The organism is Stenotrophomonas sp. STEN038 (assembly GCF_056759895.1).
In genome coordinates this window covers 1-57,671 of sequence record NZ_JBRRDW010000016.1, presented here as the reverse complement: position 1 = coordinate 57,671, position 57,671 = coordinate 1, and the positions used below count along the sequence as shown (strand labels likewise).

Annotated in this window: 45 protein-coding genes (1 of these 45 running past the window's edge); 8 read left to right on the top strand and 37 right to left on the bottom strand. The window is 63.8% G+C overall.

Annotated features, from left to right (window positions below; genetic code table 11):
• From ACVOLS_RS08810 to ACVOLS_RS08790, 5 genes are all read right to left on the bottom strand, one after another.
• Positions 1-987 carry the 5' portion of a M1 family metallopeptidase gene (locus ACVOLS_RS08810; protein ID WP_481545323.1) on the bottom strand. It extends 333 nt beyond the left edge of the window, so the window shows 987 of its 1,320 coding nt (coding positions 1-987); it begins with the start codon at positions 985-987; the stop codon falls past the left edge of the window.
• Between the two features lie 227 nt (positions 988-1,214).
• Positions 1,215-2,219 (bottom strand): class I fructose-bisphosphate aldolase, encoded by a 1,005-nt coding sequence (locus ACVOLS_RS08805; protein WP_282271310.1) that lies wholly within the window; start codon positions 2,217-2,219, stop codon positions 1,215-1,217.
• Positions 2,220-2,383: 164 nt separating this feature from the next.
• Positions 2,384-3,850 (bottom strand): pyruvate kinase, encoded by a 1,467-nt coding sequence (pyk, locus tag ACVOLS_RS08800; protein ID WP_481545322.1) that lies wholly within the window; start codon positions 3,848-3,850, stop codon positions 2,384-2,386.
• Between the two features lie 451 nt (positions 3,851-4,301).
• On the bottom strand, positions 4,302-4,946 hold the full coding sequence (locus tag ACVOLS_RS08795) for an HAD-IA family hydrolase (protein ID WP_481545321.1): 645 nt from the start codon (positions 4,944-4,946) through the stop codon (positions 4,302-4,304).
• The gene (locus ACVOLS_RS08790; RefSeq protein ID WP_481545320.1) at positions 4,943-6,121 is read right to left on the bottom strand and encodes a phosphoglycerate kinase; all 1,179 of its coding nucleotides are present in this window, start codon (positions 6,119-6,121) and stop codon (positions 4,943-4,945) included. The genes ACVOLS_RS08795 and ACVOLS_RS08790 overlap by 4 nt, the downstream gene beginning before the upstream one ends.
• Positions 6,122-6,202: 81 nt before the next feature.
• Here ACVOLS_RS08790 and ACVOLS_RS08785 point away from each other — a divergent pair, with 81 nt between their 5' ends.
• Positions 6,203-6,757 carry a GNAT family N-acetyltransferase gene (locus tag ACVOLS_RS08785; protein WP_481545319.1) on the top strand — a complete coding sequence of 185 codons (555 nt, stop codon included), beginning with the start codon at positions 6,203-6,205 and terminating at the stop codon, positions 6,755-6,757.
• 192 nt (positions 6,758-6,949) lie between these two features.
• On the opposite strand, the gene ACVOLS_RS08780 is transcribed toward ACVOLS_RS08785, so the two are convergent.
• The 3 genes from ACVOLS_RS08780 to ACVOLS_RS08770 form a co-directional block, all read right to left on the bottom strand.
• Positions 6,950-8,335 (bottom strand): DUF3999 family protein, encoded by a 1,386-nt coding sequence (locus tag ACVOLS_RS08780; RefSeq protein ID WP_481545318.1) that lies wholly within the window; start codon positions 8,333-8,335, stop codon positions 6,950-6,952.
• The gene (locus tag ACVOLS_RS08775) at positions 8,332-11,073 is read right to left on the bottom strand and encodes a DUF2339 domain-containing protein (RefSeq protein ID WP_481545317.1); all 2,742 of its coding nucleotides are present in this window, start codon (positions 11,071-11,073) and stop codon (positions 8,332-8,334) included. Before ACVOLS_RS08775 ends, ACVOLS_RS08780 begins: the two co-directional genes overlap by 4 nt.
• A gap of 455 nt (positions 11,074-11,528) precedes the next feature.
• On the bottom strand, positions 11,529-11,948 hold the full coding sequence (locus ACVOLS_RS08770) for a winged helix-turn-helix transcriptional regulator (RefSeq protein WP_481545316.1): 420 nt from the start codon (positions 11,946-11,948) through the stop codon (positions 11,529-11,531).
• Positions 11,949-12,053: 105 nt separating this feature from the next.
• Here ACVOLS_RS08770 and ACVOLS_RS08765 point away from each other — a divergent pair, with 105 nt between their 5' ends.
• A complete protein-coding gene (locus tag ACVOLS_RS08765; protein ID WP_481545315.1) occupies positions 12,054-13,094 on the top strand; it encodes a pirin family protein in 1,041 nt (346 codons plus the stop codon).
• A 176-nt stretch (positions 13,095-13,270) separates the two neighbouring features.
• Here the strand turns inward: ACVOLS_RS08765 and gap are convergent, their stop codons facing one another.
• A complete protein-coding gene (gap, locus tag ACVOLS_RS08760; protein WP_057629111.1) occupies positions 13,271-14,272 on the bottom strand; it encodes a type I glyceraldehyde-3-phosphate dehydrogenase in 1,002 nt (333 codons plus the stop codon).
• 209 nt (positions 14,273-14,481) lie between these two features.
• On the opposite strand from gap, the gene ACVOLS_RS08755 reads away from it, so the two are divergent.
• Positions 14,482-15,129: an OmpW/AlkL family protein gene (locus ACVOLS_RS08755; protein ID WP_481545314.1), complete on the top strand. Its 648-nt coding sequence runs from the start codon at positions 14,482-14,484 to the stop codon at positions 15,127-15,129.
• A 129-nt stretch (positions 15,130-15,258) separates the two neighbouring features.
• Positions 15,259-16,083 (top strand): S1/P1 nuclease, encoded by an 825-nt coding sequence (locus ACVOLS_RS08750; RefSeq protein WP_481545313.1) that lies wholly within the window; start codon positions 15,259-15,261, stop codon positions 16,081-16,083.
• A gap of 36 nt (positions 16,084-16,119) precedes the next feature.
• On the opposite strand, the gene ACVOLS_RS08745 is transcribed toward ACVOLS_RS08750, so the two are convergent.
• The 3 genes from ACVOLS_RS08745 to ACVOLS_RS08735 are packed head-to-tail and all read right to left on the bottom strand — an operon-like array spanning position 16,120 to position 18,680.
• Positions 16,120-16,701 (bottom strand): hypothetical protein, encoded by a 582-nt coding sequence (locus tag ACVOLS_RS08745; RefSeq protein ID WP_481545312.1) that lies wholly within the window; start codon positions 16,699-16,701, stop codon positions 16,120-16,122.
• A complete protein-coding gene (locus ACVOLS_RS08740; RefSeq protein WP_481545311.1) occupies positions 16,694-18,319 on the bottom strand; it encodes a TonB family protein in 1,626 nt (541 codons plus the stop codon). Before ACVOLS_RS08740 ends, ACVOLS_RS08745 begins: the two co-directional genes overlap by 8 nt.
• Entirely contained in the window at positions 18,306-18,680 is a 375-nt protein-coding gene (locus ACVOLS_RS08735) for a BlaI/MecI/CopY family transcriptional regulator (protein WP_481545310.1), read from the bottom strand. The genes ACVOLS_RS08740 and ACVOLS_RS08735 overlap by 14 nt, the downstream gene beginning before the upstream one ends.
• A 118-nt stretch (positions 18,681-18,798) precedes the next feature.
• Between ACVOLS_RS08735 and ACVOLS_RS08730 the strand changes: the two genes are divergently transcribed.
• A complete protein-coding gene (locus ACVOLS_RS08730) occupies positions 18,799-20,757 on the top strand; it encodes an acetyl-CoA hydrolase/transferase C-terminal domain-containing protein (protein WP_481545309.1) in 1,959 nt (652 codons plus the stop codon).
• A 348-nt stretch (positions 20,758-21,105) separates the two neighbouring features.
• Here the strand turns inward: ACVOLS_RS08730 and tkt are convergent, their stop codons facing one another.
• From tkt to ACVOLS_RS08665, 13 genes are all read right to left on the bottom strand, one after another.
• Positions 21,106-23,112 carry a transketolase gene (tkt, locus tag ACVOLS_RS08725; RefSeq protein WP_481545308.1) on the bottom strand — a complete coding sequence of 669 codons (2,007 nt, stop codon included), beginning with the start codon at positions 23,110-23,112 and terminating at the stop codon, positions 21,106-21,108.
• A gap of 185 nt (positions 23,113-23,297) precedes the next feature.
• Positions 23,298-24,605, bottom strand: coding sequence for a dicarboxylate/amino acid:cation symporter (locus ACVOLS_RS08720; protein WP_481545307.1), 1,308 nt, complete (start codon positions 24,603-24,605; stop codon positions 23,298-23,300).
• A gap of 58 nt (positions 24,606-24,663) precedes the next feature.
• Positions 24,664-26,343 (bottom strand): BatD family protein, encoded by a 1,680-nt coding sequence (locus ACVOLS_RS08715; RefSeq protein ID WP_481545306.1) that lies wholly within the window; start codon positions 26,341-26,343, stop codon positions 24,664-24,666.
• Positions 26,340-28,151, bottom strand: a complete 1,812-nt coding sequence (locus tag ACVOLS_RS08710) for a vWA domain-containing protein (protein ID WP_481545305.1) — start codon at positions 28,149-28,151, stop codon at positions 26,340-26,342. The genes ACVOLS_RS08715 and ACVOLS_RS08710 overlap by 4 nt, the downstream gene beginning before the upstream one ends.
• Complete coding sequence (locus tag ACVOLS_RS08705) at positions 28,148-29,146, bottom strand: vWA domain-containing protein (protein WP_481545304.1); 999 nt, start codon at positions 29,144-29,146, stop codon at positions 28,148-28,150. Before ACVOLS_RS08705 ends, ACVOLS_RS08710 begins: the two co-directional genes overlap by 4 nt.
• Positions 29,146-29,598 carry a DUF4381 domain-containing protein gene (locus ACVOLS_RS08700; protein ID WP_481545303.1) on the bottom strand — a complete coding sequence of 151 codons (453 nt, stop codon included), beginning with the start codon at positions 29,596-29,598 and terminating at the stop codon, positions 29,146-29,148. Before ACVOLS_RS08700 ends, ACVOLS_RS08705 begins: the two co-directional genes overlap by 1 nt.
• Positions 29,598-30,530, bottom strand: a complete 933-nt coding sequence (locus ACVOLS_RS08695; protein ID WP_481545302.1) for a DUF58 domain-containing protein — start codon at positions 30,528-30,530, stop codon at positions 29,598-29,600. Before ACVOLS_RS08695 ends, ACVOLS_RS08700 begins: the two co-directional genes overlap by 1 nt.
• Positions 30,531-30,597: 67 nt before the next feature.
• Positions 30,598-31,617 carry an AAA family ATPase gene (locus ACVOLS_RS08690; RefSeq protein WP_481545301.1) on the bottom strand — a complete coding sequence of 340 codons (1,020 nt, stop codon included), beginning with the start codon at positions 31,615-31,617 and terminating at the stop codon, positions 30,598-30,600.
• Positions 31,618-31,718: 101 nt separating this feature from the next.
• A complete protein-coding gene (locus ACVOLS_RS08685; RefSeq protein WP_481545300.1) occupies positions 31,719-33,623 on the bottom strand; it encodes a type IV pilus secretin PilQ in 1,905 nt (634 codons plus the stop codon).
• A gap of 19 nt (positions 33,624-33,642) precedes the next feature.
• Entirely contained in the window at positions 33,643-34,173 is a 531-nt protein-coding gene (locus ACVOLS_RS08680; protein WP_481545299.1) for a pilus assembly protein PilP, read from the bottom strand.
• A gap of 2 nt (positions 34,174-34,175) precedes the next feature.
• Complete coding sequence (locus ACVOLS_RS08675) at positions 34,176-34,850, bottom strand: type IV pilus inner membrane component PilO (RefSeq protein ID WP_481545298.1); 675 nt, start codon at positions 34,848-34,850, stop codon at positions 34,176-34,178.
• On the bottom strand, positions 34,847-35,617 hold the full coding sequence (locus tag ACVOLS_RS08670; RefSeq protein WP_481545297.1) for a PilN domain-containing protein: 771 nt from the start codon (positions 35,615-35,617) through the stop codon (positions 34,847-34,849). The genes ACVOLS_RS08675 and ACVOLS_RS08670 overlap by 4 nt, the downstream gene beginning before the upstream one ends.
• Positions 35,617-36,675 carry a pilus assembly protein PilM gene (locus ACVOLS_RS08665; RefSeq protein ID WP_481545296.1) on the bottom strand — a complete coding sequence of 353 codons (1,059 nt, stop codon included), beginning with the start codon at positions 36,673-36,675 and terminating at the stop codon, positions 35,617-35,619. Before ACVOLS_RS08665 ends, ACVOLS_RS08670 begins: the two co-directional genes overlap by 1 nt.
• 214 nt (positions 36,676-36,889) lie before the next feature.
• Between ACVOLS_RS08665 and ACVOLS_RS08660 the strand changes: the two genes are divergently transcribed.
• Together ACVOLS_RS08660 and ACVOLS_RS08655 are read left to right on the top strand one after the other, a co-directional pair.
• The gene (locus tag ACVOLS_RS08660) at positions 36,890-39,328 is read left to right on the top strand and encodes a penicillin-binding protein 1A (protein WP_481545295.1); all 2,439 of its coding nucleotides are present in this window, start codon (positions 36,890-36,892) and stop codon (positions 39,326-39,328) included.
• A gap of 76 nt (positions 39,329-39,404) precedes the next feature.
• Complete coding sequence (locus ACVOLS_RS08655; protein WP_481545294.1) at positions 39,405-40,034, top strand: hypothetical protein; 630 nt, start codon at positions 39,405-39,407, stop codon at positions 40,032-40,034.
• A 257-nt stretch (positions 40,035-40,291) separates the two neighbouring features.
• Here ACVOLS_RS08655 and ACVOLS_RS08650 read toward each other — a convergent pair whose 3' ends face one another.
• The 7 genes from ACVOLS_RS08650 to ACVOLS_RS08620 all read right to left on the bottom strand — a co-directional run bounded on the left by ACVOLS_RS08650 (position 40,292) and on the right by ACVOLS_RS08620 (position 50,438).
• A complete protein-coding gene (locus tag ACVOLS_RS08650) occupies positions 40,292-41,566 on the bottom strand; it encodes a citrate synthase (protein ID WP_481537781.1) in 1,275 nt (424 codons plus the stop codon).
• Between the two features lie 279 nt (positions 41,567-41,845).
• Positions 41,846-42,088 (bottom strand): type B 50S ribosomal protein L31, encoded by a 243-nt coding sequence (locus ACVOLS_RS08645; RefSeq protein WP_054657059.1) that lies wholly within the window; start codon positions 42,086-42,088, stop codon positions 41,846-41,848.
• Positions 42,089-42,184: 96 nt separating this feature from the next.
• Complete coding sequence (locus tag ACVOLS_RS08640) at positions 42,185-43,123, bottom strand: nucleoside hydrolase (protein ID WP_481545293.1); 939 nt, start codon at positions 43,121-43,123, stop codon at positions 42,185-42,187.
• A gap of 65 nt (positions 43,124-43,188) precedes the next feature.
• Positions 43,189-45,318: an ATP-dependent DNA helicase RecG gene (gene recG, locus ACVOLS_RS08635; protein WP_481545292.1), complete on the bottom strand. Its 2,130-nt coding sequence runs from the start codon at positions 45,316-45,318 to the stop codon at positions 43,189-43,191.
• Between the two features lie 200 nt (positions 45,319-45,518).
• Positions 45,519-47,924, bottom strand: coding sequence for a TonB-dependent receptor (locus tag ACVOLS_RS08630; protein WP_481545291.1), 2,406 nt, complete (start codon positions 47,922-47,924; stop codon positions 45,519-45,521).
• Between the two features lie 81 nt (positions 47,925-48,005).
• Positions 48,006-49,193 carry an SO2930 family diheme c-type cytochrome gene (locus tag ACVOLS_RS08625; RefSeq protein ID WP_481545290.1) on the bottom strand — a complete coding sequence of 396 codons (1,188 nt, stop codon included), beginning with the start codon at positions 49,191-49,193 and terminating at the stop codon, positions 48,006-48,008.
• A gap of 9 nt (positions 49,194-49,202) precedes the next feature.
• On the bottom strand, positions 49,203-50,438 hold the full coding sequence (locus ACVOLS_RS08620; RefSeq protein ID WP_481545289.1) for a parallel beta-helix domain-containing protein: 1,236 nt from the start codon (positions 50,436-50,438) through the stop codon (positions 49,203-49,205).
• Positions 50,439-50,555: 117 nt separating this feature from the next.
• On the opposite strand from ACVOLS_RS08620, the gene ACVOLS_RS08615 reads away from it, so the two are divergent.
• The gene (locus ACVOLS_RS08615) at positions 50,556-51,593 is read left to right on the top strand and encodes an AraC family transcriptional regulator (protein ID WP_481545288.1); all 1,038 of its coding nucleotides are present in this window, start codon (positions 50,556-50,558) and stop codon (positions 51,591-51,593) included.
• A 56-nt stretch (positions 51,594-51,649) separates the two neighbouring features.
• On the opposite strand, the gene ACVOLS_RS08610 is transcribed toward ACVOLS_RS08615, so the two are convergent.
• The 5 genes from ACVOLS_RS08610 to gmk all read right to left on the bottom strand — a co-directional run bounded on the left by ACVOLS_RS08610 (position 51,650) and on the right by gmk (position 57,443).
• Positions 51,650-52,033, bottom strand: coding sequence for a RidA family protein (locus ACVOLS_RS08610; protein WP_057629049.1), 384 nt, complete (start codon positions 52,031-52,033; stop codon positions 51,650-51,652).
• A 729-nt stretch (positions 52,034-52,762) separates the two neighbouring features.
• Entirely contained in the window at positions 52,763-53,404 is a 642-nt protein-coding gene (locus ACVOLS_RS08605; protein ID WP_481545287.1) for an FABP family protein, read from the bottom strand.
• A gap of 728 nt (positions 53,405-54,132) precedes the next feature.
• Positions 54,133-56,292, bottom strand: coding sequence for a RelA/SpoT family protein (locus ACVOLS_RS08600; RefSeq protein WP_481545286.1), 2,160 nt, complete (start codon positions 56,290-56,292; stop codon positions 54,133-54,135).
• A gap of 106 nt (positions 56,293-56,398) precedes the next feature.
• Entirely contained in the window at positions 56,399-56,698 is a 300-nt protein-coding gene (gene rpoZ / locus ACVOLS_RS08595; RefSeq protein ID WP_282271463.1) for a DNA-directed RNA polymerase subunit omega, read from the bottom strand.
• A gap of 124 nt (positions 56,699-56,822) precedes the next feature.
• Complete coding sequence (gmk, locus tag ACVOLS_RS08590; RefSeq protein ID WP_296250265.1) at positions 56,823-57,443, bottom strand: guanylate kinase; 621 nt, start codon at positions 57,441-57,443, stop codon at positions 56,823-56,825.
• Positions 57,444-57,671: the final 228 nt, after the last annotated feature.

Sequence of the window (57,671 nt, the reverse complement as noted above, 5' to 3'; positions counted from 1 at the left end):
CGCTTCGCCCTGCGACTGCTGCAACCATGCAGCGGTCATGAAGTTGGCGAAACCTTCGTTGAGCCAGAAGTGCTCCCAGCCTGCACAGGTAACGCGGTTACCCCACCACTGATGTGCAGCCTCGTGTGCGATCAGGCTGGTCTGGGTGGCATCGGCAAGCACCTCCTGTCCGTAGGCCTCCGACATCAGCGACAGCCCTGCCATTTCCTGGCCGATGGTGCGCTTGACCAAGGCCTGCCGATAGTCGCCCTGGTAGGCCAGACCTGCGCGTTCGGCAAAGAAGTCCAACATGGCGCCGGTGTCGGCGAACAGTTGCCGCAGTTCGCCCTCTGAACGATCCAGCGCGTAGTAATGCAAGGTGTTGCCGGCATGCGCCTGCTGCACATGCCGGTAAGGCGCAGCAGCAAAGCCGTAGACGTAGCCCGGCATCGGCGTGCGCAGCTGCCAGCGGTGCTCGATGCGGCCATCCGGCAATTGCCGCGACGGCAAGGCCTCGCCTACCGCGGCTGTCGTCAGATCCTTGGGCAGGCGCAATGCCAGCAGCAAAGTGGCACGCTCGTCCGGCGCGTTGATCGACGGCATCCATTGGTCGGTGGAGAAGACGGTGTAGACCTCGTTTCGCTCGGCAGCGAACTCCAGACCGAAGCGCGGTTTGCCGTGGTAATGCAAGCGCACGCTGGCTTGTTCGCCGGCATTCAACGCTCGTGCAAGACTGACGGTCAGTTTTCCATCTTCCAGTTGGAAGTCCACCGGATTGCCATTGTGCGTGGCCGAGTCGACGACCAGCGCACCACTGTCCAGAACCAGTTCCTGCAGCGGAGCGATTGCATTGAACCGCACCAGGGTTTCGCCCTGCAGCTGGCCTGCTGCGATATCCAGATCCAAGGTGGTCGCGTAGTGCTGGATATCAAAGCTGCGTGGTTCCGCAGCGAAGGCCGACACAGCCATGGTCGATGCAAACAGCCCAAGCGTGATTCTGCGAGGCATCGGATCCTCCCTGATGGAAAATCCGATTGTAGGGCGTCGAGCTTGTGGGAGCGGCGTAAGCCGCGAAGCTGGAAATGCTCAGGCTGCCTGGAATGAATGCAATGGCAGCCACCCTGGCGGTTTTGTTTGTGCCGGCTTCGCGGCTTACGCCGCTCCTACAAAAAACACTGCAAAACAAAACGCCGGCTGTTGGCCGGCGTTTCGTTCAACTCACGCAGGTTGGCGTATCAGCCTTCCCACTTGCCCTGTGCAGCCAGGCCGTTTTCCTTGGCACGCTCGAACACGGTCTTCTGTGCAGCAGCGTAGTTGCCCTTCATGTCCTTGGCCCACAGCTTCAGTGCAGCCTGCTGCATGGCGCGGCCGTAGGAGAAGCTCAGCGGCCACGGCAAGGTGCCGACCTGGTTCATGGCGTTGAGGTGCGCGGTGGACTGCTCGTCGCTCTGGCCACCGGACAGGAACACCACGCCCGGCAGGATCGCCGGCACGGTCGACTTCAGGCACATCACGGTGGACTCGGCCACTTCCTCGACATCCACCTGCTCGTCGCAGGTCTTGCCCGGGATGACCATCGAGGCCTTCAGGATGGTGCCTTCCAGCACCACGTTCTGCTGGTACAGGGCGTCGAACAGCGAACGCAGGGTCGCTTCGGTGACCTCGTAGCAGGTCTCGATGTCGTGGTCGCCGTCCATGATCACTTCCGGCTCGACCATCGGCACCAGACCGCATTCCTGGCACAGCGCGGCATAACGGGCCAGCGCGTGGGCATTGGACTCGATGCAGGTGCCCGACGGCATGCTTTCACCGATGTTGATCACCGCACGCCACTTGGCGAAACGCGCGCCCAGCTTGTAGTACTCCTGCAGGCGCTCGCGCAGGCCGTCCAGGCCTTCGGTCACCAGCTCACCGGGGCAGCCGGCCAGCGGGTGCGCACCCTTGTCGACCTTGATGCCCGGGATCATGCCGTTGTCGGCCATGTACTTGGCGAACGGCACGCCGTCCTTGGTCGACTGGCGGATGGTTTCGTCGTACAGGATCGCGCCGGAGATGTGCTCGTTGAGCTTCGGCGTGGTCAGCAGCAGCTCGCGGTAGGCACGACGGTTTTCTTCCGTGTTCTCGATGCCGACGCTTGCGAAGCGCTTGGCAATCGTGCCGGTGGATTCGTCAATGGCGATGATGCCCTTGCCCGGGGCGACCATGGCCTGGGCGGTTTCAGCCAGCAGTTCGATGCTCATGAAGTTCCTGTAACAGGGTGCGGGAAAAACCGGATTATAGCCCGACCCGCTCACCGGCTGGCTGCCCGCAAGGTCTGGAACCGGTTTCAGCCTGTCATCTCAGGACAAAAGCTGTCCGCTCCGATCAATTGATGACCGGAGCGGTGGCGTGTTGCTGGCGTCGTTTACAGGTCGCCCAGACCGCTGGCGCGGCCGTCGTTACCTACTTCCAGCAAACGCAGGGTGTTGGTGGCGCCATGGGTTTCCATGTGCTCGCCACTGGTGAACACCACGCGATCACCCGCTTCCAGCAGGTTGGACTCCACCAGCAAGCGGATGCTGCCGCGAGCAGCCTCACGCGGGGTGAAACCACGGCTGTCGAAGTTGATCGGGAACACATCGCGCATCAGCGCCATCTGCCGGCGTGCACCGTCATGGCGGGTGACCGCGTAGATCGGCGACTTGGCGCGGAAGCGCGACAGGTAGCGCGCGGTGCCACCGGATTCGGTCATCGCCACGATGGCGCGCACGCCCACGTGCTGGGCCAGGAACATGGTGCCCATGGCGATGGCCTGGTCGGCGCGCTCCAGGTTGCGCGGCGAGGCATTGAAGTCGGTTTCGGTCTGGAACTGACGCTCGGCACCCAGGCAGATACGGGCCATCGCCTCGACCGCCTTGACCGGATAGGCACCGGCCGCGGTTTCAGCCGACAGCATCACTGCGTCGGTACCGTCGATGACCGAGTTGGCTACGTCCAGCACTTCGGCGCGGGTCGGGATCGGGCTCTCGACCATCGACTGCAGCATCTGCGTGGCGGTAATCACCACCTTGTTCTGCGCCAGCGAGGCCTTGATGATCTTCTTCTGCAGGCCCGGCAGTTCGGCGTCGCCGATCTCCACGCCCAGGTCACCACGCGCCACCATCACCACATCGCTGGCATCGACGATCTCTTCCAGGTTCTCGATGGCTTCGGTGCGCTCGATCTTGGACACCAGCGCGGCGTAGCAGCCATGCGACTCGGCGATCTCGCGCGCGTCATTCATGTCCTGCGCGTTGCGGCAGAACGAGACGGCGATGAAGTCGACGCCGATCTTGGCAACGATGCCGATCAGCTCCTTGTCGCGTTCGGTCAGCGCACCCAGCGACAGACCGCCGCCCTGCTTGTTCAAACCCTTGCGGTCGGACAGCACGCCGTCATTGAGCACGGTGTTGATGATGCGCTCGCCCTGCACTTCAACTACCTGCAGCTGCATCAGGCCGTCGTCGAGCAGCAGCACGTCACCCGGCGCCACATCCTGCGGCAGGCCGAGGTAGCTCACGCCCACCTGGCTGGTATCACCGGCCGGTGCCGAGGTGCTGGCGATCAGGTCGAAACGGTCGCCGGCCTTCAGCGAAATCTTGCCCTCGGCAAAACGCTCGATGCGGATCTTCGGGCCCGGCAGGTCGGCCAGGATGCCGACTTCCACGCCCACACGCTGGGCGGCAGCACGCACGTCGGCGGCACGCTTGGCCTGGCCGGACGGATCGCCGTGGGAGAAGTTCAAACGCACGACGTTGACACCGGCGCGGAACAGATCGTCCAGCACGCCCGGCGCGTCAGTTGCCGGCCCGAGGGTGGCGAGGATCTTGGTGCGGCGCTGACGTTCAATCATTGTGCGTAGTCTCCCTAATAGACCGCCGAAAGTAGCACATCCATTGCATGACAACGATGTCGCATACGATTTCATACGACACTTTCTGCTGTGTCCCAAAGACAGGCCAGACAGTCGGTCTGGACATACCGTACGGTATGACAACGCGGGACCTATAGCTGACTTGCATAGGTCAATAAGCCAGGGTGATAGCTCAGCACGCGGATGTTGCTGTTGCGTGTTGAATCGGGGGAAAGTTTTGCTGCTGCGCAGCAAGAAAAGTTGGCAGCAAAGACATGCCGAGGACATCGGGTGACAACTGGTGCGAGCACGGCACGAACGCCGAGGGCTTCCCCGAAAACCCTTCAGATCGCCATTCCCGCGCAGGCGGGCATGACGATCTGAAATTTTGCTGAGGCCTGTCCGCGTTGTGGCTCCGGATGCCGGAGCCACAAAACATCAAACCCGTCACTCAACCGCGCAACACCGCCGCCAACTCATCCGGCGTCGCTGCCAACGCTCCGGCCCCGGCAGCCTGCAACTCTTCGCGACCACCAAAGCCCCACAGCACGCCGACATTGCGCATGCCATGGTGACGCGCACCTTCGATATCCATGCGGCGGTCACCGATCATCCAGCACTGCGAGGCCTGCAACGACAAACGCTGCAAGGCCTCGGCGATCAACTCCGGCTTGTGGCTGCGTGAGCCATCTTCGGTCGCACCGATGATGTCCTCGAAGCAACCACCAAACGGCAGGTGCTCGACGATGCGCCGTGCATGCGGCTCGTTCTTGGCGGTGACCACGGCCAGCCGATGGCCGGCCGCGTGCAGGCCCTGCACGACCTCACCGATACCGGCGTAGATGTCGTGCTCCTTCCAGCCATGCGCATCGAAGCGTTCGCGGTACAACTCCACCGCACGCTCCACGCGCAGGGCGTCGCCAAACAAGGGCTTGAAGCTGGTACGCAGGGCCGGGCCGATCCACTTGCGCAGCTCGGCATCGCCCGGCACCGGATGCTCCATCTGCTCCAGTGCATAGGCCACGCAGCGGGTGATGCCGACGGCCGAATCAATCAGTGTGCCATCAAGATCGAAGAAGAAAACGTCGCGGCTCACGAGCCGCGAGCCTCCAACGCTGCCACCGCCGGCAAGGTCTTGCCTTCCAGGAACTCCAGGAACGCGCCGCCGCCGGTGGAGATATAGCTCACCTGCTTGGCGATGCCGTACTTGTCGACCGCGGCCAGGGTGTCGCCACCGCCCGCAATCGAGAACGCATTGGAGCTGGCGATGGCCTTGGCCAGTGCTTCCGTACCCTTGCCGAAGGCATCGAACTCGAACACACCGACCGGGCCGTTCCAGACCACCGTGCCGGCTTTTGCAATCAACTCGGCGTACTGCGCAGCGGTCTGCGGACCGATATCCAGAATCATGTCGTCAGCTTCCACCGCAGCAACCGCCTTGACCGTGGCCGGCGCGTCAGCGGCGAACGCCGGTGCCACCACCACGTCGGTCGGCAGCGGGATCTCGGCACCGCGTGCCTTGGCGTCGGCATCGATCTTGCGCGCGGTATCCAGCAGATCGTTCTCAACCAGCGACTTGCCCACGCCATGGCCTTCGGCTGCGATGAAGGTGTTGGCGATGCCGCCACCGACGATCAGCTGGTCGACCTTGCTGACCAGGCTGGACAGCAGTTCCAGTTTGGTCGACACCTTGGAGCCGGCCACGATCGCCAGCAGCGGGCGCGCCGGGTTGGCCAGCGCCTTGTCCAACGCGTCCAGCTCGGCCATCAGCAGCGGGCCGCCAGCAGCAACCGGGGCGAAACGGATCACGCCATGGGTCGAGGCCTGCGCGCGATGCGCCGTACCGAAGGCATCCATCACGAACACGTCGCACAGCGCGGCGTACTTCTGCGACAGCGCCTCGTCATCCTTGCCCTCGCCCACATTCATGCGGCAGTTTTCCAGCAGTACGATCTGGCCCGGGGCCACGTCGACACCGTCCACCCAGTCCTTGACCAGCGGAACGTCCACGCCCAGCAGCTCGGACAGGCGCTTGGCCACCGGTGCCAGCGAATCGGCCTGGCTCCACACGCCTTCCTTGGGGCGGCCCAGGTGCGAGGTCACCAGCACGGCAGCGCCCTTCTCCAGTGCCAGCTTCAGGGTTGGCAGCGAGGCGGTGATGCGCTGCTCGGAGGTGATCTTGCCGTTCTCGTCGATCGGCACGTTCAGATCCTGGCGGATCAATACGCGCTTGCCGGAAAGGTCGAGGTCGGTCATGCGAACGATGGACATGGCAGGATCAGCTCCGCAAAGATGGGGGAAACCGCAATTCTCGCCCGCCCTGCCTGATGGGGCAAACCCAAGGTGCACCGGATGTCACCACGCCTGCCGCAACCCGAGCTGTCCAGCCCCCGCCTGCGCCTGCGCGAAGTCCGGGATGGCGACGCTGCAGCGCTGTTCGCCATCCATAGCGATGCCCGGGTGATGCGCTACTGGAGCTACCCGGCCTGGACCGAACTGGAACAGGCCAAACAGAAGATCGCCGACATCCAGCGCCAGCGCCGCGAACTGGACATGCTGGTCTGGGCGATTGCCGACGCGGACACTGACCTGTTGATAGGCAGCAGCGCCATCTTTCACATGGACCAGATACAGGCGCGCGCCGAGATCGGTTACAGCCTGCATCCCGACTGGCAGGGCCGCGGCCTGGCCAGCGAAGCCCTGCAGTTGGTGCTGGGCTACGTCTTCAACGATCTGGGGCTGCGCCGCATCGAGGCCGACATCGACCCGCGCAACCTGCCCTCCTGTCGCCTCGTCGAAAGGTTCGGCTTCGTCCGCGAAGGCCTGTTGCGCGAGCGCTGGCATGTAAACGGCGAAATCTGCGACAGCGCCATCTACGGCCTGCTACGCCGGGATTTCAATCGATAGAGCCGAGCCATGCTCGGCTGGGGCGTTACCGATGCACTCCCCTTGTGGGAGCGGCGTCAGCCGCGAAGCAGATAAACCCAAAGAGCAAAGAACAACCCCTCCCCGCCCCTCCCCTTCGCTGTGCGAAAGGGAGGGAGATGAGCATGCGAGCTGCATGTGCAAGGCCTCTGCCGAGCATGGCTCGGCACTACATCAGGTGTCTTTTTTATCTGTGCGGCTGCTGCGGATCAGGCTGAATGCAAAGCCCGCTACTGCTGCAGCGCCCAAGACCAGCACCACCCATAGCACGATGTTCTTCCAGTCGCGCGGCGCTTCGGCCTGCTGGTAGGCAGCATCACCGGCACGCTGCGCACCTGCCCCCAGCGTCGCCGCGACCGGCTGCCACTGCGCGCCGTTGTGTGCACGCAAGGCGGCCAGCATCGGATCCAGCGCCGCCTGCGCCTTGCCCTCGTCCGCGCTGCCTGCAACCAACAGGTAAGGCGCACGCCCCTGCGCAAGAAACACCACGCTGCCGGGGCGGTAACCCAGGCGCAACGCTGGCGCGGCAGCAGGCACTGCACCAGGCTCAGCCTGCAGACGCCACTGCCGGTCATCGACGATGCCCGAGGTTTCCAACGGCGGTGAGCGTTGCTGCTTGCCGGCCTGACTCAGATTCCACGCATTCCAGCCACTGGTCAGCGTCTGCCAGACCGGTTCACCGTTGTCGGCGCGCGAGCGGTCCTCATCACGACTGGATACCGTCCAGCTCACCGCGCTATTGGCAGGCATCACCACATCCAGGCGCTGCACCGGGAAGCGGCCCTGCAAACGGTATAGATAACCGTCCTTGCCATTGCCGCCGGCAGCCGCCTGCAACTCCTGCCACTGCCAATCGCCTACCTCGACCGCGTCAGCAAACTCACCGCGCAGCCCCTGCAACTGCGGTGCACCGCTACGCTGCAAGGGCACCAGGCGCAGATAGCGCAAGCCTGACTCGACCCTGATGCTGTTGCTGCGCAGCTCGTTGCCCTGGTTGCGCAGCTGCACCAGCCGCACCTGCGGATCCAGCACCTGCCAGCCACGCAGGTCATCGCTGCCTTCAAGGCGATAACCAAGATCCAGCGTCGCCGCCGTGTCATTCCAATCAACCAGCAGTTTGTGCAGCTTGCCCGCCTCGTCACCAAGATCGACCAGCCATACCGGGTCGGCGCTACCAACCGCAGGTGTCGCACCTACCGAATTGCGGATCGACACCACTTTGCCAGCGGTATCGCGTTCCACCACGATGCTCAGGTCCTCATCGCCGCCCGCGCTGGCTGCAGGTAGTGCAAACCATTGCAGCGGCGCGATACGCAGCGCACCACCAAGCGGTGTTGCAGCGGCATACACCGCGCTGGCCACCGGCTTGCCGTCGGCATCGATCACCCGTACATCGCGCAGGTCACGCCAATGCACCGCCGAATACACCGTTGCATCCAGCGGCACCCGGTAGGCGCCTGCATCAGGCTGCGACAACTGCAGCGGCCACTGCCGGGCGAAGTCATCGGCGGCAATTGCACTGAAGGGCAACAAGGCCAGTACCAGCAGGCGCTTGATCATGCAGATGTTTCCTCGTTGTTTGTTTCAGTACCCACCCGACGCGGCGGTGCTGGTGCCAGCCAGCCGACCAGGGTGCACAGCAGGCCATAGGCGATGAAGGCACCAATACCCAGCAGATCGCCTAGATTGCCGCGATCGATCAGCAGCAACTTGGCCAACACCACGCTCATCAGGATGGCACCGGCCAGCCACAGTCCCCACTGGCCTCGACGCGAGCCGGAGATCCAGCCGATCACACCCAGCAGGCTCCAGACCACGGTCAGGCTGGTCTGCGCCAACTTGCTGCCGAGCAGACTGTCGCTCCACGGCACATCGCCCCAGTGGTGCACCGCACGCAGCGTCATCACCGTCACCAGTACCAGCGCGGCCACTGCCGTGCCCACCAGCTGCATCGGCAACGCTGCCACGCCCGCATTCTGGCGCAGGCGCATCGCCAGCAAGGCAAGCACGGCGATCTCGGCCAGCTCCAGCGGGTTCAACACAACAATCCACGGCAACGGCGCAGCCGAGCCGGAGCTGGTCAGCGAGGTCAGCCACCACAAGCCCAGTGCCGCGAACACTGCGATCTGCAAGGCCTTGCGATAGCCATCAAACGCTGCGCCCAAGGGCTGCGACAACCACGCCCAGCGGTACATGGACAACACCGCCAGCAGCAGCCACGGCAGTGCCAGCAGCATGCCCACCCAACCTTCGGCCAGCGCGAAGCGGTCGCCGATATGCCAGGCCAACAACGACAGCACGGTCGGCCACAGCAACCACCAGGCCAACTGTGCCAGACCAGCGACCGTACCGCTGCCAGCGCGCAGGCACATCAGGCTGCGCACACCCAGAACGGCGAAAACTGCCCACGCCAACGCGCCGTAACCGGCGAATGGCTGCCCGTACTCGGACACCTGCAGGAAGGCCACCGGGAAGGCCATCACCAACGCGCCCAGCGTGGTCAAGGACAGCGCCAACGCCGGTGCGCGACGCTGCACCTCCGCGGCCAGCCAACCGGTCACACCAAGCAATAGCAAGACCGCATGCAGACGACTGTCGATCTCGACGAAATCACCGATTTCCAGGATCACGTTGCCCAGCCACCATGCCAATGCCCACAGATAGGCGACCGTCGCAACCTGCGGATTGCCTGCCCGTCGGTACCACCATGCGGTGGCGAAGCCGGCCACGGCGATCAGCAAGGCGCCCATGAAGGCGGCGTTGGCAATGGCAGTGGTCGCGCTGGAATAGCTACCCGACACGCCAATAGCCAACGCCGCGGCGGCAACCAACTGCAGACCAAGGCCGGTCCAGCGCGCCAAGCGGCGATCCTGGGTCAAGCCCAACCAGACCAGACCCGCGCCTTCCAGCGCGAACACCGATGCCGTCGCCTTGGCCGACAACGCCAGCGGCACCGCCAAGGTGGCGAAGCCCACGGCGAGAATGGCGTAGCCGCGTGCCAGCACATTCATGCGTTCGTTGTTGATCAGCGCGCGCGCCAACACTGCATACAGTGCAGCCACACCCAATGCGCAGAATGCCAAGGGCATGCGATCGCCCTGCAACAACGCGGCCTGCAGCGAGAATGCGACCAGCGGCGTACCAAACAACAGACAGCCATCAATGCGCGCACTGCCAGCGCTGCTGGCCTTGCGGGCATACAACAAGGGCAACAACAGATAAAACACGAAGAACAACACCAGGAATGGCTCGGTGCTGTTGAAATTGGCCGGGGTGTACTTCAACACGCCCCAGGCCGTGCCAATGCCCCAGGTGAAGACAAACCCCAGCAGGTTGAGGATGCGCCACGGCCGCACCCAGGCGATGGCGAAGATGCCGGCATTGAGCAGTGCGTAGTACGAGAACAGGGCTACATGATTGCCACTGCCGTCGGACAACCAGATCGGCGCCATGAAGCCGGCCAGCACGCCAAGGATGGCCAGGGTTTTGCTCTCCTGCAGCACCGCCATCACCGACAGGCCGGCAATCAGCACCACACTCAATGCGAAGGCAGCACCCGTGCCGATCATTCCGTAGTTCTTGCAGGCGGAGAACACCACCAGCAACAGGATGCCGATCATGCCGCCCTGCATCGCCAGGGCGAAGCTGCGATGGCTTTCGCGTTTGCGCCAGGCGAATACCAATCCGGCCAATGCCGCTGCACTGATGCCAGCCAGCTTCAGGCTGACCGGCACGGTGAACCAGCCCTGGTCAGTGGCGTACTTGAGCAACGCCGCCACGCCCGCCAGCAGCACCAGCATGCCGACCTTGACCGGCACATTGCCGCTGGTCAGCCATTGCTTGGCATAGGCGACTGCACGTTCGACGAAATTGGGTTCGGCCGGTGGGACGGGTTCGACCGGTGTCCAGGTCTGCTGCGGCGCCGGCTCACGGCGCTCGGGCACCGGACGGCGAGGTGCGCTTGCCAGCGGGTCGAGCGGGTCAAGCTTGGGCGGCAAGGGTGGAGGCGCTGGCGCCGCAGCCACAGGTTCTGGCGCGGAGGCCGGCGCAGCGGCCACCGCTGGCTCGACAATGGAATCAGCCGGATCGACCTCCGGCTCCATCCACGCATAGGGCTGGACTGCCTCGGCGCGCTGCGGCCGTGGGGCTTCGGTGCCAACAGCATCCAAACGCTCCTCCAGCGCAGCCACGCGGCGCTTGAGCGAAGACACCGATACCAAGGCCGCCACCAGCAACACCGGCATCGCCAGCGCGGCCAGTACCAGCAGCACTATCAACAACACCCAACCCTCGTCCATTGATCATCCTTGTGCACCTGAACGTGCTGCATCACCTTATCCGCGCCACCTGAAAACGCAAGGTGCCCCCAGTCAGCTTCAGCCCGCCCCGCAGCGCAATGTCGTTGGCCCAAGCGTTTGAGCCACGTTGAGCCCCAGACTGCACTTTACTTTTGTGGGAGCGGCGTAAGCCGCGAAGCCACTACATCATCAGATGGCATGGATACCGAAGGCTTCAGCATCCTCAGCTTCGCGGCTTACACCGCTCCTACAGAACAATGCCCGCGCAGCAACAGGAGTGCGGCCCAGCCGGCCTCTTTGTAGGAGCGGCGTAAGCCGCGAAGCCGCTACATCATCAGATGGCACAGATACCAAGGGCTTCAGCAGCCTCAGCTTCGCGGCTTACGCCGCCCCTACAGAACGATGCTCACGCAATACTGGTATCGGCTTGGTGGGCGGGTGGTGATTGGACAGCATCAGCCTTGCAGCGAGGCGTCCTCGGCATCGCGCTGGCGATCATCGAAGTCAGTGCGGGCCTGATCCATCTGCGGCTGGTGCGCCCAGGCCCACTGCAGCAAGGCATCCACCGGCTGAAGCAGTGATTGCCCCAATCCGGTCAACGCGTAATCGACCTGCGGCGGCACGGTCGGGTAGACACTGCGGCTGACCAGTCCGTCCCGTTCCAAGCCCCGCAGCGTCCGCGCAAGCATGCGCGGCGACACGCCCCTCAATTCACGCCGCAACTGATTGAAGCGGCGCGGTTGTTCGCGCAGTGCGATTACCGCCAGCAGGCTCCATTTCTCGCCGACACGGTCCAGCAGCAAGCGCACCTGCTGGCAATACGCAGCGTCGCCAGCCGCCGCCGGTCCGGTATCACCGGTGTGAGTAACTGCCATCGGCGTGCCTCCTTGTGGTGTAGAACCGCGCACCCATCAATAGAGCATGTCGACGCAGGCGGGCGCCAGCCCACCAACGCGGCCCCAACAACCAAGGAGTCACCGATGTCCAACCTGATCCTCCGCAATGAACCGCTGGGCAACCCCTGGCCGGGCACCGATCCTTTCCTGTTCTGCGCCCATCACCTGGACCGGTATCCGCCAGCCACCGCCGAGCAGGGCGTGGACATGCGCCAGCTGGGCGGCCGTGAGCTTGGCCATGACTTCAGCGGCAAAGATGGCTTCAGCATGTACCACGGGGTCAACGTGCCGGGCTTCCCTGCGCACCCGCACCGGGGTTTTGAAACCATCACCATCGTGCCGCAGGGACTGGTGGACCACGCAGATTCATTGGGCGCGACCGCGCGCTACGGTGACGGTGATGTGCAATGGCTTACTGCCGGTGGCGGTACCCAGCATTCGGAGATGTTCCCGCTGCGTTCGCGCGAGCACGCCAATCCGCTGGATCTGTACCAGATCTGGCTGAACCTGCCGCCACACAACAAGATGGCCGATCCTGAGTTCGTGATGCTGTGGGGCGAGAACATTCCCCACTACCGCATCGACGGCGTCGAGGTGAAAGTGATTGCAGGCCGCTATGTGCCGCAGGAAGCCGGCCATGCCGAACTCGTGCCGCTGGCGCCGGGGCGCAGCTCATGGGCGGCCAATCCTGAAGGCGATGTCGCCGTCTGGCAGATCACCTTGCAGCCGGGTGCTTCGGTGACCTTGCCGCCAGCAAGCGGGCAAGGCACGCGACGTACGCTGTACTTCCATGACGGCAGGCAGTTGCTGGTGGACGCTGATGTGATCAGCGGGCCGCGCTTGCTGGAAGTGGCGGCAGGCAATGCCTTGCCGCTGCATAACAATGGCGAGGACGTGGTGCAGATACTGTTGTTGCAGGGCGTGCCGATCGGCGCGCCGGTGGTGGCGTACGGCCCGTTCGTGATGAATACCGCCGAGGAGATCGAACAGGCGCGGCGGGATTATGGCCGCACCCAGTTCGGTGGCTGGCCGTGGTCGAGCCATGGCCCGGTGCACGCGGCTGGGCAGGGACGGTTTGCCAAGCATCCGGGCAGTGATGGGATTGAGTTGCCGCCTTCGGAGTAAAAGGCGGGCGAGTGTGTCACTTGCAACAGCGGGTAACCCGGGCAAGGAACTGGAGCACAAGCAGTAGCAACAGCACCCCTCCCAACCCTCCCCTTCGCCTACGGCGAAAGGGAGGGCTCTACAAAAGCAGAACGGGCGCCTTTCGGCGCCCGTTCTGTTTACAGCGGTTGCGTGGATCAGGCGGCGACGACGCGCACCATTTCCAGGCACTTGTTGGAGTAGCCCCACTCGTTGTCGTACCAGCTGACCAGCTTGACGAAGGTGCTGTCCAGGGCGATACCGGCTTCGGCATCGAACACGGAGGTGTGGGTCTCGCCACGGAAGTCGGTGGCAACCACCTTGTCTTCGGTGTAACCGAGGATGCCCTTCAGCGCGCCTTCGCTCTGTGCCTTCACTTCGGCGCAGATTTCAGCGTAGGTGGCTTCCTTCTCCAGCTCGACGGTCAGGTCGACCACCGACACGTCCGAGGTCGGCACGCGGAAGCTCATGCCGGTCAGCTTCTTGTTCAATTCCGGGATCACCACGCCCACGGCCTTGGCAGCACCGGTGGAGGACGGAATGATGTTTTCCAGGATGCCGCGACCGCCGCGCCAGTCCTTGTTGGACGGGCCGTCAACGGTCTTCTGGGTAGCGGTGGCAGCGTGCACGGTGGTCATCAGGCCACGCTTGATGCCCCACTTGTCGTTGATGACCTTGGCCAGCGGGGCCAGGCAGTTGGTGGTGCACGAGGCGTTGGAGACGATGCTCTGGCCAGCGTAGGTCTTGTGGTTCACGCCGAACACGAACATCGGCGTGTCGTCCTTGGACGGGGCCGACAAGATCACCTTCTTGGCACCTGCGTCGAGGTGCTTCTGCGCGGTTTCCTTGGTCAGGAACAGGCCGGTGGACTCGATCACCACGTCCACGCCCACTTCGTCCCACTTCAGGTTGGCCGGGTCGCGCTCCTGGGTCAGGCGGATCTTCTTGCCGTTGACCAGCAGGTCGCTGCCCGACACTTCCACGTCCGCCTTGAAACGGCCATGCACGGAGTCGTACTTGAGCATGTAAGCCAGGTAATCCGGCTCCAGCAGATCATTGATGGCCACGATCTCGATGTCGTTGCCGAAGTTCAACACTGCCGAACGCAGCACATTGCGCCCGATGCGACCGAAACCGTTGATGCCGACCTTGATTGCCATGTTCACAAGCTCCTGCAGCCGCAAAGCCGTTGCGGCGGGGTGGAAAGGGGACGCCATTCTAGCAGGACCCATGCCCGCTCCGTGGCCGTCTGCCCTACCACCGCAGCTGAGCGCCAGCTGAGCGCAAACCCCTGTTTGATCAGGATCAAAGCGCCCCCCGGGCGCCATCCGGACACTGGTGCCACCTCCACCAAGTAACGGAATTACACATGCGCAAGACCTCCGCCCTGCTGCTTTCCGCCATGGCCGCCGCCGTGTCCCTGGCTGCCGCCGCCCCCGCCATGGCCCAGTCCAAGGGCGATTGGACCCTGGGCGTCGGCGTCCACGCGGTTGACCCGAAGTCCGATGCCGGCGATCTGAATGGCGCCGCGCTGGGCTTGGGCAAGCTGTCCACCAAGGTCGATAGCGACGTCAAGCCGACCGTCACCTTTGAGTACTTCGTCGCCGACAACATCGGTATCGAAGTGCTGGCAGCGCTACCGTTCAAGCACGACGTCAGCATCGACGGCGTCGGCAAGGTCGGCGAAACCAAGCAGCTGCCGCCGGTGGTCTCGCTGCAGTACCACTTCGCCAACAGCAGCAAGGTCACCCCGTTCGTCGGCCTGGGCGTGAACTACACCAAGTTCTTCAGCACCGACAGCAAGGGCGCGCTGGCTGGCACCAAGCTCAAGCTGGAAGACTCGTGGGGCCTGGCTGCCCACGCAGGCCTGGACTTCGCCGTCAGCGACAAGGGCGCGCTGCGCGTTGACATGCGCTGGGCCGACATCGACACCAAGGTGAAGGTCAACGGCAACAAGCTGGGCACCGCCAAAATCGATCCGCTGGTCTACGGCGTGGCATACGTCTTCAAGTTCTGAGACTGGCCGCAGTTGCTGGGCAAGTAGATATTGTCCTCCCCCAGCGAACACCCCCCGGCCACAACCGGGGGGGGTGTTTCGCCTTCTCGCGCACGTAGCCGATGGCAGCACAGCCGTTAGAATGGCGGCATGAACAAGCTCCACCGTCTCCTGATGCCGGCACTGGGCATCGCCATCGCTGTCTCCGCAACCCTCCCCGGCCAGGCACTGGCTTGGGGCTCGCAAGGCCACCGCCTGGTCGCACGGGTCGCCGAAACCCGCCTGGACCCCCAGGCCAAGACCGAAATCGATCGACTGTTGGCAAGCGAGCCCGGCGCCAGCCTCAGCAGCATCGCGCCGTGGGCAGACCAACTGCGCGCGAACGACCCCGATCTGGGCAAGAAGTCGGCCGGCTGGCACTACGTCAACATGGCTGAAGACGGCTGCAACTTCTCCCCTACCAAGCACTGCCGCAACGGCAACTGCGTGGTGGGCGCCCTGCAGCAGCAAAGTGAAATCCTGGCCAACCGCCGGCTCAGCGACGCCGAACGCCTGCAGGCACTCAAGTTCGTCGTGCACCTGGTCGGCGACCTGCACCAACCCCTGCACGCCGGCTATGGTCACGACCGCGGCGGGAACAACTACCAGCTGCAGTTCAACGGGCGCGGTACCAATCTGCACTCGGTATGGGACAGCGGCATGTTCTATCCGCTGCAGCTGAACGACGACCAGTTCCTGCAACGCCTGCAGGCGCTGCCGGCCCCCAGCGGTGTGCGCACACCGGACCTGCAGCGCGATCCCGCCCTGTGGGCCGAGCAGACCTGCCGCATCGCCACCCGCAAAGGCCTGTACCCTGACGGTCACAAGATCGACGAGCGTTACACCGCCGTGTGGGAACCGGTCGCCGAAGCACAGCTTCGTCTGGGCGGCGAACAGCTGGCTGCGCTGCTGAACCAACTGCTCGATACTCCCTGAGCAATCAACGCGCCTGCACCACGTGCAGGCGCATGTTCAGTGCAAGGCGTCCTCGCGCCGCACCATTGCCCTGCCCTCAATCACCTCGAAAGTGAAGGCATAGACCAGGGTTACCGGCACTACCTCGATACGTGAGGCGTTACTGCAGTCTCCGTTCGACGGCGCCTGCACACCCGCAGCGTAATGACAGACGGCAGCCGGCTCGAACGACCAACCGGAAGTGGCTACCAGCGCCGCCTGCAGCAGGCCTGCGTTGGCCGCGTCACTTCCCGCGCCACACGCCGAATGCGCCAACAGCGGCGCGCTGCGTTCCACTCGCCCCTGCGCATCAAGGATGACATTCACGCATACCGTGGTGGCATCCAGCGAACGTTTTGCGTACTCCGACGGCAACACTGGATCATCGGCAGTTACGGCAACCGGCATGCGGAAGCTTTCCGTGGCGGCCAACTGATAGGGCTGTATCTCGCCTGCACCACCGGAAGATTCCGGCGTCAGCATCTGCCGGTGCTGGTTGAGGTTGAAACTGCTGCTCGCCTGCTCTTTCTGCGGCTGCGTCGCACAGCCTGCAAGCACCAACACCAGCAGCATCACCGCATAACCACGCACCTCAGCCATTGCTCTGGGTTTCGGAGTAATGCATTTCCTCATCATCCATATCGAACGAGATCGGTACGCGGATAAGGCCGGCGACCGGCTTGCCATCCTTCATCGCCGGCGTGAAACGCCACTGCCTTGCAGCGGCAATCGACACTTCCTCGAACACGCCCTTGGGATGCGCCTCGGTAACGACCACGTCGGTCGCCCGGCCTTCGGCATCCACCGCGATACGCAGCACTACCTTGCCCGTGGTGCGGCTGTCGATCGCAGCGCGCGGATAGCTGGGCGGCGGCATCCGCCCGGCATTCTGCAAGGCAACCTGTTCGGTCTTGCCGGATGCTGCCGATACGATGGCCGGATCTCCAGCCGCCAGGGCAATCGATCGCAGCTCCAGCCCCCAGGTTGAGCGCCCGTCTGCGGTGGACACTTCGATACCTGCTGCCACATCAGGTTTGATCAGCAACGTCGGCGACGAGATCAGATCACCATTCGCCTTCACCGTGCCTTTCAGCGTGAGCATGCCGTCGGCGGCAGGCTGCAAGGTGAACTCCGCTGCCCACTGCACGCCCTTGTCCGAGCTGGCACTGAAAGAGAACGGCGTGCCTGCCGACTGCTGCAGCTCAAAGCGCTGCTTGGTGCCTTCCAGCGTCGCTTCCACGAAGGTGGCATAGACCGTGCCCTTGCCGGTCGTCGTCGAGGTCGATGAAGAAGACGATGTGGACGTCGACGAAGATGTGGACACCGCCTTGCCCGGCTGCGCGGCCCAGGCGGTGTAGCCGAAAGCGGACGACAAGCCCACCGACAGCACCAACATGGCACACCACTGCTTCCTGCCCGGTACGGGACGCTTCAACATGGCAATACGCTCCTTCAATGGATGATGGTTCTGCCAGTGACACCCCACCGGCAACGGGGACGCGGCCAGCCCGGTCTTGAGCATGGCCTCGCCGTAACTGCGGCGTGCGCCCGATACGCGGGCGATCACACGTTCATCGCAGGACAATTCCTGGTCTTCGCGGCAGCAACGCAAGGCGAACAACAACAACGGGTTGAACCAGTACAGGCACTGCAACAGCGCCAGCAATGCGTTGATCGCGATGTCGCCGCGTTGCAGATGCACGCGCTCATGCAGCAACACCAGTTGCTGCTCGATCGGCAGATAGCGTTCTTCGAAACCGGCCGGCAGCACGATCCGCGGTCGCAGCAATCCCATAGCCGCAGGTAAGCCCGCCACGGCCTGTGCCTGCCATAGCCCGTCATCGCGTTGACTGAGGCGCCCCAGCCCGCGCTGGAAACTCCGCTGCTGGCGATACAGATGCACTGCCATCAACAGCCCCCCGGCCAACCATGTGCAGCACAGCCACAGCGGCCAATGCGCAATCACCGCAGGACCAGCAACCACTGCCTGCCCGACCTGCACCGCGACATCGCTGACCCGCATCGGCACGGGCGCCACCTGTGGCGCGGGAAACAGCACGGCCAGCAGGGTCACAGGCAACAGCAGCCACAGCAGGTAAGCAGCACTTGCCCCGAGCCAGTGCCGCAAGGGCCTGCGCAGGATCAGTGCCAGCGCAACCGCCGCACTGCTGGCCAAGGTGGTCTTCAACAACAGCGCCAGGATCTCAGTGCTGCTCATCGTCGAGCCCCTCCAGCAGTTTGCGCAGCTCGGCCACGTCTTCGCGGCTGAGCCGCTGGTGCTGGCTGAAATGGGCGACCAGCGGCGCAACCCGGCCATCAAACAGGCGCTCGATCAGGCTGCTGCTCTCTTCCAGCAACCAGGCATCGCGCTGTACCAACGGCGTGTACAGGAAGCGCCGGCCGTCCTTGGTTGCACTGATGGCGGCCTTGTTGAGCAGACGGTTGAGCAGAGTCTTGACCGTAGCTTCGGCCCAGTCATTGCCGCCGGGCAGTCGCGCGATGACCTCGTCGGCGGACAGCGGGTGCTGACCCCACAGGACTTCCATGACAACGGCCTCGGCCTCGCTGATACGGATCATCGTTTACGCCTGTAATTTTTTACGATTACACGAGTAAACGAAAGCCTTGTCAAGCCCTCACCAAGTGATTCAGGGGGGACATGCTGTAATGCCAATACCCCCGCAGATACCGGACACCATGCCCCATCACGTGACCGACCTCGACGCCGCCGTGGACTGGCTGCTGAGCAACATCCAAGGCCCACTGCGCATCGGCGCACCACTGGCACTGGGCAAACCCCACCGTTTGCTCAATGCCTTGTACGCGCGTATCGAACATGACCCGGCGCGGCCGCTGCAGCTGTACACCGCCTTGTCGTTGAACCCGCCGAAGGCGAAGGGCGATGGACTGGAAGCGCGCTTCATGCGCCCGTTCGTCGAGCGCCACTTCGGCACTGACTTCCCGCGTCTTGCCTACTCCGACGCCATCGTCCGCGATGGGCTGCCGGCGCATGTGCGGGTGGAAGAGTTCTACATGCAGTCCGGTGCGCTGCTGCGTTCGTCGCAGGCGCAGCGTTACTACACCAGCCTCAACTACACGCATGCGGCCGATGCAGTGGCGCAACGCGCACCGAATGCGATCGTGCAGAAAGTGGCCTATCGCGAAGGCAGCAATCAGCTGTCGCTGTCGTGCAACAACGACATCACCCAGGACACGCTCGATGCCATCGCCAAGCGCGGCCTGCCCAAGCCGTTCTTGATCGCCGAGATCGATCCTCAGCTGCCGTGGCTGGGCGGCACTGCAGCCGTTGATCCGGAATTCTTCGATCTGGTTATCACCCCGCCCGGTCCCTACCCACGGCTGTTTGGCCTGCCGCGGCAACCGGTCAGCGATGCCGACTACGCCATCGGCCTGTACGCCAGCACCTTGGTGCGCGACGGCGGCACCTTGCAGATCGGTATCGGCACACTTGCCGACGCACTCAGCCATGCGTTGGTGTTGCGGCATACCGACAACGCACGCTACCGCCAGATCCTGCACGCGCTGGATCCGCAGATCGCCGAGCACCCGTTGGTGCATGAAGCAGGTGGACTTGGGCCGTTCGAGATCGGCCTGTACGGCTGCAGCGAGATGCTCAACGAAGGCTTCCGCAAGCTGGTGCAGACCGGCGTGATCTGGCGCAAGGTGCATGACGATCTCGGCCTGATGCAGCGCCTGGCCGACGGCACTGCCAGCAACGGTGACCGCGGCCGACTTGCACGCGAAGGCGAGTACCTGCATGGCGCCTTCTATCTGGGCTCAGCCGAGTTCTACGACTGGCTGCGCAATCTCCCCGATGCCGAACGCGCCGCCATCGGCATGCGCCGCATCAGTGAGATCAACCAGCTCTATGGCGGCAACGAAGCGTTGGAACGCCTGCAGCGCCGCGATGCGCGGTTCTTCAACTCCTGCATGATCGCCAGCGCACTCGGCGCGGCGGCATCGGATGCATTGGAAGATGGCCGCGTGGTCTCCGGCGTCGGCGGCCAGTACAACTTCGTGGCGATGGCGCATGCCCTGCCCGATGCGCGCAGCATCCTGATGTTCCGCGCGACCCGCGAAGATGGTGGCAAGCCGCAATCCAACGTTCGCTGGAACTACGGGCACACCACCATTCCGCGCCACCTGCGCGATGTTTTCGTCAACGAATATGGCATTGCCGACCTTCGCAACATGACCGACGAGGACTGCGTGGTCGCGATGAGCAGCATCACCGATGCTGCGTTCCAACCGGGACTATTGGAGCAAGCCAAAACCTCGAAGAAGCTGGCTGCGAACTTCGTTGCGCCCGCGCATTGGCAACAGAATCGCGTCGAGCTGCTCAAGGCAACGCTGGCCCCGTTCCGCGCCGATGGCAGCCTGCCCGACTATCCACTCGGCAGTGATTTCGATGCCGTCGAGCAGGATCTGGTGCGGGCCTTGGGTTGGCTGAAATCGGAGACTGCGACGCCTATGGGGAAGCTGCGCACCGTAGTCGCAGCCTTGCGCCAAGCGCCCGCCGAGAACGATGCGATGTATATGCAGCGGATGGGTCTGGAGCGGCCTGCCAGTTTTGGCGAGCGGCTCAATGCGGGCTTGTTGCGGGTTGGTCTGGCGCGGACTGCGGGGAAAGCTTGATGGTGTGCATCGCAACCTGATCGCACGCCGGGAAGCCTGGGTTTAGTAGGAGCGGTGTAAGCCGCGAAGCTGATAACCCTTGGCTATCGTCAGCTTCATCTGTTGTCAGCTTCGCGACTGACGCCGCTTCCACAAAGGCGGGGATACCGGGAAAGCCCTTGCCGAGCATGGCTCGGCACTACAGACCGGCTCCCTCCCTTTCGCGCAGCGAAGGGGGTGGGTTGGGGAGGGGTTGGCCTTTCGCTGGGAAAGCCCCTTGCCGAGCATGGCTCGGCACTACAGTTGCCGCGACGCAAAAACAAAGGCCGGGTTTCCCCGGCCTTTGTCCAATCTTGCGATGTGAGGCTATCAGCCCGTGATCTGCGCCTTGGCTGCTGCCACAACCGCTTCGGTGGTGATGCCGAAGTGCTTGTACAGCTTGTCGGCCGGGGCCGATGCGCCGAAGGTGTCCAGACCGATGACCGCACCGTCCAGGCCCACGTACTGGCGCCAGAAACCGGTGACGCCGGCTTCGACAGCCACGCGATTACGCACGGCGTTCGGCAGCACGGACTCGCGGTAAGCGGCGTCCTGGCGATCGAACACGTCGGTGCACGGCATCGATACCACACGGGTCTTGATGCCGGCAGCGTCCAGCTCGGCCTTGGCAGCTACGGCCAGGCCAATTTCCGAACCGGTGCCGATCAGGATCACGTCCGGGGTACCGGCGGCGTCAGCCAACACGTAGCCACCGCGTTCGATCTGCTGCACCTGCGCGGCCGTACGCGGCTGCGGGGCCAGGTTCTGGCGGCTGAAGATCAGGCAGCTCGGGCCGTCCTTGCGGACGATCGCAGCCTTCCAGCTGACCGCCGATTCGGCCGCATCGCAGGGACGCCACACATCGTTGTTGGGGATGTAGCGCAGCGAGGACACATGCTCCACCGGCTGGTGGGTCGGGCCGTCTTCGCCCAGGCCGATCGAGTCGTGGGTGAACACGTGGATGACGTGTGCCGGGATCAGCGCGCTCATGCGCAGCGCGTTGCGGGCGTAGTCACTGAATACCAGGAAGGTGGCGTCGAACGGCAGGAAACCACCGTGCAGGGCCAGACCATTGGCAATCGCGCTCATGCCGAACTCACGCACGCCGTAGTGCACGTAGTTGGCATGCGGGTCTTCGCCGACCACGGTCTGCGCACCCTTCCACAGGGTCAGGTTGGAGCCGGCCAGGTCAGCCGAGCCGCCGATGATTTCCGGCAACAGCGGTGCGAAGGCCTGGATGGCATTCTGCGAGGCCTTGCGCGAGGCGATGTTCGGCGCCTCGGCCTGCACCTGGGCGATGTAGGCATCGGCCTGGGCAATGAAGTCCGCCGGCAGCTCGCCGTGCGAACGGCGGGTCAGCTCGTCGGCATCGGCCGGGAACTGTGCGGCGTACTTGTCGAACAGCTGCTCCCACTCGGCCTGGCGCAGGGTGCCGGTGCCGCCAGCGCGCCAGCCGCCATAGATCTCTTCCGGGATCTCAAACGGGCCGTACGGCCAGTCCAGCGCCTTGCGGGTGGCTTCCAGCTCATCCTTGCCCAGCGGTGCGCCGTGGCTGGATTCCTGGCCCGCCTTGTTCGGCGAACCAAAACCAATCGTGGTCTTGCAGCAGATCAGGGTCGGCTTGTCGAACTGCGACAGCGCCTGCTCGATGCCGGCCTTGATGCTTTCCGGATCGTGGCCGTCGACGCCACGCACCACATTCCAGCCGTAGGACTCGAAGCGTGCCGGGGTGTCGTCGGTGAACCAGCCTTCCACTTCACCGTCGATGGAGATGTTGTTGTCATCCCAGAAGCAGACCAGCTTGCCCAGGCCCCAGGTGCCGGCCAGCGATGCGGCTTCGTGGGAGATGCCTTCCATCAGGCAGCCGTCACCCATGAACACCCAGGTGCGGTGGTCGACGACTTCGAACTCGGGACGGTTGTAACGCTGCGACAGCAGCTTCTCAGCCAGCGCGAAGCCCACGGCATTGGCCAGACCCTGACCCAGCGGGCCGGTGGTGGTTTCCACGCCCGGGGTTTCATGACGTTCCGGGTGGCCGGCAGTGCGGCTGCCCAGCTGGCGGAAAGCCTTCAGTTCTTCGATCGGCAGGTCGTAGCCGCTCAGGTGCAGCAGCGCGTAGTGCAGCATCGAGCCGTGACCGTTGGACAGCACGAAACGGTCGCGGTTGAACCACTTCGGGTTGTTCGGGTTGTGACGGAGATAGTCGTTCCAGAGCACTTCGGCGATATCGGCCATGCCCATCGGCATGCCGGGATGACCGGACTTGGCGGCTTCTACCGCATCAGCGGCAAGGAAACGGATGGCGTTCGCCAACTGGCGGCGGGTGGGCTGCGTCATGGGTCGTCAGAATCAGGAGGCTCCCGCGGAACTGCGGGCGGCCTATTGTCCCACAAGCTACCGCCGGGATCAGTCCGTAAAAGCTGACGGTAGTTCGTATTGGTTTCGCCTGACAGGAACATGCCCTAGCAAAACGGCCACCCTGAACAGGGTGGCCGTTTCTCATTGCAGCGCCCGGGAAGCAATCACTCCTGCGGGTGATGCCGGCCGATGCTGTCGTCGCTTTCGCCACGTGCCACCAAGGTGGTCAGGGCCAGGTCACCGGTCACGTTCAGCGCGGTGCGGCACATGTCCAGGAAGTGGTTAACGCCCAGGATCAGGCCGATACCGGCCGGATTGACGCCGACCATGGCACAGATCAGCGCCACCACCGGCAGCGAGCCGGACGGCACACCGGCGGTACCGATGCCACCGAGGATGCAGACCACCATCACCATGAACTGCTGGCCGATGCTCAGGTCCACGCCGAAGAACTGCGCCAGGAAGATCACCGTCACGCCCTCGAACAGCGCGGTGCCGTTCTGATTGGCGGTAGCACCCACGGTCAACACGAAGCGCGAAACCTTATGCGGGAAACCCATCTGGTCAGCCACGCGCAGCGCGGTCGGCAGGGTCGCGTTGGAGGACGCGGTGGAGAATGCCATCACCGTGGCTTCCTGGGTCTCACGGAAGAACTTGATCGGCGAACGCCCGGCCAGCTTCACCGCGATGCCGTAGCTGACGAACATGTGCACCGCCAGCGCCAGCACCACCACGCCCACATAGGCGCCGAGCTTGACCAGCAGGTCGAAGCCGAAGATGGCCGCCAGATTGAACATGAAGCAGGCCACGGCGTACGGCGCCAGGCGGATGACCAGATTGATCAGGGTCATCGAGATTTCGAACAGGCCCTCGATGGCCTTGCGCAGCGTGGCGACCTTTTCGGGCGGCGACAGCACCATGCCGATACCCATCATCAATGCGAAGAACATCAGCGACAGGATCTTGCCGTTGTCCGATGCAGCGTCAAGCACGTTGTTGGGCACGATCGACAGCAGCATGTCCAGGCCCTTGGGCGCGGTGCCTGCACCGGCCACGATCGCCTGACTGCGCTCGGCATTCTCGGCCAGCAGCTTGGCGGCCACATTCGGGTCAACACCGGCGCCGGGCTGGAACAGATTGACCAGTACCAGGCCGATAAAGACCGCTACACCGGACAGCACGATGGTGTAGGCCAGCGACTTCCAGCCGATACGCCCCAGCGAGCGGATGTCACCCATCTCCGACACGCCCATCACCAGCGCCGAGAAGATAAGCGGCACGATCAGCATGAAGATCAGGCTCAGGAACAGCCCGGAAACCGGCGTGGTCAAGTAGGTGGTCACCCCGTGCACCCACGCCGCGTCAGGGCTGACGAAGTGCACGATCAGGCCCAGCAGCAGACCGAAGCCGAAGCCGATCCCTATCTTCCAGTGGAACGGCATTTTGGCGGTGGTCTTGGCTGCATTGGCCATAAGTGGGTTTCCCTCCAGAGAATGGGTCAGCTTAACAGACGATGTACAACCGCCCTTTTCAGCTTTGTTCTGGATAGAGAGGGTCCAACAACGGTTTTTCCACCACTGCGGTTTGCCGCCAGCGCGGACCGGCCTTGAATACCTCACGCAGCTGCGCACGCGCGGCGCTCACGTCGCCCTCGCCGCCCCAGCGGGCGCGTTGCATGCGTTGCAGCGCATCGCTTTGTGCCGGGTCATCCAGTTTCTGCAACACCGCGTCGAGACCATCCACTCCGCCCATCGCGGCGAGGATGTGCGCAACCTCGTCCAGACTGCCCGCGTCCAAGGCGCGGCGCAGGTCTGCCGTGCTGTAGCGCGAGGCAGCGCTGGCAGATTGCGCTGCAGGCCCGTTGCGGGTCACTGCCGGGGCATGGCGACGCGACAGCCCCCAGATCAGCGTGGCCAACCACAACAAAGCGAAACCGGCCGCCAGCGCGGGCCACAGCCACGGGTTCACGCCGTCCGGCGACGCCGCCAGGGCGTTGCCGGCAGCCACTGCGGCAGACCCGGCCGCTGCCGGCTGTACCAGTGGCGGCGCGACCATGCCGCTGCTGCTCCCTTGAGCAACCTGCAACGACAACGCCGGCAATGAGGTAGTGCGCGCCTGCCCTGCCGCAACGTCCCACCATTGCATCTGGATACCTGGCACGGTCAGCGCGCCAGTCTGCTGCGGCACGATCGAATAACGCCGGGTCAACTTCAGCTGTGGGCTGGAACCCTCGAACGTTTCATCGTATTGCGGTGGCTCGGCGAACACCTGCGCGCTGTCGCCCAGCGACGGCACCGGTAATTCCGGGAACTGGGCCTTGGTAGCCCCGTTGGCAATCGCCTCCACTTCAATGGCAATGGCTTCACCGGTACGTCCACTGTTGGGCGCGGCGGTATAGCGCAATTGCAGGCTCTTCAGCGGCAACCACGGCTGCGGCGCATCGGCCGGTGTCGCGCGCACCTGCAAGGTCTGGTCGGGGCCACGGGCACTGAGCTGGCCATTGTCGCGGCCGAAGAAATCATCGAAGAAGCCACCTGCACCCTGCCCGCTGAAACGGGCACCGGCAATCTGCAAGGGACCGCTGCGTTCGGGAATCAACAGGAAGCGGCGCTCGACCACGTTGTAACGGCGTCCGCCGACTTCGCGGACGGAGGTGCGGTCATCGCCAATGCGCTGCAGCGACGCCGCGGCGGGGGTATCCAGCACCAGTTCGCCAGACGCCAGTTGGGTGGCGAAGTACAACCGAACCACCACGCCTACGCTCTGCTGCACGTAGGGCTGCTTGTCATCGACCTCGGTTTCGATGAAGGCCAAGGCGTTGCCGTCGCTGCTTGCGACCGGTGCCTCGACCACCTTCACCAGCAAGGGCGTGGTGCTGCCGCCGCCAACGCGCAACGCCGGGATGTCCAGCATGCCGGTGCGGCGCGGCGTCAGCGCAACCGCATGCTGGGCGTAGCTGCGCGAGGCGCCACCGCCCATCTGCAGCTGGCGGCTGCTGTTCTGTGCACCCAGCACGAAGTCGGCTTCCAGCGGTGCATAGTCCGGGCTGCCCGACTGGTCGGTTTCGATGGTCAGCGTGACCGATTCATTCTGCTTGATGCTGTCCCGGTCCAACCAGGCACGCGTCTGTGCCTGCAACAGGCCAGTGACCGCCAACAGGCCGAGCAACAGCCACAACCGCATGGCGCTGCCTGTGTGATTCTTTCTCATCGCTTTTCCCGCATCCGTCGCTCGTATTCGAGCTGGAATTTCGCTTTCAACAAATCGCCAGGCTCATCCGGCACGCGCTGCATCCAGGCTTCCACGGCCTGTTGCTGCTCGCGCTGCGCAGGCGTCATCGCGGCCAACGCAGCCGCGTTCTGCTGCTCACCTTCGCGCGCCTGCTGCTGACGCATGGCCTCGGCCATGCGCTGACTCTGGGCTTGATCGGCCTGCTGCTGCCTGCCGGCATCTTCACCCTGTGGCGGCTGCTGATCCTTGTCGGATGACGACTTGCCATCCGCCTGCGGATTGCGCTCAGGGGACTGCTGGCCTTGTTGCGACGGGCTTGATTGTTGACCCTGCTGCGGCTGGCCGTGCTGCCCCTGCTGCCGACCTTGTTGGTTCTGCTGCGAAGGATTCTGCTGGCCGTTCTGCGGCGGACTCTGCTGCCCAGGCTGGTCCTTGCCCTGCTGCGGCTTGGACGGATTCTGCTGATTGCCTTGCTGGCCCTGCTGCGATTTGCGCTTGCGCGCGGCATCCACCGCGGCACGGTTGGCCACCGCATCCTGCATGCCGGGATGCGCCTTCAAGGCGCGATCATAGGCAGCGATGGCCTCGTCGTACTTGCCTTGGCGGGCAAGCGCATTGCCCAGGTTGTACCAGCCCTGATCGTTGTCGATGCCTTCGAACTTCTTCTGCGCGGTGGCGAAATCACCGAGCCGGTAGGCCTCCACACCTTCGCCCAGACGCTGGTGCTGGCGCTGGTCGGCGCGCTGCCACCAGCCGCCCTGCTCTGCTGCATGGGCCGGTTGCAGCACAGGCAGCATCAGGCATAGCGCAAGTACCGGCAGCACCCGACGCGGGCGCCGGAATGCGAACAGCGCTAGCAACAGCAACGGCGGCAACAACCAATAGCCTTCGTCCTGCCACTGCTTGCCGGCGTTGGCCTGCAACTCGCGATCCTGTGCGCCGGCCTGCGGCTCCAACACGCCCAGGGCCTGCAGGTCCGACGAGGTGGTGGCAATACGCTGGTAGCCGCCACCGCCGGCCGCAGCCAGTGCGCGCAACGACGCTTCATCCAGATGCGCCTGTTCAATCGCCCCACGCGGATCCCGGTAAGACGCGCCCTGCAGGCTGCCAAGACCGATCGCCGAGACCCGATAACCGGCGACGCGCAGTTTTCCAGCCTCGGCAACCGCCGCTGCGTCAGCGTGATCGCTCAGCAACAGTATCTCGCCGTTGCGCGCGCCGGACTGCTTCAACAGGTCACCAGCCCAGCGCAATGCCTTGTCCGGTCGCTGGCCATCGGCCGGCATCACCTCGGGTGCCAAGGCATCCAGGAACAGCGCGACGTTGGCTGCGTCATCGGTCAGCGGTGCCACGGTGAATGGCTCATAGGCGAAGGCGACCAAGGCCACTTCGCCGCCCTTGCGCTCGCGCAGCAAGGCGGCCAGCTTGGCCCGTGCCTGCAGCAGACGCGACGGCGGTAGATCGGTGGCGCGGATGCTGCTGGACAAGTCCATCACGATCACCAACGGCGTCTTCGATTCCCACAGCGGTTGTTCCAGCTGACGCCAACTCGGCCCAGCCAGGGCAAGCACCGCCAGCACCAGGCCGAATGCCAGTACGACGCTGCCCCACCAACCGCGCTTGCCGCCATCGCTCAGCAGCTGCGTCAACAAATGTGGGTCCACCGCATCGTGCCAACGCGCACTGCGCCGACGACGCCACCAACTGCCCGCCAGCGCAGCCGGCACCAGCAACAAGGCCCACAACCACTCCGGGCGCAGAAAGTGCAGATCCTGCCAATTGATCATTGCCGCAGCCCCCGCCAAGCCAGTGCCAGCATCCCCAACAACAGGGACACCGCCAACGGCAATGGATAGCGTTCGATACGCGGGCGCACCGCTGGCCCGGCGTCCTTCACTGGCTCCAGCCGATCCAGTTCAGCGTAGATGTTGACCAGCTCATCGGTGTCGCGGGCACGGAAGAAACGGCCCCCCGTTTCGTCGGCCACCTTGGTCAAGGTGGCTTCATCGACCTGATCGTCGGCACCGGGCAACTGCACGCCGAACAGCGACATACCCCCGCTGCCGCCAAAGGCGATGGTGTAGACGCGCACACCTTCGGCCTTGGCCAGTTCGGCTGCCTTCAGCGGCTCAAGCACGCCGGCCGTATTCACACCATCGGTCAACACGATCAGCACGCGCTGCCCCTGCGGCTGCTCGCGCAGGCGCTTCACCGACAGCGCGATCGCATCGCCCAATGCGGTCTCGCGTCCGGCCAGGCCCACCACGCTGTCGCGGAGTTGATCGCGCACCGTGGCACGGTCGGCGGTCAACGGCGTCAACGCATACGCGCGCTGGCCGAACACCAGCAGACCGATGCGGTCGCCTTCGCGGCGCTCAAGAAAGTCAGCCAGCACCGCCTTGGCAGCAGTGAGCCGGTCCACCACCTGGCCACCAAGCTGCATATCCGGCTCACTCATGCTGCCGGACAAGTCCACCGCCAGCATCATCTGCCGCCCCTGTCGCGGAGGCTCAATCGGCTCACCAAGCTGCTGCGGGCGCGCCAATGCGGCACACAGACACAACCAGGCCAACCACAGCAGCAACGTCTGCAGCACTGCACCGGCACGCGAGGGCGACTGGCCCTGCAAGCGCGATGGCTCGTAGGGCACACGCAAGGATGCGCCACTTTGTTCGCGCAGCGGCCAAAGCAGCATCAACAGCGGCAATGGCAGCGCGAGCCATGCCCACGGCCACGCGAAATCCGGCAACAGGCCCGTCCATTCGGAGATCATGTGCTGCATCAGCGCTGTCCGGCCATCAACTGCAGGAAACGGTTCCGAGCCAACTTGCAGGCACGTTCAACCTGCGCACCTTCAAGCTGTGGACGGAAGCCCCCGTCCAGCAGCAGGCGTCCGTCGCCGCTGCTGAAGTCATCGCCCTTGGGCCCATCAAGAAAATGCAGCCACGCCTCGCCCTGCAACTGCACCGCCTGCGGATCGAGCCGTCGCGCAGCGCGACGCAGCAGCTCCGAGGCTGCGGCCAACTTGGCTGGCCCCTGCGCTGCCGCCTGCAGTTGCCGGTCAAACAGGCTCATCCAGCGCTGCAATCGGCGCCGACGAATGAAGTACATAGCGAGCACGACCACGGCAACCAGCGTTACCACGCCGATCAGCAGCCACCAACCCGGCGCCAGCGGCCACCAACCCGGCGCTGCCGGCAAGTGCACATCGCGCAGCGGCAGTTGCGCAGCCATCAGCCCACGCTCCGGTTTGGCGCTACTCCCAGCCAGGCATCGCTGGCATCGTCGCTCAACAACGTAGTGACCCGGATACGGCGACCCGGCAGTTGCCGGCACAGGTCTTCGACCGGAGCGACCAAGGCGTCGTGCCATGCGTCGCGCACGGCCGATGAAGTCAGATCCAGTTGTATTCGACCGGACCGTGTTGCAAGCGGCAATACACAGTGCGGCGGCGAAATCTCCAGGGGATCAAGCAACAACAGCAACTCCACTTCAACATGCATCGACAGCGCCGACCAGGTTACGGCCGGCACGGCCTGCGCGCTGGCGGGATCAGCCAACACCACCGCACGCGCGCCAGGGTGCAATACCCGTGCAGCCTGCTCCAACGCCAGCTGCAATCCGCCATCATCAACTGGCCGCTCGCCATACCAACGTACCAGTGCATCCAATGCCCGCAACACACCACGCGTGCCACCGGCCGGCGGCACCAGCGCCTGCTGCGCGGAACCCCGCAACGCCGCGATCCTGTCGCCATCGCGCAGCGCCGACCATGCAGCCACCGCACCAGCGCGCGCAGCCTGCACCGACTTGAAACGCACGCGCGTACCGAAATACAGCGGCGCAGCCGTATCTGCAATCAACAAGGTGACCCGTTCGCGCTCGGTCTGGAAGGTCTTGGTGTGGGTGGCATCGGTACGTGCGGTCAATTTCCAATCGATATGCCGTGCGTCGTCACCGGGCACGTACTCACGCGACTCGGCATACTCCATGCCACGGCCACGAAGCATCGATGCGGCGCGGCCGCTGACCGCGTAGTGCCCGCGGCGAGCCTTGCGACCGCCGTTGGCAGCGCCGCGCAGCGCAATCAGTTCGGCCAATTGCGGACGTATACCGTCTTGGACGGCCGCAATCGTCTGCGCTTGCCTGGCTACCGGCGCACTCATCGCTGACCCGCGTGCAAACGCGGCCTCGTGATCATCCGATCATGGGCATCAGTCATCACACCCAGCCTCAGGGCAGAGGCACGCATTCAAGCAGCGCCGCCACCAGGCGCTCGCCATCCCAGCCCTCGGCCGCAGCCTCGTAGCTGGGTAGCACGCGATGGCGCAGCACGTCGGCTGCCACCGCCCGGATGTCGTCAGGGGTGACGTAGTCGCGGCCGGTCAACCAGGCGCGCGCACGCGCGCAGCGCTCCAGCGCGATCGAGCCGCGAGGACTTGCGCCCCAGGCAATGCGCTTGGCCAGCTGAGCGTCATACGCGTTGGCGTCACGCGAGGCCAGCACCAGCGCAATCAGATAGCGCTCCAACTGCGGTGCCATATGCAGTTCCAGCACTTCGCGGCGCGCCTGCTCGATCTTCTGCAGCGAGATCTTCTCGATAGCCACCTGCTGCGGCCGCATCGCGCGCAAAGCGCGCTCACGCGCCAACCGAAGAATCTCGGTTTCGGCGCCGGCGTCGGGGTAACCGATGCGTACATGCATCAGGAAACGGTCCAGCTGCGCCTCCGGCAGCGGGAAGGTACCTTCCTGCTCGATAGGGTTCTGCGTGGCCATCACCAGGAACACGTCAGGCAACGGATAGGTGTTGCGTCCAACTGTCACCTGCCGCTCACCCATTGCTTCGAGCAGGGCCGACTGCACCTTGGCCGGTGCACGGTTGATTTCGTCGGCCAGCAGGATTGGATGGAAGATCGGCCCGGCCTGGAACTCGAAGCGACCTTCCTGCGAGCGCCAGATATCGGTACCGGTAAGGTCGGCGGGCAGCAGATCCGGAGTGAACTGGATACGCGCGAAGCTGGCATCGATGCGCGAGGCCAAGGCGCGGATGGCGGTGGTCTTGGCCAGGCCAGGCGCGCCTTCCACCAGCAGATGGCCATCCGCCAGCAACGCGATCAGCAACCGCTCAACCAGCATTGACTGGCCGACAATCTCGCCGGCCAGGGCGTCACGAAGCGCGGTGAATTCCTGATGCAGGCCGCTGTCGCGGACCGGCGCATCGTCTTGATTGGGCAGCACGGGAGGCAGGTTCATAGGCGCAGTTTGACTGATCCGCGATGAAATGGTTCCAAACGCCATCCCGTAAACGGAAAAGGGCCGCTATAGCGGCCCCTTTCCTTAGTTGTAACAACCGCTTACCTGGCAGCCTTGGCTACACGCAGGATCTTCGGAGTCACGAACACCAGCAGCTCAGCCTTGTCCTTGGAGCGACCGCGCTTCTTGAACAGGTTGCCGAGGAACGGGATGTCACCCAGGAACGGCACCTTGCTGATACTGGTACGGTCATTGAACTCATACACGCCGCCGACCACAACGGTCTGGCCGTCGTCCACCAGAACCGCGGTGTTGATTTCGCGACGATTGATGATCGGGACAACACCAAAATCCGCTACTTCCAGGTAGGAGTCGATTTCGTCCTTCTTCACATTCATGTTGAGGAAGACACGATTGTCCTGGGTAATGGTCGGCGTGACCTTCAGCTCCAGCAGCACCTCTTTGAACTGGACATTCGGCGTTGCCGCAGTACCACCGGTACCGCCGGTAATGGTGACGTAGCCGATTTCCTTACCCTGCTTGATGACGCCTTCACGCTGGTTGGCAGTGACGATGCGCGGGTTGGAAATGACCTCACCACGACCCTCTTCCTGCAACGCGGAAAGCTCCAGGTCCAGGTTGAAATTCGCGCCCAGCAGCGTATAGGCGATGCTCGGAGCCTCACCCGCCTTGACGCTGGTGAAGGTGCCGGCGGGCAAGCTGACATTGAGCCCGCGGCTTGCGTTGCCAGTACCGCTGGTGCCGCTACCGATCGTGCCGACGTTGCTGCCATTGTTGTAGCTACGGGTGCCACCGATACCGAACTTGGCACCCAGGTCACGGGCGAAGGTGTCGGTAGCGATCACGATACGGCCTTCGATCAGCACCTGATCCACGGGCCGATCGATCACCCCGATCAGCTCACGCATCTGCGCGACCTTCTTCGGGATGTCACTGATCATCAGCGTATTGGTGCGTTCATCGGCTACCAGACGGCCACGCGGCGACAGGAAGCCGTTCTCCTGCTCGGTGCTGTTACCGTTACCACCACCGCCGCCGCCATTGTTGTTGTTGTTGCCGATCCCCTTGGCCTCGGTCAGCGCTTTGAAGATCGCCTCGGCGCTGTGGTAGTTGATCTGCACGTAGTCGGTAATCAGGTCAACGCGGTTATCGATGGCGATACGCGCGTCTTCCTTGTCCTGTTCGAACTTGGCCAGCTCCGGCTGCGGTGCAACCCAGATAACGCCACCATCACGACGCTTGTCCAGGCCCTTGGCGCGCAGCACGATGTCCAGTGCCTGGTCCCACGGCACGTTAACCAGGCGCAGGGTCACATTGCCCTGCACCGTGTCGGAGGCGACCACGTTGAGATTGGACTCCTCGGCGATCAACTGCAGCACCGTGCGCACCGGCACATCCTGGAAGTTGAAGGTCACCGGACGGCCACTGTAGCCACGTGCCGCCACCGTGGCGGCCGCCTGCGCAACCGTCCTGGAGGTCACCGCACCGGTAGCCACCTCGGCCTGGCGCGGAGTGATCTCGACCACGTACTCATTGCCGGACTGATAGGCCAGCGAATCGAATGCGCCATTGGTGCTGAGCACCAGTTGCGAACCCTGCCCGGACGGCTTGGCATCGATGCGCTGTACCGGCGTGGCGAAATCAACAACATTGAGCGGGCGTTGCAGCTCGGCCGGCAACACGGCGTTGCCAACATCGATCACGACATTGTTGCCCTGGTTGCGCAGGTCCGGGCTCGCGCCCTGGCCGTCGAACTGCATGATCAACCGCCCGGCACCATCATCGCCGCGCTTGAAGTCGATCTTGGTTACGGAAACCGCCTTCACCGCCTGCTGCGAGGCTGCGGCTGCGCCGCCAACACCCGTAACCGGCTGTGCTGCGTAAGAAGAGCCGCACACCGCTGCCAACGCCACTCCCAGGGCGCAGACGCGGACCAGTGCATGGCGCCGGTTGGGACGCAGGCTCAGGGCTTTGGTAAAAGTCATCGTGCTATCCCCTAATCAATCAACGATCGTCCAGTGCAAGCGAAGCTGGGCGTTCCAGCCAGCCACCTGCACCGTCCGGCACTAGTTCAATCAACTCGATCCCGTCTTCGCGTACGCCAGTCACACGGCCATCGCTCTGACCCATGTACACCCCAGGACGTACACGGTAGGTGACCTTGTCCGGCCCCATCACCAGTGCCACAGCACCCGCGCCGCTACCGATCGTGCCAACCATGTCCAGGCTGTCCAGCGGGAATCCTTCGAGCGGTTCCTTGCGGCGGTTCGGATCCGGCCGCAACTGGCTGTTGCCATCATCGGACACCCAGGCGTCACTGAACGGATCGCGCAGGCCTTGAGCCGAATATTCAAAGGTTTCGAACTGCTGCATCACCGGCAGAGGCTGCAATGACTCGGCTGGGCGTGCACGCACGTCGGCTATCCACTTTTCAAGATTGGGCGCTTCGCCAGGCGTGCTGGTGATGCCACGGGCGCAACCGCCCAGCAGCACTACGCAAGCCATACCCAACGCCAGGGAGGAAATACTACGCATGATCACTTCCCTCCCTTTTTCTTGGCTTCGGCAGCCGCGTCAGCGGCCGCCTTTTGCTGATCAGCCAGCTCGGTGTCATCCAGGTACCGGTAGGTCTTGACCGTACCGGACAACTCCAGCGCGCCGCCGGGCGTGATCACGCCCTGTCCGCCCTTGGGCTGCAGATTGATGTCATGCATGGTCAGGATGACGACGCGAGGCAAAGAGGCCACACCACTGACGAACGCTCCGAACTGGTGATAACTGCCCACCAAGCGCAGCGCGATCGGCTTTTCGGCATAGAACTCTTTCAAGGTCTCGTCACCGGGTTTGAACAGCTCGTTGTTCAAGCCGCTGGACAACGCGGTCTGCGAAACGTCGATGATCAGATCCGGCATCTCGGTCTTGCTTGGCAACTGGCGCAGCATCTGCTGCAACACCTGCTCCATCTGTGCCAGTTGCTGCTTCAAGGGCTCCAGATTGACCGCACGCTCCTGTTCTTTCTCGAAGCTCTGGCGCAAGGTCACTTCCTTGTTCACCAGATTTTCCAGCTCCCCTTTCTGCCCACTGATGATCAACAGGTAAGACAGACCAAGGATCAGCAAGGACAGCAGCACGCAGAACACAACCTTCGCGTTGCGCGGCCAGGCGCCGATATTGTTGAAATCCAGCTCTTTTGCGTTGAATTTCTTGCTCACGAACGGGCCTCCTTCTGCGCCGGCGCTGCCGGCGCTGTCTCGCCCTTTGGCTCCTCCGGCCCGCGGGCAGGCGCAGCCGGCTCTACCGGCGACGCAGCAGCGGGAGTTCCAGGTGCAGCGCCTGCAGTAGCCGGAGCGACCGCTGCGGCATCAGCGGCGGTCGGCGCGGCACCTGCTTCGGCCTGACCGTCGCTGGGGGCCGGCAGCTGCACCTTCAGTGTGAACACATATGGCAGGGACTTGATGTCGACAACCGCCCCACCCTTCTGCTGCGGATCCTGCGCACGCGCCTCGATGATGGTCAGTTCCGGATTTCTCATCCAGCCCGAGGTCTCGAGATTGCGCATATAAGCACTGACACGAGCGTTGGACTGCGTACGGCCTTCCAGCGTCAGGGTCTCGCCTTCCTGCTTCAGTGCGGTCAGCACCACGCCATCGGGAATGGTACGCACCAACGAATCAAACAGGTGCACCATCTGCGACCGCTTGCCCTGCAGCTCCTCGATCACTGCCTTGCGGTCGAGCAGACGCTTTTTCTGCTCGTCCAGGCGATCGATTTCCTTGTTCTGCTCCTTGACCTTGGCGATCTCGGTCTCAAGGTAGGCATTGCGCTCGTTCTGCCCGCTGATCTGCTGGCTGAAGTAAAACCACAGCAAGCCCGACAGCACCACGCCACTGAGCGCGGCAAAGCCCAGCATCCCGTAGAACTCACGCTGACGCTGTTTGCGGCGCTCCTCGCGCCATGGCAATAGGTTGATCCGTGCCATCAGTCAAACCCCCTCATGGCCAGACCCGTCGCGATCATCAGCGCCGGCGCATCCTGGTTCAGTGCATGCGCCTGGACCTTCGGCCCCAGCGTCATCTGCGCCAAGGGGTTGGCCACCGAGGTCGCAACGCCAAGCTGTTCTTCCACCATGGTCGGCAGGCCGATCAAGGCAGCGCAGCCGCCAGCAAGGACGATGTGGTCTACGCGATTGAACTCGCTGCCAGCGTAGAAGAACTGCAACAGGCGGCTGATCTGCTGCACCGTCGCTTCCTTGAACGGCTCCAGCACTTCAACCTCGTAACTCTCCGGCAAACCGCCCTGGCGCTTGGCCAGGCCTGCTTCCTCGTAGCTGAGCCCGTAACGGCGCATCACCTCATCGGTGAGCTGCTTGCCACCGAACACCTGCTCGCGGCTGTACAGACTGCGGCCACCACGCAAGACGTTGAGCGTGGTCATGGTTGCGCCGATGTCGACCAGCGCCACCACGCCATCACTGGGTACAGCCAGCTCGCTGGCGACCAATGCAAAGGCGTTCTCGATAGCGAACGCTTCCACATCCATCACCTTGGCGGTCAGCCCACCCAGCTCCAGCGCGGACTGGCGAAGCTCCACGTTCTCGGAACGCGATGCGGCCAACAGTACCTGCACCATTTCCGGATTGTTCGGTACTGCACCCAGGACTTCGAAATCGAGGTTCACTTCGTCGATGGGGTACGGGATGTAGTTCACCGCCTCCAGTTCGACCTGTGCTTCCAGATCGTTTTCGTCCAGATCTGCCGGCATCGGGATCACCTTGGTGATCACCGCAGAACCGGCAACAGCGGCGGCCGCCCCTTTGGCCTTGCTGCCTGAACGCGCAACAGCCCGCCGAATCGCTTCGCCGACTGCTTCGACTTCCACAATGTTCTTCTCCACCACCGCATTCGGCGGAAGAGGTTCCACGGCGTAATGTTCCACGCGGAAACGGTTACCGCTGCGGGAAAGCTGAAGCAGCTTTACCGCAGTCGAACTGATGTCGACGCCAATGATGGGCGTCTGACTCTTTGGGATAAGCCCCACGGATTCTCCCCTGCCGACGGGCACTTGGACGCAAGTCTTGCGTCGGCGCATTAATAACGTTTTTTCAGCAAATGGCAACCATCCGGAATGCGAGACGCGATCTGCATCACGTCGCCCAGCTGTATCCCATTTACTCTCCCCAGGACGCGGCCCCAGCCGCTCCCCTGCGTAATCTATACTCTGCGGCTACAAAAACCGCAATCGGGACTTCTGGATGCCACGTTTTCGTCGCTGGCTGCGTTGGCTGCTGGCCCTCTTTGTCGCCTTCTCCCTGGTTGGCGCAATCGCCATCGGCTCGCTCTATTACGTTGTCTCGTCCAAGCTTCCGGACGTGCAGGCGCTGCGCAATGTTGAGTTGCAGGAGCCGATGTATGTCTATGATAACGAAGGGAAATTGATGGCGGTGTTCGGCGAGACCCGCCGTTACCCGGTACAGATGAAGGACGTCCCGGAGCGCCTGAAGCAGGCTTTCCTGGCCACCGAGGATGCCCGGTTCTACCAACACGACGGCATCGACTACAAGGGCATTGCCCGCGCCGTATGGCTGATCGCGCGCACCGGCTCCAAGGACGGTGTACCCGGCGGATCGACGATTACCCAGCAGGTTGCGCGGCAATTCTTCCTCAGCAGTGAGGTCAGCTACACCCGCAAGTTCGCCGAAATCCTGCTCGCCCGCAAAATCGAAAGCGAGCTGAGCAAGGACGAGATCTTCGAGCTGTACCTCAACAAGAGCTTTTTCGGCAACCGCGCCTATGGCATCGGTGCCGCCGCCGAGTACTACTACGGCAAGAAGCTGGGCGAGCTCGACCTGGACGAAATGGCCTCGCTGGCCGGCATCCCCAAGTTCCCCTCCAGCGGCAACCCACTGAGCAACCCCGAGCGCGCCCGCCAACGTCGCGACAACTATGTGCTGCAGCGCATGGCCGACCTGGGCTATGTCAGCCAGGCCGAGGCCGATGCGGCCAAGGCCGTGGCCATGCATGCCAGTCCGCATGAGCCGCCGGTGCAGGTCTATGCGCCCTACGTGGCCGAACTGGTGCGTCAGGAAATGATCGCCAAATACGGCAGCGACGTGCTCAACAAGGGCTACCACGTCACCACCACCATCAATGGCCAGCTGCAGGACGCCGCAAACACTGCGGTGCGCGACGGCCTGATCACTTACGACCATCGTCATGGCTGGCACGGCGTGGAGCAGCACTTCGACGTTGCCGCCGATGCCGACAACACCGCACTGGCCCGGCATATCGCCAGCGTGCCAACGCAGGCGGGCATGCAGGCGGCCGTGGTCTCGGCACTCAACGCCGATGGCGGCGTCACCGTGGTGCTGGCCGACCGCAGCGAGCTGGTGCTGCCGGTGGCCTCCAGCCGCTGGACCAACCGCAGCCCGGCCAAGCTGGTCACCCGCGGCGACATGATCCGCGTGCGCGCCGGTGCGAAGGAAGGCGAATGGCTGATCGACCAGATTCCGCGCGGACAGAGCGCGCTGGTCTCGGTGGATGCCGAGAGCGGCGCATTGCGCGCCTTGGTCGGTGGCTTCAGCTTTGCTGGCAACAAGTTCAACCGTGCCACCCAGGCCCGCCGCCAGCCCGGCTCCAGCTTCAAGCCGTTCATCTATGCGGCCGCCTTCGACAAGGGCTTCAACCCGGCCTCGATCGTGCTGGATGCGCCAGTGGTGTTCCGCGACCGCCGCGGCAAGACCTGGCAGCCACAGAACGATGGTGGCGGTTTCCGCGGCCCGATGCGTCTGCGCGAAGCCTTGGTGCAATCGCGCAACCTGGTCTCGGTACGCCTGCTCGACAGCATGGGCGTAGATTACGCGCGCAAATACATCAGCGAGTTCGGCTTCCAGGAGGCCGAGCTGCCGCCGAACCTGTCGATGTCTCTCGGCACAGCCTCGCTGACCCCGTTGTCGGTCGCCCGCGGTTACGCCGTGTTCGCCAATGGCGGTTCACGCGTGGACACTTGGGTCGTGGACGAGATCAAGGATCGCGATGGCAACGTGATCTTCAAGGAAAACCCGGCGATGGCCTGCCGTGGCTGTGGTGGCACCTCCACTGCGGGCGCGGCACCGGTCAGCCAGGTGGTAGACGGTTTCAACTTCGGCGCCGAGGCTGCACCTGCTCCGGTCGCCGCCAAGCCGGCCGAGGCCAAGCCTGAGACCCTTGAGCCGGCGAAGCCCGTCAACCCGAACGCCCGCACCGCACCGCGCGCCATCGACGAACGTACCGCTTACCAGCTGGTATCGATGATGCGTGATGTGGTCCAGCGCGGCACCGGCACCGCCGCCAAGGTTCTTGGCCGCGAAGATGTGGGCGGCAAAACCGGCTCCACCAATGATCACCGCGACGCCTGGTTCTCCGGCTTCGGCGGCCCGCTGGCAACCACCGTATGGGTCGGGCGCGACGACTTCCGCTCGCTGGGCTACCGCGAGTACGGCGGCAAGGCGGCGCTGCCGATCTGGATCGACTACATGCGTGTCGCGTTGAAGGATGCTCCCATCGCCAAGAACGACCCGCCCTCGGGCATGGTCCAGGCGACGCTGAATGGTGCTGTTGAGTGGGTCAAAACCGAAGACCTGGACCGCGTGCAGGACTTCGACTTCGGCCAGCAAAGTCACACCACCGACGACGCTGCCTTCGATATCTTCTGATTCAGCCAACAGGCGGCGGGACGCACGCCCCGCCGCCTGCCTACAATCGGGCCAGCAACCACGAGGCTGGAACCCGATGCCGTCATCGCCACCGCAATCACCTCCCCGCAACAGCCGCGAACGACAGCTGATCGCGCAGGAGGCGGCCCGGCTGATCGCCGAAAGCGGCATCCATGATCTTGAGCACGCACGCCGCAAGGCCGCCAACAAGCTGGGGATTACGCTTGAAGCGCTGTGGCCACGGCTGGCCGAAATCGAGCAGGCGCTGCGCGAGCACCAGAATCTGTTCGCAGCTGCCAGCCAACCCGGTGCGCTCCGCCAACACCGCGAATCGGCACTGCAGGCCATGCAGTTTCTGCAGGCTTTCCAGCCGCGCCTGACCGGCGCGGTATTGAGCGGCCTTGCCGATGGCAACAGCCCGGTGATCCTGCATCTGCATTGCGACGATGCGGATGCTGTGCAGCGCTTCCTGCATGAGCAACGCATCCCGGCCGAAACACGGGCCTGGTCGTTGCGACTAGCCGGGCACTCGTCAAGGCAACACTACCCCGGCTGCGAGTTCGCCGCCGATGGCATCGCCTTCGAACTGGTGGTACTGCCCGAGGATGCATTGCGACAGCCACCGGTATCAGCGGATGACGGCAAGCCACTGCCACGCGCAACATTCGCGCAACTGAAGCAATTGCTGGCGCAAGAGCAGAGGTAGTGCCCCGCCCCGGGGGGGGGCCGCCGTCGCGGGGTAAGCCCCCGCCCGCGAGGGGGCGGGCCGCCCCGGGGGCCCGTTGGGGGGGGGGGGGCGGGCCCCGCCCGGGGGGCGCGCCCAGGCGGGTCGCGCTCGGCCGCCCCGCCGCCCCCCCCACTACGAGACACCCCTGTTTTTGCAGGAGTAATACACAAACAAAAAACCCCGCCGAAGCGGGGTTTTCATCGTGACGGAAGCGGCGCATTGCTGCGCCGTTGCCATTACTTGTAGTCGCGCACGTCGTGGCCGGTGTAGACCTGGCGCGGACGGCCGATCTTCATTTCCGGATCAACCTGCTGTTCCAGCCAATGCGATACCCAACCAGCGGTACGGCCCAGCGCGAACATGACGGTGAACATCTCGGTCGGGATGTTCAGTGCCTTGTAGATGATGCCGCTGTAGAAGTCGACGTTCGGGTACAGCTTGCGGGCAACGAAGTACTCGTCCTGCAGCGCAGCCTGTTCCAGCTTGATGGCAACGTCCAGCAACGGATCCTGCACACCAAGCTGACCCAGCACCTGCTTGGTCATCTCACCGATCACCTTGGCGCGGGGGTCGAAGTTCTTGTACACGCGGTGGCCGAAGCCCATCAGGCGGAAGCCCGAGGTCTTGTCCTTGGCCTTGACCACGGCGGACTCGACGTTGTCGGCCGAACCGATCTCTTCCAGCATCTTCAGCACGGCTTCGTTGGCGCCGCCGTGTGCCGGACCCCACAGCGCGGTGACGCCAGCGGCGACCGATGCATACGGGTTGGCGCCGGTGGAACCGACCAGACGCACGGTCGAGGTCGAGGCGTTCTGCTCGTGATCGGCATGCAGGATGAACAGCAGGTCCAGTGCCTTGACCACGTCCTTGTTCAGATCGTACTTGCCGTCAGCCGACTCGAAGGTCTGCTTCAGGAAGCGGCTGACGTAGTCCAGCGAGGTGTCCGGCTTGTTGGCCGGCAGGCCAGCGCCGTGACGGTAGATCAGTGCCGACAAGGTCGGAACCTTGGCGATCAGACGCACTGCTGCCTGGCGGCGCTGTTCGGCGTCGTCCAGATCCAGCGAAGCGTGGTACTTGGCCGACAGCTGCGCGATCGAGGCAGTCAGGATCGCCATCGGATGCGCGTCCTTGGCGAAGCTGCCGATCAAGGTGTTGATGGATTCATCAACGCCGGCTTCAGCGGTCAGTTCGGCTTCGAAAGCCTTCAGCTGGTCGGCGCTCGGACGATCGCCATTGATCAGCAGGTAGGCCACTTCGACGAAGCTGGACTTGGCAGCCAGCTGCTCGATCGGATAGCCGCGATACAACAGCACGCCATTGTCGCCATCGATGTAGGTGATGGCCGACTTGCAGCTGGCAGTGGCGGTGTAGCCCGAGTCGTAGGTGAAGAGACCGGTTTCCTTGGTCAGCTTCGAGATATCGACACAGTTATTGCCCAGGACGGGTTTGACGACAGGCAGAACGACCGACTTTTCGCCGGCGTTGAGCGTGACCTGATCAAGATCGGACACAGTGTGCGCTCCTCAAGTGGAAGGCGCCTGTCCTGACGTATAGGGGTGCGGGCAGGCGCGTGAAGGAATTCCGCAGTTTTCCACTGCGGTTCCGACGATTATCGCACAGCAGCATTTGCAGTTTGCGAAGACAAAAGTCTTATAGCCGGAGTTTCCGCGCGACACAGCGTCGCACTGGCACAACCGCCCGATTCCGCAAGGGTTCAGCCGTACGACACGCAAGACAAAACAACGGCCGCGCTGGGCGCGGCCGTTGTCTGTGCAGCAACAACAGTTCGATTAGCGCGCGTAGCGCTTCTGGAACTTGTCGATGCGGCCGCTGGTATCGATAACCTTGTGCTTGCCCGTGTAGAACGGGTGCGAAGCCGAGGAAATTTCAACCTTGACGAGCGGATACTCTTCGCCGTCTTCCCACTTGACCGTTTCCTTGGAGGACATGGTCGAACGGGTCAGGAACTTGAAATCAGAGGTCACGTCGTGGAAAACGACGTTGTGGTAATCAGGATGGATATCGGCCTTCATGGGCTCGCACCGTGTGGGCTGGTGGTCAAGACGGCCATTATAAGCACGCCTTGCCGTGACAGGCAAGTCGTGGCTACTGAACCACTTACACGGCCCTTACCGGCCCAGCAGCGCCCCGCGCACCTGGGCTTCAAAGCGGGCCTGATCGTAGCCGATCAACAGCGCCGTATTGTCAGCCACGCCGGTCTGGCGGTTCCAGTCGACGATGGTGGCGCCGCGGCTGCGGGTGCCGGTCAGCTCGATCGACAGCGGACGCTGTTCAACCACGTTGCCGCCCTCCGGCTGCAACGCCCAGGCCATTGCCAGCGCATCGGCGGCATACCAGCGCTCGCCACGGCTGTCTTCCGACCACAGCCGGGTCTGGCGCGAGATCAGCTCGTAGAAGCGCGCCTTGTCGGTATCTGCGGCTAGCCACTGCTCGACATCGCGATGCATCAGGCCATGGGCGATGGTGGCTTCCCAATCGGCGACTTCAATGAACGGGAACGAGGTGAACACGATATGCGCCGCTTCCGGATCGAAGGCGATATTGAATTCGGCGGCTGGGGTGATGTTGCCGTGGCCAGTGATCGCGCCGCCCATCACCACGAAGCGCTTCACGCGCTGCGGCAGGCTCGGATCCAGCTTCAGCGCCAGTGCAATATTGGTCAGCGGACCAAGCGCGACCAGCAGCAGTTCGCCAGCATATTGGTGCGACAAGCGCAGGATCGCCAATGCGGCGTGTTCGGCTTCCACCTTGCGGCTGGGCAGCGGCAGGTCCACGTCACCAAAACCGTCGCGGCCATGCACATGCGCGGCGTCCTCGGCCGGATACACCAGCGGATCGGCGGTACCCGCGAACACCGGCACGTCTTCACGGCCAGCCACTTCGCACAGCTTCAGCGCGTTGCGCACGGTGTATTCGAGGCCGACATTGCCCGCTGCCACTGTCAGCGCAACCACGTCATGGCGCTCATCGGCAAAGGCCATCAGCAGTGCCAGCGCATCGTCCACGCCCGGATCAGTATCAATCAGCAACGGTATCTTCTTGCTCATCTTCTGCTTCACTTCTGGTTGGCCATGGAGTCTGTCACGGCCTCCATGACAGTGGAAGCACGCAATCAGGCCGATGCGTAGCGCACCGCGCCACCAATCCAGCGGTTGACAATGCGATCAGCCAATTCCGGCGCGTCGCTGAGCAGGCGTTCGGCCAGATCGTGCACAGTCGGCAGCAGGCCGGCATCACGGGCCAGATCAGCCACGCGGAAGGCCGCCAGGCCGGTCTGGCGGGTACCCAGCAACTCGCCGGGACCGCGTAGTTCCAGGTCCTTCTCGGCAATCACGAAGCCATCGGAAGTAAGCCGCATGGTCTCAAGCCGCTCACGTGCCATTGCCGACAGCGGCGCCTGGTACATCAATACGCAGCTCGATGCGGTGGCACCGCGCCCCACCCGCCCGCGCAGCTGATGCAACTGGGCCAGACCAAGCCGCTCGGCATTCTCGATGATCATCAACGAGGCATTGGGCACATCGACGCCAACCTCGATCACGGTGGTGGCGACCAGCAGGTCGGTCTCGGCCTGCTTGAAGGCACGCATCGCTGCCTGCTTCTCGGCGGCCTTCATCCGGCCGTGAACCAGGCCGATGCGCAACTCAGGCAGCTGCGCCGACAGTGTCTCGAAGGTGGTCTGCGCGGCCTGCGCATCCATGCGTGCATTGCCGGGACCGGCGTCTTCTTCACTTTCCTCGATCAGCGTACAGACCCAGTACACCTGCCTGCCCTGCTGGCAGGCGATGCGGATGCGTTCGACCAGTTCCGGTCGGCGTTCGGCGCTGATGGCGATTGTCTGCACCGGCGTGCGGCCCGGTGGCAGTTCGTCGATGGCCGATACATCCAGATCCGAATACGCGGCCATCGCCAAGGTGCGCGGGATCGGCGTGGCGGTCATCACCAGCTGATGCGGCACCACCCCGGCAGTTGCGCCCTTGTCACGCAACGCAAGCCGCTGGTGCACGCCAAAACGGTGCTGCTCGTCGACGATGGCAAGTGCCAGATCATTGAACACCACGCTGTCCTGCATCAGCGCATGGGTGCCGACAACTACTTGTGCATGACCACTGGCAACGTCCTCAAGCACCTTGGTGCGGGCCTTGCCGGTGACCTTGCCGGCCAGCCAGGCCACGCGCACATCCAGCGGTTCCAGCCAGCTGCGCAGATTGGTCAGATGCTGCTCGGCCAGCAGCTCGGTTGGCGCGGCCAGCGCAACCTGTTTGCCGCGCTCCACCGCCAGCATCGCCGCCAAGGCGGCGACCACGGTCTTGCCCGAGCCGACGTCGCCCTGCACCAGCCGCAGCATCGGATGCGCGCGTGCAAGATCCTTGCGGATCTCGTCGAAGACACGCTGCTGCGCACCGGTCAGTTTGAACGGCAAGGATTCACGCAGTGCCTTGACCAGACCATCGCGGCCGCGCAGCGATGGCGCGCGATGCTGCTGCAGGGCGATACGCTGACGGCGCAGACTGAGGTGGTGGGCCAGCAATTCTTCCATTGCCAAGCGCCGCTGCGCCGGATGCGTTCCCGCACCCAACGCGCCAACATCGGCATCGGCCGGCGGCCGGTGCATGGTCAGCATCGCTTCGCGCAATGAAGGCAGACCCATGCCGGCAAGCAGGGCCGGCGGCAGCAATTCCAACGCCACGGCATCAGGCAGGCGATCCAGTGCCTGCCCGATCAGCTTGCGCAGGCTGGCCGGGCCAATGCCCTCCACCGCCGGGTACACCGGGTCCAGCACCGCGCCCAGCACGGCGTCTTCACCGTCACTGAGCACGTGATAGCTGGGATGCACGATCTCCAGCCCGTTCTGGCCCGCGCGTGGTGTGCCATAGGCGCGCAGACGACGGCCTACAGCGAACTGCGACACCTGCGCGGCACGAAAGTGGAAAAAGCGCAGCACCAGGGTGGCACCGGAGTCGTCGCTGATCGCCACCCGCAGCACCGGCCGGTAACGGAAGCCACGCTCCACTGCCTCCACCCTGCCCTCCACCTGCGCGGCCATGCCGGCCTTCAACGCGCGGATCGGCAGCAATGTGGTGCGGTCCTCGTAGCGCAGCGGCAGGTGCAGCCACAGGTCCTGCAAGGTGGTCAGGCCGCGCGCTTCCAGCTTGGCTGCCACCCGTGGCCCGACCCCGGCCAGGCGGCTCAGTGGTTCGGTGGAAAGATCGAGGGTGGCGAGGTCACGGCGTGCAGACATTGCATAAGGATGCCGTCATGCGCGGCAAACAGAAACCCCGGCGTGGTTGGACGCCGGGGTTTCCTACTCCCCAAGTGCTGATTTGTCACGGTGTTGTCGATTGGCGCCTTGTTACGGTGGCGGTACGTGTCGCGCAGGCCCTCACCCCCAACCCCTCTCCCGCAAGCGGGAGAGGGGAGCCCTTTGCGCAGGCGACTCTGCTAGAACTTCACGGTCATTTCCAGGCCGTAGGTGCGGGGGTCGGTGATGGTTGCGCCGACTACGCCGAGGGGATCGCGTCCGTAGGTGTTCAGGCCGCGCACGTATTGCTTGTCGAACACGTTGTTGGCGTACACCGCCCAGTTCCAGTGCTTCAGCGGCGAGGTCCAGCCGATGCGCACGTCGGTGCGCTGCTGTGATTCGCCGATGTTGAGCACCTTGCTGATGCCACAGTCACCCTGCAGGTCGGAACCTGCGTTGCAGCGCTGCGCGCCACGGTAGGCGTGGCGCAGCGAGAAGCGCAGCTGACCGTTGCCACCCAGATCGGCCACATAGACCGCGCCAGCCGAGGCGGTGAAGCGCGGCTCGCCGGTCGGTGCACCGTCAAGATCCACACCTTCCGGTGTCACGTAATTCTTGTACTTGGAATCTATCCATTCGGCCGCCGCATCCAGGGTCAGACCATCGGTGACCTTCCAGCGCATGTCGAAGTCCACACCGGTGGCCTGCAGGTCGCTGGTGTCGAATACGTAGACGGGGATGTCGACCGGGTTGTTCGGATCTGGGTCGATCAAGCGGATCGCCTGGCGGTTGTCGTACTGGTAGTGGAAGACGGAGACGTTGTAGGAGAAGCGATCGAAGCTCTGCTTCAGGCCGACTTCGAGGTTCCACACATCCTCGTTCTCGAACGCGGGACCGATCTGCAGCGCGTTGAAGCCACCGGCCTTGTAGCCCTTGGCCAGCGAGCCGAACACCATGGTGTCGTCGTTGAGGTGGTAGTCGACGACGAAGCGCGGACTCCAGTCGCTCCAGCTCTTCTTGTCGCGCACCAGCTTGCCCTTGTTGACCATGGCCGGCGGGTCGATGAAGGCCATGTCGAAGGTCAGCAGCTCGCGGGTGATCGGGATGCCCATGCCTGCCAGCGCCTGGAAGAAGCCCAGCGCCTCCAGCGTGCCGAGCTTGGCTTCGAGGCCGGGCGCGTTGCGCGGCGTGTTGAGCCAGGTGAAGTCCTTTTCGTCGCGGGTGTACCGCAGGCCGAAGGTCAGGTTGAGGCGATCGGTGGCCTTCCAGATCACATCACCGAAGGCGGCGTACGAGGTGGTGTCCAGCGTGTTGCTGAAGCGCTCGTTCCATTTCTCGCCCACCAGCGAAATCGGAATGCCGTTCATCTGCGCCAGCATCGAGGTGAAGTTGAACAGGCTGCCATCGGGAATGCCCAGCTGATAGGCCACGCCCATGTTGCGGATGATGTTATCCACCGCCTCGGTATTGGTGTTGACCTCGCTGGTCTGGCGCGCGTCCTCGTTGAAGTAACTGGCACCAGCCACCCAATCGAAGCGTTCATTGCTGCCGGAGAACTTGAACTCCTGGTAGAAGGTCTCGTTGTTCTCGGTATTCTTCGAGTCCACATACAGGTCGAAGCGGTTGGTGCCGTCTTCCTCGGTGTGGTTGGTGGAGTCGTATTTGCGCCAGGAGCTGGTGGAAGTGAAATTGCCCCAGGACAGCGCGTGGTCGACGATCAGGCTGACGCCGTCGAAGGTGCGCCATTCCGCATTGTCGGCATCGCTGTAGGTCTTGATCTTGCGCGGGTCCAGATAGTCGTCCGGGTCCACCGGTACCGGCGGCCGCGCAGGATAGGCGGGCAACGGCACGATGCCGGTGGTGACGCGGCCGTTCTGGTCCAGGCTTTCGTGGTCCCAGGTGATGTAGGCGGTGGTGTTGTCACCGAAGCGGCTCTGCCAGGCCGCGCGGGTGGCCCAGACGTTCTCGCCGCCCAGGTCCTTGCCGGTGGCACCGTCCTGGAACCAACCGTCACTGGTGTTGATCAGTGCATTGAAGCGAAATGCCGAGTTGTCACCGGTCGGGATGTTCCACATCGCATCGGCGTATTTCTTGCCGTAGTTGCCTACGCGCACGGTGGCACGTGCCTCGGTTTGTGCCTGCGGGCGCCGCGTCACCAGCGAGATCGCGCCGGCAGCGGTGTTGCGGCCGAACAAGGTGCCCTGCGGCCCCTTCAGCACTTCGATACGTTCCACATCGACGAACGGCAGCAGCACGCCGCCGCCACGTCCACCGTAGACACCATCAACGAAGATGCCTACCGCCGGATCGGTGCCGATGCCGAAGTCGTCGGTCTCCACCCCGCGCAACCGGAACGATGGCTGGGTCGGCTGCACCGCGCTGATCACCAGTCCCGGCACCAGCGAGTCGATGTCGCCAAGATTCTCGGCGGCCACGTCGTTGAGCAGGTTCTGATCGACCACCTGCAGTGCGATTGGAACGTCCTGTATTTCCTGCTGCCGGCTCTGCGCGGTGACGGTGATGCGATCAAGCGTGGTGGCAGCATCCTCCGTCGCCGACTGTGCCATTGCCGGGGCAACCGCCCCCACTACCATCAGCCCGGCCATGGCCCGCTGCAATCCGACTACCAGATTCCGTTGCTTCACTCGCATCGCGTTCTCTCCCACGCAGTGAGGTGTATGCCGGCGTCAGACCGCCGGCGGGCCCGTGTTGCCGGGCTGGCCTTCACCAGCCGTGTCGCAGTTTGTTTCCAGTGCGTTGATCCATTCCCGGATCAAGGTCACGCCTTCGCCGTGTACCACCGCCCGCCCGACTTCGGGCATCATCACCGCCGGGTCATCACTGTCCATGCGGTAAGCGATGATCGAGGCATCCGCATCACCCGGCTGGATGTCATAGCGGCGGTTGCCGGTGCCCTTGCCGGCGGCGATCGGCTGCTTGCACATGCCCAGCTTCAGATGGTCCTGGGTCGGTGCGTCCAGCCACAGGCCGGAGGTGATGGCGGGGCCTGTGCGGCTGTGGCAGTGACCGCAGTTCACGTCCAGATAGGCTCGTGCACGCGCATCCAACGGCGCTGCCAGATCAGTGGCGTCAGCCGCGCGTGGCAGCTGCGCCGATGCTGGCAGGTCTTTCAGATAGCCCAGTTTGGCCAGATGCGCGAGTTGGTTGTCGCGACCACTTAGGTAGTCAAAATCGCGATTGAGGTTGCGTGCTTTGGGGCCAATCGGCACCAACTTTCGCGAGCGGTTGTCGGTGATATGGCAGCCACCGCACTGGTTCTGGTCCGGCACCTGATAGGCAAACGCTTCGCGCGAGCCATCAGCGGCGACCAGTTCCAGATCAACACTGGCGCCCGCACGCTGCAAGGTCGCTTCGGTCTGCTGCTGGTTCCACACATAGGGCAGCGCAACCCAGCCTTCCTTGCGGTGGACCAGCAACCGGGTTTCGATCAGGTGAACCTTGGACAGGTCCAGGCTCTCCTCGTGCAATGAAGATTGCGACGGTGGCGTACGTGCCACCGACTTGCCATCGGCTGCACCGGTCGCCGGCAGCGGGTAGTAGAAGGTCTTGCTGAGAATGGTGCCGACCGGGAAGTCGAACGCATGTTCGGGCTGGTAGCCTGCGGCCTGCCCCTTCGGCATCCACACCGTGCGCAGCTTGTGCGCGTAATCGCTGAACAGCGGCGTGTTCAGGTCATACGGCACCACGCCCTCATTGAGCGACAGTTTGCCATCGCGGATGCGCAGCACATGCCACTCATCCAGCGTCGCCGGCTGACCCTGCTCGAAGAAATGCACTGCAGCTGGTTTGCCGCAGGCAACCAGCATCAGCACAGCGCCGACCAACACAATCACCCGCACCATCAGATCGCGCATGCTCAGGCCTCAACCACGCTTCAAGTCGATGGCCGGCAAGCGCGGCAGATCGCACTCGAACGGCTTGGCATCCTTGCTCGGATTCTTGTAACCGCCAGGACCATCGGCATTGACCACACCGCTGATGTTGCGCAGGCAGATCTGCGGACCGACCTTGACCCCGTCCACCATCCGCTCCTTGTTGTAATAGCCATCCCAGAGCACATCGGGGAAGTTGCCGGTCAAACCGTACATCGCAATCTTCAGCGCCTTCAGATCCAGCCCGTCGGGCGAATCACCACCACCGGACAAGGTGTTGTTGTGGATGTAGATGCGCTCCGGGTACGGATCGAAGTTGGGCGAGGCGCTGCTGTCCTTGTAGCCGGTGGAATACACGCTGGAGACGATGATGTTGGTGGTGGCGTTGTCGCGCACCTCGTTGTCGAATACCTCGATGTCATCGTTGGAATTGATGACGATGCCCGAGCCGGCCGGCACGCTGGCCACAGGCGTGCCCTTGGCGCCGAAGTTCTCGTGGTTGTTGGCGATCACCTTGTTGTTGAACACCCGGATATTGCCGCCCTGCTGCGACAGGCCCGGCATGTTGAACACCAGGATGCCGCCGGTGTTGCCGGTGGCGACGTTGTCGTAGACGTCGGCGTTGCGGGTGTTCTCGACCTCGATGCCAGCCACGTTCTGCTCGGCACGGCTGTTGCGCACGATCACCCCATCGGACTGGCCGACGTAGATGCCGGCATCGGAGGCACCGATGGAAATGGTGTTCTCTATCAGCACGTTCTTGGTCAGCACCGGGTAGATGCCATAGGCGCCGTTCTTGGTGCTGGGACCGCCAGTCCATTGGACTTTTACGCCACGGATGGTGATGTTCTCCGACTCGCTGATCTTCAGCCCGTCGCCCTTGGAGTCCTCGATGGTGAGGTTCTCGATAGTGAAGTTGTCGCCATTGACCAGCAGCCCCTCGGCGCCGGCCCTCTGCCCCTTGAAGCTGAGCACAGTCTGGTCCATGCCTGCGCCGCGGATGGTCACCCCGTCGGCACGCAGGCTCAGGCTGCGCTCGAACTGGTGGCGGCCGGCCGGGATATCGATCACATCGCCGGGCTTGGCATCGAGCAGACGTTCCTGCAGCGTGGCCGCGAATGCCCCGTCGGCCGCAGCCACGCTTGGTGCCTGTTCGGCCTGCTTCTGGCAGCCGACGACCATGACGGCCAAGGTGGCGGAAACCGCCCAGGTAATGCTGCGCTGCATGACTCGCTCCCATACGGTGGCAGATGTTGGGCGCAGTCTGGCCTTCAGGCAGTGTTCACGCGAAGGGCAAGAACGGCATACTTGGGGGGGCAAAGCGGACAAGCTGGAGGGGCTTGAATGCATCGCAGGATCGGCGGCGGCGACCGCCTGAGCATCGCCAACGTTCCAACCAACATGCTCTGTGGCCTGTTGCTGCTGGCCGAGCAACGCGGCGTCAGCAGCGACAACTGGTTCAACGGGCTGCAATTGAGCGCCGCGCAGCTCAACGATCCCAGTGCCCGCATTTCCTACCGGCAGGCAATCGAAGTGATACGCCGCGCCCTGCCCACCTTCCCCATCGACGGGGTCGGCCTGGCCATGGGTGGCAACCAGAACGGCGGCAACTTCGGCCTGCTTGGATTGGCGATGAAGACCGCACGCACGTTTGGCGACGCGGTGCGGATCGGGCTGGATTACCAGCGCAATCTCGGCCCGTTGATGAGCCTGGCCCTGGAAGACGCTGGCAGCGACAGCCTGGCCATCGTCGCTAGCGCGCCGGATGAAGCCAATGATCTGCTGCAGTTTCTCTGCGAGGAGATGTTCTCCAGCATCGTGATGCTGGGCCGCGAACTGGCAGGCAATGCGTTCAGCCCGCTGCGGCTGGAGCTGGGCTACCCGGCGCCGGCCTGCATCGACCAGTACCAGGCCTTGTTCCGCTGTGAGCTGCGCTTCAACCAGCCACGTCACGCCCTGCTACTGGAACAGCGCTGGATGCAGCTGCCGTTTGCCAGCTACAACCCAGTGACGTCGCAGCAGGCCTTGTCGATGTGCCACGCGCAACTGGCAACGCTGGCCTCGCGCGGTGAAACCACCGCCGCAGTCGAGCGTCAGCTGCGGCCACGGCTGCGTGACAACCCGCAGATGAGCGAGATCGCGCTGGCCCTGCACCTGAGCGAACGCACCCTGCGCCGGCAATTGGCCGACGAGGAAACCAGCTTCAGCGAGGTCCACGACCGCGTGCGCACCGAGCGCGCACTGGAACTGCTGCAGGACCCGGAACTCGCGGTTGCCGCTATCGGCAACCAACTGGGCTTCAATGATGCGCGCGAGTTCCGCCGCGCCTTCAAACGCTGGACCGGGCAGACCCCGAGCGGAACCCGCTTGCCGCCAAACTAAAACGCAGATGCCCGGTTTCCCGGGCATCTGCTTCACCGGCGAATCCGCGTGACGGATCAGTCGATGATCATGATCGCGTCGACTTCGAACGCTGCGCCCTTCGGCAGGCCCGACACTTCGATGGTCGAACGGGCCGGGAACGGGGCCTGGAAATATTCCTGCATCACTGCATTGACCTTGGCGAACTCGCCCAGATCGGTCAGGTACAGGCCAAGACGCACCATCTTGTCCAGCGAGCCACCGGCTTCCTCGGCCACGGCCTTGAGGTTGTCGAAGGCACGACGGGCCTGCGCGGTGACGTCGCCAGCGACGATCTCGCCGGTCGCCGGGTCCAGCGGAATCTGGCCGGAGAAGTACACGGTGTTGCCGGCGCGCACGGCCTGCGAGTACGGGCCGATCGCAGCCGGGGCATTGGCGGTGTTGATGATCTGGCGGGACATGGACAACTCCAGTCTGGAAAAAGGTGGGCCATTGTAACGTCGCCACCTTGGCGGCTGCCTGACCGGGCTGGGCGGGCGTTGATCAAAATTTCACCAGAACCCCAAACGCCATGCAGCACAAGGCCTGCAAGGGCTTATCCACAGCTTGTCGGCATCACAGGGCACAGCCTGTGTGGATAGCCGGATGCAGGTAGAGCCGAGCCATGCTCGGCTGGGGCTTTCCAGGCAAAACTCAAAAAGAATTTGTGGGAGCGGCGTCAGCCGCGAAGCCACTGAGCCATCCGACTGGTAGACATGACGACTGATTCAATGCAGCCAGCTTCGGGGCTGAGGCCGCTCCCACAAGTGCCCCCGCTGTATCGGTGGAGCCCCTGCCGAGCATGGCTCGGCACTACAGTTGAGTCATCCACAGGTCGTGGACAAAATATCACCATGTTTTGCAGAGGCTTGCAGCGCAAGGGCTGCAGAGCTTTATCCACAGCTTGTCTATGCAGCAGGACACAGTCTGTGTGGATAGCAGAATACAGGTAGAGCCGTGCCATGCGCGGCCGGGGCTCTACCGAAGAACCAGCGGTTGGGTTTTGGGGGCGCGGCGGCAGCCGCGAAGCAGATGATCCATCCAGTTGGCCTGCATGCCTGCTCGATTCATTGGCACCAGCTTCGCGGCTGACGCCGCTCCCACAAGTGGCCGGCATTGCCGGTGGAGCCCCTGCCGAGCATGGCTCGGCACTACGCGGTTGCTTCGGCCTGCGCGGTTGGGTTGGGTGTTGGCTCGCCGATCCGGCGCAGGGTATTGCGGTCGGTATGCGCGAAGGGTTCGCTGCGGTCCGGAATGACCAGCATCGTTTCCTGCTCGTACGACCACGTGCCGTCGTCATTGATGGTGACTTCGATCTCGTAGCTTTCGGTACGGAACGCATGTTCGAGAAACGGGTTCGAGCTGATGCCATTGGTCATCGAGCCACGCTCGGCGCGCAGGCGGAAGCGCTTCGCATCGGGCGCCGCCTTGCCAACCGCCATCGCGGTCTGCCCGCGCGGAATGGTCAGCGTCTGGATCACCGTGCCGGTCGCCGGTTCCCACAGCCAGTAGCCGACCTGATCGTGGAAAGTCTCCACTTCACCGGGCTTGTGGATGCGCGTGTGGTAACGCAGCCCGTAGAACAACTGCGGGCCGTTGGGCTGCGCATCGATCGGCTGCAGTTCAACGTGTTCGATAAAGGCCTGCCGCTCGGGGCCATCGGCCTTGGGATTGACGTCCATGCCGCGCTCGCCGATCCAGATGCCGGCCATCGGCGCCAGTGGCCCGAGGTTGGCCAGCGTATTGGTATCGGCGGTGGGTTCGGTATAGATGTCTTCCGGGAACGTCGTCATGGGGTACAGCCTTGTTGAGATCCCGGCCATGGTACGCAGAACACGCTACAGGCTCACCTCCACCTGTCCACAAGTGATGGACAAAATATCACCATGTTTTGCAGAGAACCGCAGCACAAGGGCTGCGCGCTGTTATCCACAACTTGTGTAGGTAGCAGGACACAGTCTGTGTGGATAGCGGAACACAGGTAGCGCCGAGCCATGCTCGGCTGGGGCTCTATCGAAAAGCCAGCTGTGGGGTTTTTGTAGGAGCGGCGTCAGCCGCGAAGCTGATGGTTCAACAGATTGCAGGCAGCCCGGCGATTTCTGCTGCGATGGCTTCGCCGCTGACGCCGCTCCCGCAGTGCCAAGGCTGTATCGGTAAAGCCCTTGCCGAGCATGGCTCGGCACTACATCGGCTTGCCCACAGCTCGTGGACAAAATATCACCATGTTTTGTAGAGCGCCGTGGCACAAGGGCTGCGAGGCCTTATCCACAGCTTGTGTATGCAGCAGGACACAGTCTGTGTGGATAGAGGAATGCAGGTAGAGCCGAGCCATGCTCGGCTGGGGCTCTATCGAAAAACCAGCGGTGGGTTTTGTGGGAGCGGCGTCAGCCGCGAAGCTGATGGTTCAACAGATTGCAGGCGGTCCCGCGATTTCTGCTGCGACGGCTTCGCGGCTGACGCCGCGCCTACAGTGGCCTGGTTGGTTCGGTAAGGCCCCGGCCGGGCATGGCTCGGGAAGCCCTTATTGGGGGCGGGCCGCCTGCCCTACCTGCCGGCGGCGCAGGCGACGCATTACTTCAGCCAGATGGTTGCGATCACGGACCTGGATGTTGAAGCACAGCACCGCTGCGTTGAAATCGCGGTCCAGGTAATCCACACGCTCGATGTTGGAATGACTATGGGCAATCGCGGCGGCCAGCTGCGCGAGCACGCCAGTGCCATTTTCAACCTCGACTACCAGCGCGGTGTCGTAGTCGCCAACCACGCTGGTATCCCAGCCAATTGGCACCCAGCGATCCGGCGTCTTGCGCAGCTCGGCCAGGTTCGGGCAATCCAGTCGATGCACGACGATGCCCTTGCCGGCAGTGTGGTAACCCATGATGTCGTCGCCCGGAATCGGCTGACAACAATTGGCAAAGCTGACCACGCCGCGTTCAGTACCGTTGATCAGGATCTTCTCCTGTGCACGGTGGCTGACGCCGCTGGCACGCAACTCGGCGTACGACATCAGCGCCTGCGCGGCCTGGGTAGGCATCCAGTTGCCCAGCGCCACATCGGCCAGGAAGGCCTCCAGGCGCGGGTAACGGTGTTCGTTGAGGAAGGCATCCAGCCGCCCCTTCGGCAGCCGCTCGATCGAGCTGTCCATCGCTTCCAGCGCGCGATCGAGCATGCTGTGGCCGAGCTGCACCGCGTCCTCGTGCTCCAGCTGCTTGAGCTGGTGACGGATCGCGGTACGCGCCTTGCTGCTGACCACGAATTCCAGCCACTGCGGCTTGGGCGAGGCCGAGCGCGCGGTGATGATCTCCACCGTCTGCCCACTGACCAGACGCGTGCGCAGCGGCACCAGCTTCTTGTCCACGCGCGAGGCGACCGCGCGGTTGCCCACGTCGGTGTGCACGGCATAAGCGAAATCCAGCGCGGTCGAGTTGCGCGGCAGCGCCAAAATCTTGCCCTTGGGCGTGAACAGGTAGACCTCGTCCGGGAACAGGTCGACCTTGACGTTGTCGAGGAATTCCAGCGACGAACCGGCAGTGCGCTGCGAATCGATCAGTTCCACGATCCAGGCATGCGCCCTGCTCTGCGCGCTGTTGGGGCCATCGCCACCGAACTTGTAGGTCCAGTGCGCGGCCACACCGCGCTCGGCGATCAGGTCCATTTCCTCGGTGCGGATTTGTACCTCGATCGGCGAGCCGTACGGCCCGAACAGCACCGTGTGCAGCGACTGGTAACCGTTGGCCTTGGGAATGGCGATGAAATCGCGGAAGCGCCCGTCCAGCGGTTTGAACGCGGCATGCACGCCGCCCAGTGCGTGGTAGCAGTTGGGTACGTTGCGCATCACCAGGCGGAAGCCGAAGACATCCATGACCTGGTCGAAGCTTTTGTTCTCCTCGCGCATCTTGGTGTAGATGCTCCAGGGCGTTTTGATGCGGCTGATCAGGCGATGCTCCAGCCCTTCACGCGCCAGGCGCTGCGACAGCTGTACTTCCACCTGTGCCATCGACTCGCGGCGCACCACCGGCTGGCTGCGGATGTGTTTCTCGATGATGGCGTGACGCCACGGATACAGCGCGCGGAAGCCGAGGTTCTGCAGCTCGGACTTGATCAGGTTCATGCCCAGGCGCTGGGCGATGGGCGCGTAGATATCCAGCGTTTCGGTGGCAATGCGGCGCCGCGCTTCGGCACTCTGCGCGCCGAGGGTGCGCATGTTGTGCAGGCGGTCGGCCAGCTTGATCATGATCACGCGCAGGTCGCGCGACATCGCCAGCAGCATCTTGCGGAAGCTCTCCGCCGCCGCTTCCTGGCGGTCGCGGAACTTCAGCTTGTCCAGCTTGGTGACGCCCTCGACCAGGTCGGCCACGGCCTGGCCGAACTCGCCGGCCAGCTCCTCGCCGGTGAGCGGGGTGTCTTCGATGGTGTCGTGCAGGATCGCCGCGATCAGGGTTTCAACATCCAGGCCGAGCTCGGCCAGGATGCGCGCCACCGCCACCGGATGGGTGATATAGGGCTCGCCGGATTTGCGGGTCTGGCCGGCGTGCGCGGCCGCCCCGACTTCCCAGGCACGACGCAGCAGCGGCAGCTGCTCGGTGGGGAGATAGCTGGCTGCGCGTTCGAGTTGCAGTACGTAATCAGGTACCACCCCGCCCGCGGGCGTGGCTACCTGGGCGGAAGGGCCTGGGTTCATGTCAGAAGACTATGCCAGCGGACGTTCCACGGCAATTCCTACAACGCAAACAGCCCGCTTTTGGCGGGCTGTTTGCAGACAACATCAATCGATGCCAGAGAGGCGATCAATCGTCGTTCTTGGACATGTCTTCGTCGGCGACCACTTCAGCGGCGGCCCACTCCAGTGCTTCACGCTCGATACGCTCGCGCTCGGACTTCTCGACTTCCTCGATCAGCTCGTTGTCGATGCGACGGGCAGCGATTTCGCGCAGCGCCAACACGGTCGGCTTGTCCTCGCTCTCGCTGTTGTCGATCGTCGCCTGGACACCATTGGCCAGCTGACGAGCGCGCTTGGACGCCATCATGACCAGCTCAAAACGGTTGTTAACGACTTCCAGGCAATCTTCTACGGTAATGCGGGCCATGCGGGCTCCCGGCGACCTGCAACGGCCGCTCGATCGAATGAGGGAAAGGGGACGGATTGTAGGGGCAGACCGGTCCTGGAATCAAGTCAAGGCCTGAACAGCCCCTTGCGGATCAACCACTTGCTCAGTTTTCTGGGGCCAGCAGCGAGGCGATCAGCTCACCGTGGCGTCGCTGCTGGGGTTCGCAGCGCAGCCGGCTGGCGGCGAAGATCGAGCACATTTCGCCAACGGCGGTGTCGAAATCCTCGTTGATGATGACGTAGTCGAACTCGTCGTAATGCAGCATTTCCTCACGCGCGGCGGCCAGGCGCTGGGCCATGACCGCCTCGCTGTCCTGGCCACGCTTGCGCATGCGCTCGTCCAGCGCCTGCCGCGACGGCGGCAGGATGAAGACGCTGACCGCGCCCGGCACCTTCTCACGTACCTGTCGCGCGCCCTGCCAGTCGATCTCCAGCAGCACGTCCTTGCCGGCCGCCAGCTGCGGCTCCACCGACTGCCGGGCTGTGCCCTTCCAGTCACCATGCACCAGCGCATGCTCGAAGAAATCACCGGCGGCGATCATCTGCTCGAACTCGGCGGCGGGGACGAAGTGGTAGTGCTTGCCGTTCACTTCGCCCGGGCGCATGGCCCGCGAGGTGAAGGAGATCGACAGCGAAATGTGCGGGTCACGCGCCAAAGTGGCGTTGACGATGCTGCTTTTGCCGGCCCCGGACGGGGCAGCGACGATATAGAGGGTGCCACGCATGCGGTGGGCCAACGTCGGAATGGCCCGGCATTGTACCGGCGTGGGCCGGTCTGTGCAGGATCGAGGGTGAAGGCCGTCAAGAGTCCTGTGGGAGCAGCGTCACCTGTAGTGGGGGGGGGGGGGGGGGGGGGGGGGGGGGGGGGGGGGGGGGGCGGGGGGGGGGCGCGGGCGGCGGCGGGGGGCCACCCGCCCCCGCCGGGGGGCGGGGGGGGGGGGGGGGGGGGGGGG

What these genes read in the sequence shown, in the direction of transcription:
- ACVOLS_RS08695 (WP_481545302.1), bottom strand. Translation starts at nt 30,530, where the DNA reads ATGAGTGCGCCGGTAGCCAGGCAAGCGCAGACGATTGCGGCCGTCCAA.
- ACVOLS_RS08640 (WP_481545293.1), bottom strand. Translation starts at nt 43,123, where the DNA reads ATGAGCAAGAAGATACCGTTGCTGATTGATACTGATCCGGGCGTGGAC.
- ACVOLS_RS08790 (WP_481545320.1), bottom strand. Translation starts at nt 6,121, where the DNA reads ATGTCCATCGTTCGCATGACCGACCTCGACCTTTCCGGCAAGCGCGTA.
- pyk (WP_481545322.1), bottom strand. Translation starts at nt 3,850, where the DNA reads ATGATTGAACGTCAGCGCCGCACCAAGATCCTCGCCACCCTCGGGCCG.
- recG (WP_481545292.1), bottom strand. Translation starts at nt 45,318, where the DNA reads ATGTCTGCACGCCGTGACCTCGCCACCCTCGATCTTTCCACCGAACCA.
- ACVOLS_RS08685 (WP_481545300.1), bottom strand. Translation starts at nt 33,623, where the DNA reads ATGACTTTTACCAAAGCCCTGAGCCTGCGTCCCAACCGGCGCCATGCA.
- tkt (WP_481545308.1), bottom strand. Translation starts at nt 23,112, where the DNA reads ATGACGCAGCCCACCCGCCGCCAGTTGGCGAACGCCATCCGTTTCCTT.
- ACVOLS_RS08655 (WP_481545294.1), top strand. Translation starts at nt 39,405, where the DNA reads ATGCCGTCATCGCCACCGCAATCACCTCCCCGCAACAGCCGCGAACGA.
- ACVOLS_RS08645 (WP_054657059.1), bottom strand. Translation starts at nt 42,088, where the DNA reads ATGAAGGCCGATATCCATCCTGATTACCACAACGTCGTTTTCCACGAC.
- ACVOLS_RS08600 (WP_481545286.1), bottom strand. Translation starts at nt 56,292, where the DNA reads ATGAACCCAGGCCCTTCCGCCCAGGTAGCCACGCCCGCGGGCGGGGTG.
- ACVOLS_RS08735 (WP_481545310.1), bottom strand. Translation starts at nt 18,680, where the DNA reads ATGATCCGTATCAGCGAGGCCGAGGCCGTTGTCATGGAAGTCCTGTGG.
- ACVOLS_RS08755 (WP_481545314.1), top strand. Translation starts at nt 14,482, where the DNA reads ATGCGCAAGACCTCCGCCCTGCTGCTTTCCGCCATGGCCGCCGCCGTG.
- ACVOLS_RS08780 (WP_481545318.1), bottom strand. Translation starts at nt 8,335, where the DNA reads ATGATCAAGCGCCTGCTGGTACTGGCCTTGTTGCCCTTCAGTGCAATT.
- ACVOLS_RS08705 (WP_481545304.1), bottom strand. Translation starts at nt 29,146, where the DNA reads ATGCAGCACATGATCTCCGAATGGACGGGCCTGTTGCCGGATTTCGCG.
- ACVOLS_RS08805 (WP_282271310.1), bottom strand. Translation starts at nt 2,219, where the DNA reads ATGAGCATCGAACTGCTGGCTGAAACCGCCCAGGCCATGGTCGCCCCG.
- ACVOLS_RS08730 (WP_481545309.1), top strand. Translation starts at nt 18,799, where the DNA reads ATGCCCCATCACGTGACCGACCTCGACGCCGCCGTGGACTGGCTGCTG.
- ACVOLS_RS08605 (WP_481545287.1), bottom strand. Translation starts at nt 53,404, where the DNA reads ATGACGACGTTCCCGGAAGACATCTATACCGAACCCACCGCCGATACC.
- ACVOLS_RS08610 (WP_057629049.1), bottom strand. Translation starts at nt 52,033, where the DNA reads ATGTCCCGCCAGATCATCAACACCGCCAATGCCCCGGCTGCGATCGGC.
- gmk (WP_296250265.1), bottom strand. Translation starts at nt 57,443, where the DNA reads ATGCGTGGCACCCTCTATATCGTCGCTGCCCCGTCCGGGGCCGGCAAA.
- ACVOLS_RS08625 (WP_481545290.1), bottom strand. Translation starts at nt 49,193, where the DNA reads ATGCGCGATCTGATGGTGCGGGTGATTGTGTTGGTCGGCGCTGTGCTG.
- ACVOLS_RS08680 (WP_481545299.1), bottom strand. Translation starts at nt 34,173, where the DNA reads ATGCGTAGTATTTCCTCCCTGGCGTTGGGTATGGCTTGCGTAGTGCTG.
- ACVOLS_RS08630 (WP_481545291.1), bottom strand. Translation starts at nt 47,924, where the DNA reads ATGGCCGGGCTGATGGTAGTGGGGGCGGTTGCCCCGGCAATGGCACAG.
- ACVOLS_RS08670 (WP_481545297.1), bottom strand. Translation starts at nt 35,617, where the DNA reads ATGGCACGGATCAACCTATTGCCATGGCGCGAGGAGCGCCGCAAACAG.
- ACVOLS_RS08715 (WP_481545306.1), bottom strand. Translation starts at nt 26,343, where the DNA reads ATGAGAAAGAATCACACAGGCAGCGCCATGCGGTTGTGGCTGTTGCTC.
- ACVOLS_RS08765 (WP_481545315.1), top strand. Translation starts at nt 12,054, where the DNA reads ATGTCCAACCTGATCCTCCGCAATGAACCGCTGGGCAACCCCTGGCCG.
- ACVOLS_RS08740 (WP_481545311.1), bottom strand. Translation starts at nt 18,319, where the DNA reads ATGAGCAGCACTGAGATCCTGGCGCTGTTGTTGAAGACCACCTTGGCC.
- ACVOLS_RS08690 (WP_481545301.1), bottom strand. Translation starts at nt 31,617, where the DNA reads ATGAACCTGCCTCCCGTGCTGCCCAATCAAGACGATGCGCCGGTCCGC.
- ACVOLS_RS08710 (WP_481545305.1), bottom strand. Translation starts at nt 28,151, where the DNA reads ATGATCAATTGGCAGGATCTGCACTTTCTGCGCCCGGAGTGGTTGTGG.
- ACVOLS_RS08785 (WP_481545319.1), top strand. Translation starts at nt 6,203, where the DNA reads ATGTCACCACGCCTGCCGCAACCCGAGCTGTCCAGCCCCCGCCTGCGC.
- ACVOLS_RS08775 (WP_481545317.1), bottom strand. Translation starts at nt 11,073, where the DNA reads ATGGACGAGGGTTGGGTGTTGTTGATAGTGCTGCTGGTACTGGCCGCG.
- ACVOLS_RS08660 (WP_481545295.1), top strand. Translation starts at nt 36,890, where the DNA reads ATGCCACGTTTTCGTCGCTGGCTGCGTTGGCTGCTGGCCCTCTTTGTC.
- ACVOLS_RS08770 (WP_481545316.1), bottom strand. Translation starts at nt 11,948, where the DNA reads ATGGCAGTTACTCACACCGGTGATACCGGACCGGCGGCGGCTGGCGAC.
- gap (WP_057629111.1), bottom strand. Translation starts at nt 14,272, where the DNA reads ATGGCAATCAAGGTCGGCATCAACGGTTTCGGTCGCATCGGGCGCAAT.
- ACVOLS_RS08620 (WP_481545289.1), bottom strand. Translation starts at nt 50,438, where the DNA reads ATGCAGCGCAGCATTACCTGGGCGGTTTCCGCCACCTTGGCCGTCATG.
- ACVOLS_RS08720 (WP_481545307.1), bottom strand. Translation starts at nt 24,605, where the DNA reads ATGGCCAATGCAGCCAAGACCACCGCCAAAATGCCGTTCCACTGGAAG.
- ACVOLS_RS08700 (WP_481545303.1), bottom strand. Translation starts at nt 29,598, where the DNA reads ATGGCTGCGCAACTGCCGCTGCGCGATGTGCACTTGCCGGCAGCGCCG.
- rpoZ (WP_282271463.1), bottom strand. Translation starts at nt 56,698, where the DNA reads ATGGCCCGCATTACCGTAGAAGATTGCCTGGAAGTCGTTAACAACCGT.
- ACVOLS_RS08745 (WP_481545312.1), bottom strand. Translation starts at nt 16,701, where the DNA reads ATGGCTGAGGTGCGTGGTTATGCGGTGATGCTGCTGGTGTTGGTGCTT.
- ACVOLS_RS08750 (WP_481545313.1), top strand. Translation starts at nt 15,259, where the DNA reads ATGAACAAGCTCCACCGTCTCCTGATGCCGGCACTGGGCATCGCCATC.
- ACVOLS_RS08615 (WP_481545288.1), top strand. Translation starts at nt 50,556, where the DNA reads ATGCATCGCAGGATCGGCGGCGGCGACCGCCTGAGCATCGCCAACGTT.